The organism is Klebsiella sp. YJ, assembly GCF_002108615.1.
Lineage (GTDB): Bacteria > Pseudomonadota > Gammaproteobacteria > Enterobacterales > Enterobacteriaceae > Klebsiella > Klebsiella planticola.
On record NZ_MTEG01000009.1, the window covers coordinates 1 to 56,465 of the forward strand.

The 56,465-nt window shown below is 55.9% G+C and carries 54 protein-coding genes, 1 tRNA gene and 2 pseudogenes; 9 read left to right on the top strand and 48 right to left on the bottom strand.

Going from position 1 to position 56,465, the window contains the following annotated elements; all coding sequences use genetic code 11:
* Window positions 1-224: pseudogene (locus BV390_RS11360) on the bottom strand (formate dehydrogenase subunit alpha); the annotation flags it as partial.
* A 273-nt stretch (window positions 225-497) separates the two neighbouring features.
* Between BV390_RS11360 and BV390_RS11365 the strand changes: the two are divergent.
* Window positions 498-1,226: a response regulator gene (locus BV390_RS11365; RefSeq protein ID WP_015585352.1), complete on the top strand. Its 729-nt coding sequence runs from the start codon at window positions 498-500 to the stop codon at window positions 1,224-1,226.
* 37 nt (window positions 1,227-1,263) lie between these two features.
* Here BV390_RS11365 and BV390_RS11370 read toward each other — a convergent pair whose 3' ends face one another.
* The 3 genes from BV390_RS11370 to BV390_RS11380 are packed head-to-tail and all read right to left on the bottom strand — an operon-like array spanning window position 1,264 to window position 4,755.
* A complete protein-coding gene (locus tag BV390_RS11370; protein WP_032689907.1) occupies window positions 1,264-2,205 on the bottom strand; it encodes an ABC transporter substrate-binding protein in 942 nt (313 codons plus the stop codon).
* A gap of 31 nt (window positions 2,206-2,236) precedes the next feature.
* Window positions 2,237-3,238: an ABC transporter permease subunit gene (locus BV390_RS11375; RefSeq protein ID WP_032689906.1), complete on the bottom strand. Its 1,002-nt coding sequence runs from the start codon at window positions 3,236-3,238 to the stop codon at window positions 2,237-2,239.
* Window positions 3,235-4,755 (bottom strand): sugar ABC transporter ATP-binding protein, encoded by a 1,521-nt coding sequence (locus BV390_RS11380; RefSeq protein ID WP_064793405.1) that lies wholly within the window; start codon window positions 4,753-4,755, stop codon window positions 3,235-3,237. Before BV390_RS11380 ends, BV390_RS11375 begins: the two co-directional genes overlap by 4 nt.
* Before the next feature lie 185 nt (window positions 4,756-4,940).
* On the opposite strand from BV390_RS11380, the gene BV390_RS11385 reads away from it, so the two are divergent.
* Window positions 4,941-7,547, top strand: a complete 2,607-nt coding sequence (locus tag BV390_RS11385) for an ATP-binding protein (RefSeq protein ID WP_064793406.1) — start codon at window positions 4,941-4,943, stop codon at window positions 7,545-7,547.
* Here the strand turns inward: BV390_RS11385 and alsK are convergent.
* The 6 genes from alsK to BV390_RS11415 form a co-directional block, all read right to left on the bottom strand.
* Window positions 7,459-8,406: an allose kinase gene (alsK, locus tag BV390_RS11390; protein ID WP_032698370.1), complete on the bottom strand. Its 948-nt coding sequence runs from the start codon at window positions 8,404-8,406 to the stop codon at window positions 7,459-7,461. The two genes, BV390_RS11385 and alsK, sit on opposite strands and share 89 nt — an antisense overlap.
* A complete protein-coding gene (alsE, locus tag BV390_RS11395; RefSeq protein ID WP_032689903.1) occupies window positions 8,390-9,085 on the bottom strand; it encodes a D-allulose 6-phosphate 3-epimerase in 696 nt (231 codons plus the stop codon). The genes alsK and alsE overlap by 17 nt, the downstream gene beginning before the upstream one ends.
* Window positions 9,086-9,095: 10 nt before the next feature.
* Window positions 9,096-10,076 carry a D-allose ABC transporter permease gene (alsC, locus tag BV390_RS11400; RefSeq protein ID WP_004856559.1) on the bottom strand — a complete coding sequence of 327 codons (981 nt, stop codon included), beginning with the start codon at window positions 10,074-10,076 and terminating at the stop codon, window positions 9,096-9,098.
* The gene (alsA, locus tag BV390_RS11405; protein ID WP_032689902.1) at window positions 10,055-11,587 is read right to left on the bottom strand and encodes a D-allose ABC transporter ATP-binding protein AlsA; all 1,533 of its coding nucleotides are present in this window, start codon (window positions 11,585-11,587) and stop codon (window positions 10,055-10,057) included. Before alsA ends, alsC begins: the two co-directional genes overlap by 22 nt.
* Before the next feature lie 76 nt (window positions 11,588-11,663).
* The gene (gene alsB / locus BV390_RS11410; RefSeq protein WP_032697117.1) at window positions 11,664-12,599 is read right to left on the bottom strand and encodes a D-allose transporter substrate-binding protein; all 936 of its coding nucleotides are present in this window, start codon (window positions 12,597-12,599) and stop codon (window positions 11,664-11,666) included.
* A gap of 65 nt (window positions 12,600-12,664) precedes the next feature.
* Window positions 12,665-13,552 (bottom strand): MurR/RpiR family transcriptional regulator, encoded by an 888-nt coding sequence (locus tag BV390_RS11415; RefSeq protein ID WP_004856567.1) that lies wholly within the window; start codon window positions 13,550-13,552, stop codon window positions 12,665-12,667.
* A gap of 360 nt (window positions 13,553-13,912) precedes the next feature.
* On the opposite strand from BV390_RS11415, the gene rpiB reads away from it, so the two are divergent.
* Window positions 13,913-14,362 (top strand): bifunctional allose-6-phosphate isomerase/ribose-5-phosphate isomerase RpiB, encoded by a 450-nt coding sequence (rpiB, locus tag BV390_RS11420; RefSeq protein WP_032689900.1) that lies wholly within the window; start codon window positions 13,913-13,915, stop codon window positions 14,360-14,362.
* 69 nt (window positions 14,363-14,431) lie between these two features.
* On the top strand, window positions 14,432-14,767 hold the full coding sequence (gene yjdP / locus BV390_RS11425; protein WP_032689899.1) for a DDRRRQL repeat protein YjdP: 336 nt from the start codon (window positions 14,432-14,434) through the stop codon (window positions 14,765-14,767).
* 70 nt (window positions 14,768-14,837) lie between these two features.
* On the opposite strand, the gene phnP is transcribed toward yjdP, so the two are convergent.
* From phnP to BV390_RS11490, 13 genes are all read right to left on the bottom strand, one after another.
* Window positions 14,838-15,596: a phosphonate metabolism protein PhnP gene (gene phnP, locus BV390_RS11430; RefSeq protein WP_064384652.1), complete on the bottom strand. Its 759-nt coding sequence runs from the start codon at window positions 15,594-15,596 to the stop codon at window positions 14,838-14,840.
* A 9-nt stretch (window positions 15,597-15,605) separates the two neighbouring features.
* Window positions 15,606-16,040 (bottom strand): aminoalkylphosphonate N-acetyltransferase, encoded by a 435-nt coding sequence (gene phnO / locus BV390_RS11435; protein WP_032689895.1) that lies wholly within the window; start codon window positions 16,038-16,040, stop codon window positions 15,606-15,608.
* Window positions 16,027-16,596 (bottom strand): ribose 1,5-bisphosphokinase, encoded by a 570-nt coding sequence (gene phnN / locus BV390_RS11440; protein ID WP_032697118.1) that lies wholly within the window; start codon window positions 16,594-16,596, stop codon window positions 16,027-16,029. The genes phnO and phnN overlap by 14 nt, the downstream gene beginning before the upstream one ends.
* Window positions 16,596-17,732: an alpha-D-ribose 1-methylphosphonate 5-triphosphate diphosphatase gene (gene phnM, locus BV390_RS11445; RefSeq protein WP_032697119.1), complete on the bottom strand. Its 1,137-nt coding sequence runs from the start codon at window positions 17,730-17,732 to the stop codon at window positions 16,596-16,598. The genes phnN and phnM overlap by 1 nt, the downstream gene beginning before the upstream one ends.
* The gene (gene phnL / locus BV390_RS11450; protein ID WP_032689892.1) at window positions 17,729-18,409 is read right to left on the bottom strand and encodes a phosphonate C-P lyase system protein PhnL; all 681 of its coding nucleotides are present in this window, start codon (window positions 18,407-18,409) and stop codon (window positions 17,729-17,731) included. Before phnL ends, phnM begins: the two co-directional genes overlap by 4 nt.
* 621 nt (window positions 18,410-19,030) lie before the next feature.
* A complete protein-coding gene (phnK, locus tag BV390_RS11455) occupies window positions 19,031-19,789 on the bottom strand; it encodes a phosphonate C-P lyase system protein PhnK (RefSeq protein ID WP_085396942.1) in 759 nt (252 codons plus the stop codon).
* Window positions 19,786-20,634: an alpha-D-ribose 1-methylphosphonate 5-phosphate C-P-lyase PhnJ gene (locus BV390_RS11460; protein WP_085396943.1), complete on the bottom strand. Its 849-nt coding sequence runs from the start codon at window positions 20,632-20,634 to the stop codon at window positions 19,786-19,788. Before BV390_RS11460 ends, phnK begins: the two co-directional genes overlap by 4 nt.
* On the bottom strand, window positions 20,627-21,691 hold the full coding sequence (locus BV390_RS11465) for a carbon-phosphorus lyase complex subunit (RefSeq protein ID WP_085396944.1): 1,065 nt from the start codon (window positions 21,689-21,691) through the stop codon (window positions 20,627-20,629). The genes BV390_RS11460 and BV390_RS11465 overlap by 8 nt, the downstream gene beginning before the upstream one ends.
* A complete protein-coding gene (gene phnH, locus BV390_RS11470; protein ID WP_004856589.1) occupies window positions 21,691-22,275 on the bottom strand; it encodes a phosphonate C-P lyase system protein PhnH in 585 nt (194 codons plus the stop codon). Before phnH ends, BV390_RS11465 begins: the two co-directional genes overlap by 1 nt.
* Window positions 22,272-22,724: a phosphonate C-P lyase system protein PhnG gene (gene phnG, locus BV390_RS11475; RefSeq protein WP_032689889.1), complete on the bottom strand. Its 453-nt coding sequence runs from the start codon at window positions 22,722-22,724 to the stop codon at window positions 22,272-22,274. The genes phnH and phnG overlap by 4 nt, the downstream gene beginning before the upstream one ends.
* A complete protein-coding gene (gene phnF, locus BV390_RS11480) occupies window positions 22,725-23,450 on the bottom strand; it encodes a phosphonate metabolism transcriptional regulator PhnF (protein WP_032689888.1) in 726 nt (241 codons plus the stop codon).
* Window positions 23,451-23,611: 161 nt separating this feature from the next.
* On the bottom strand, window positions 23,612-24,046 hold the full coding sequence (gene yjdN / locus BV390_RS11485; RefSeq protein ID WP_032697124.1) for a VOC family metalloprotein YjdN: 435 nt from the start codon (window positions 24,044-24,046) through the stop codon (window positions 23,612-23,614).
* 195 nt (window positions 24,047-24,241) lie between these two features.
* Complete coding sequence (locus BV390_RS11490; protein ID WP_004097870.1) at window positions 24,242-24,577, bottom strand: zinc ribbon domain-containing protein YjdM; 336 nt, start codon at window positions 24,575-24,577, stop codon at window positions 24,242-24,244.
* Window positions 24,578-25,115: 538 nt separating this feature from the next.
* On the opposite strand from BV390_RS11490, the gene proP reads away from it, so the two are divergent.
* Complete coding sequence (proP, locus tag BV390_RS11495) at window positions 25,116-26,618, top strand: glycine betaine/L-proline transporter ProP (protein ID WP_032689886.1); 1,503 nt, start codon at window positions 25,116-25,118, stop codon at window positions 26,616-26,618.
* A gap of 60 nt (window positions 26,619-26,678) precedes the next feature.
* On the opposite strand, the gene melR is transcribed toward proP, so the two are convergent.
* The gene (gene melR, locus BV390_RS11500; RefSeq protein ID WP_085396945.1) at window positions 26,679-27,617 is read right to left on the bottom strand and encodes a transcriptional regulator MelR; all 939 of its coding nucleotides are present in this window, start codon (window positions 27,615-27,617) and stop codon (window positions 26,679-26,681) included.
* A 241-nt stretch (window positions 27,618-27,858) separates the two neighbouring features.
* Here melR and melA point away from each other — a divergent pair, with 241 nt between their 5' ends.
* A complete protein-coding gene (gene melA, locus BV390_RS11505; protein ID WP_032689884.1) occupies window positions 27,859-29,205 on the top strand; it encodes an alpha-glucosidase/alpha-galactosidase in 1,347 nt (448 codons plus the stop codon).
* 150 nt (window positions 29,206-29,355) lie between these two features.
* Here the strand turns inward: melA and cbpM are convergent, their stop codons facing one another.
* From cbpM to BV390_RS11520, 3 genes are all read right to left on the bottom strand, one after another.
* A complete protein-coding gene (gene cbpM / locus BV390_RS11510) occupies window positions 29,356-29,661 on the bottom strand; it encodes a chaperone modulator CbpM (RefSeq protein WP_032689883.1) in 306 nt (101 codons plus the stop codon).
* On the bottom strand, window positions 29,661-30,578 hold the full coding sequence (gene cbpA / locus BV390_RS11515) for a curved DNA-binding protein (RefSeq protein ID WP_032689882.1): 918 nt from the start codon (window positions 30,576-30,578) through the stop codon (window positions 29,661-29,663). Before cbpA ends, cbpM begins: the two co-directional genes overlap by 1 nt.
* Window positions 30,579-30,714: 136 nt before the next feature.
* Window positions 30,715-31,398: a TerC family protein gene (locus tag BV390_RS11520; RefSeq protein ID WP_085396946.1), complete on the bottom strand. Its 684-nt coding sequence runs from the start codon at window positions 31,396-31,398 to the stop codon at window positions 30,715-30,717.
* A 234-nt stretch (window positions 31,399-31,632) separates the two neighbouring features.
* Here BV390_RS11520 and BV390_RS11525 point away from each other — a divergent pair, with 234 nt between their 5' ends.
* Window positions 31,633-32,424, top strand: coding sequence for a DsbA family protein (locus BV390_RS11525; protein ID WP_032689879.1), 792 nt, complete (start codon window positions 31,633-31,635; stop codon window positions 32,422-32,424).
* Window positions 32,425-32,663: 239 nt separating this feature from the next.
* Here BV390_RS11525 and BV390_RS11530 read toward each other — a convergent pair whose 3' ends face one another.
* The 9 genes from BV390_RS11530 to BV390_RS11570 form a co-directional block, all read right to left on the bottom strand.
* Entirely contained in the window at window positions 32,664-33,380 is a 717-nt protein-coding gene (locus tag BV390_RS11530) for an EAL domain-containing protein (RefSeq protein ID WP_085396947.1), read from the bottom strand.
* Window positions 33,364-35,001 (bottom strand): PglL family O-oligosaccharyltransferase, encoded by a 1,638-nt coding sequence (locus tag BV390_RS11535; RefSeq protein WP_369804315.1) that lies wholly within the window; start codon window positions 34,999-35,001, stop codon window positions 33,364-33,366. Before BV390_RS11535 ends, BV390_RS11530 begins: the two co-directional genes overlap by 17 nt.
* 43 nt (window positions 35,002-35,044) lie before the next feature.
* On the bottom strand, window positions 35,045-35,587 hold the full coding sequence (locus tag BV390_RS11540) for a fimbrial protein (RefSeq protein WP_032689877.1): 543 nt from the start codon (window positions 35,585-35,587) through the stop codon (window positions 35,045-35,047).
* Window positions 35,588-35,595: 8 nt separating this feature from the next.
* Window positions 35,596-36,660 carry a fimbrial protein gene (locus tag BV390_RS11545; RefSeq protein WP_032697128.1) on the bottom strand — a complete coding sequence of 355 codons (1,065 nt, stop codon included), beginning with the start codon at window positions 36,658-36,660 and terminating at the stop codon, window positions 35,596-35,598.
* Window positions 36,657-37,262, bottom strand: coding sequence for a fimbrial protein (locus tag BV390_RS11550; RefSeq protein WP_032689875.1), 606 nt, complete (start codon window positions 37,260-37,262; stop codon window positions 36,657-36,659). Before BV390_RS11550 ends, BV390_RS11545 begins: the two co-directional genes overlap by 4 nt.
* 25 nt (window positions 37,263-37,287) lie before the next feature.
* Window positions 37,288-38,064, bottom strand: a complete 777-nt coding sequence (locus BV390_RS11555; protein WP_032689874.1) for a fimbrial biogenesis chaperone — start codon at window positions 38,062-38,064, stop codon at window positions 37,288-37,290.
* A 20-nt stretch (window positions 38,065-38,084) separates the two neighbouring features.
* Window positions 38,085-40,562, bottom strand: coding sequence for a fimbria/pilus outer membrane usher protein (locus BV390_RS11560; protein WP_032697129.1), 2,478 nt, complete (start codon window positions 40,560-40,562; stop codon window positions 38,085-38,087).
* A 40-nt stretch (window positions 40,563-40,602) separates the two neighbouring features.
* Window positions 40,603-41,151, bottom strand: coding sequence for a fimbrial protein (locus BV390_RS11565; protein ID WP_085396949.1), 549 nt, complete (start codon window positions 41,149-41,151; stop codon window positions 40,603-40,605).
* A gap of 69 nt (window positions 41,152-41,220) precedes the next feature.
* Window positions 41,221-41,769, bottom strand: coding sequence for a fimbrial protein (locus tag BV390_RS11570; protein ID WP_032689872.1), 549 nt, complete (start codon window positions 41,767-41,769; stop codon window positions 41,221-41,223).
* Window positions 41,770-42,409: 640 nt separating this feature from the next.
* Between BV390_RS11570 and BV390_RS11575 the strand changes: the two genes are divergently transcribed.
* Both BV390_RS11575 and BV390_RS11580 read left to right on the top strand, forming a co-directional pair.
* A complete protein-coding gene (locus BV390_RS11575) occupies window positions 42,410-43,216 on the top strand; it encodes a winged helix-turn-helix domain-containing protein (RefSeq protein WP_032689979.1) in 807 nt (268 codons plus the stop codon).
* Complete coding sequence (locus tag BV390_RS11580; RefSeq protein ID WP_032697131.1) at window positions 43,206-43,724, top strand: FidL-like protein; 519 nt, start codon at window positions 43,206-43,208, stop codon at window positions 43,722-43,724. Before BV390_RS11575 ends, BV390_RS11580 begins: the two co-directional genes overlap by 11 nt.
* 499 nt (window positions 43,725-44,223) lie before the next feature.
* Here the strand turns inward: BV390_RS11580 and BV390_RS11590 are convergent, their stop codons facing one another.
* From BV390_RS11590 to aspA, 12 genes and pseudogenes are all read right to left on the bottom strand, one after another.
* A complete protein-coding gene (locus tag BV390_RS11590) occupies window positions 44,224-44,901 on the bottom strand; it encodes an NAD-dependent epimerase/dehydratase family protein (protein WP_032698348.1) in 678 nt (225 codons plus the stop codon).
* Between the two features lie 58 nt (window positions 44,902-44,959).
* Window positions 44,960-45,880 (bottom strand): SDR family NAD(P)-dependent oxidoreductase, encoded by a 921-nt coding sequence (locus BV390_RS11595; RefSeq protein ID WP_085396950.1) that lies wholly within the window; start codon window positions 45,878-45,880, stop codon window positions 44,960-44,962.
* A 105-nt stretch (window positions 45,881-45,985) separates the two neighbouring features.
* Window positions 45,986-46,555: a TetR/AcrR family transcriptional regulator gene (locus BV390_RS11600; protein ID WP_032689866.1), complete on the bottom strand. Its 570-nt coding sequence runs from the start codon at window positions 46,553-46,555 to the stop codon at window positions 45,986-45,988.
* 102 nt (window positions 46,556-46,657) lie between these two features.
* The gene (locus BV390_RS11605; protein WP_085396951.1) at window positions 46,658-47,509 is read right to left on the bottom strand and encodes an SDR family NAD(P)-dependent oxidoreductase; all 852 of its coding nucleotides are present in this window, start codon (window positions 47,507-47,509) and stop codon (window positions 46,658-46,660) included.
* A 243-nt stretch (window positions 47,510-47,752) separates the two neighbouring features.
* Window positions 47,753-47,875, bottom strand: a pseudogene (locus tag BV390_RS31480) (tyrosine-type recombinase/integrase); the annotation flags it as partial.
* A gap of 196 nt (window positions 47,876-48,071) precedes the next feature.
* A tRNA-Phe gene (locus BV390_RS11615) sits at window positions 48,072-48,147 on the bottom strand.
* Window positions 48,148-48,262: 115 nt separating this feature from the next.
* Entirely contained in the window at window positions 48,263-50,350 is a 2,088-nt protein-coding gene (locus tag BV390_RS11620) for a DUF1176 domain-containing protein (RefSeq protein WP_085396952.1), read from the bottom strand.
* A 183-nt stretch (window positions 50,351-50,533) separates the two neighbouring features.
* On the bottom strand, window positions 50,534-51,109 hold the full coding sequence (locus BV390_RS11625) for a transcriptional regulator (RefSeq protein WP_015585335.1): 576 nt from the start codon (window positions 51,107-51,109) through the stop codon (window positions 50,534-50,536).
* A gap of 35 nt (window positions 51,110-51,144) precedes the next feature.
* Window positions 51,145-52,947: a protein-disulfide reductase DsbD gene (locus BV390_RS11630; RefSeq protein ID WP_085396953.1), complete on the bottom strand. Its 1,803-nt coding sequence runs from the start codon at window positions 52,945-52,947 to the stop codon at window positions 51,145-51,147.
* Entirely contained in the window at window positions 52,923-53,246 is a 324-nt protein-coding gene (gene cutA / locus BV390_RS11635; RefSeq protein WP_004856939.1) for a divalent cation tolerance protein CutA, read from the bottom strand. Before cutA ends, BV390_RS11630 begins: the two co-directional genes overlap by 25 nt.
* A 93-nt stretch (window positions 53,247-53,339) precedes the next feature.
* Window positions 53,340-54,641 (bottom strand): anaerobic C4-dicarboxylate transporter, encoded by a 1,302-nt coding sequence (locus BV390_RS11640; protein ID WP_004856943.1) that lies wholly within the window; start codon window positions 54,639-54,641, stop codon window positions 53,340-53,342.
* Between the two features lie 117 nt (window positions 54,642-54,758).
* Window positions 54,759-56,195 carry an aspartate ammonia-lyase gene (gene aspA / locus BV390_RS11645; protein WP_032689857.1) on the bottom strand — a complete coding sequence of 479 codons (1,437 nt, stop codon included), beginning with the start codon at window positions 56,193-56,195 and terminating at the stop codon, window positions 54,759-54,761.
* Between the last annotated feature and the right edge of the window lie 270 nt (window positions 56,196-56,465).

The window sequence follows — 56,465 nt, forward strand, 5'->3', positions numbered from 1 at the left end:
AGTTTGCCGCCACGCTGACGGCGGATCATAGGGGTTTTCAGGCGCGGGGTGAGGATCTGGGTATCGTTAATGAAATCCCAGCCATAATAGCCTTTCAGGCACAGGGTTCCCTGGTTGGTTTTCCCCTGTGCCGCCTCAGCCCGGACGATTTTGCCGTTATCGACCACCAGGTTGATTTTGCAACCTGATGCGCAATACGGGCAAACCGTGACGACTTTTTTCATCGGTCTTGCTCCAGTTGATCAATGGGCGCATATGCGCTATCACGCCGTCAATATGCATCTTCTATGCCATGTTTTCATTGTGGGTATTGACTGATGATACGTCGATTTTTTGGGCTAAATGCTGACGAAAAGCAGGGCGTCGTCAGTTTTGACGTGTCGAAGGGAGGTGAGATGTGACATGGATTGAAGAAACGCGATCCGGTAATGGATTTGTCGTGGGGGCTTTGCTGAATTAATCAGACAGAGATCGTTCCGTGCGGGCAGAGGCAAGTAATGAAACCGGTCATTTTGGTTGTGGATGACGACAGCGCGATTGGCGAGCTGCTTAGCGATGTGCTCAGCGCGCATGTTTTTGACGTGCTGCTGTGCCAGACCGGCAGCGATGCGCTGGCGGTGGCGGCCCAGCGGACGGATATCTCGCTGGTGCTGCTGGATATGATTCTCCCTGACACCAACGGGCTGCTGGTACTGCAACAGCTGCAGCGCAGCCGACCTGATTTACCGGTCGTGATGCTGACCGGCCTCGGCAGCGAATCCGACGTAGTGGTAGGGCTGGAAATGGGCGCCGATGATTATATTGCCAAGCCGTTTAACTCCCGGGTGGTGGTGGCGCGGGTGAAGGCGGTGCTCAGGCGTAGCGGCGCGCTGGGCGCTGAAGGCGCGAGCGGCGGCACGGGATTGCTCTTTAACGGCTGGCGGCTGGATACGTTTCGCTGCGAGTTGTTTAACTCGCAACAGCAAGCGGTGCCGCTGACCCAGGGAGAGTACAGCCTGCTGCTGGCGCTGGCGCAAAACGCCCGCCGGGTGCTTAACCGTGAGCAGCTGTTGGCTCTGACCCATAGCGAAAGCACCGAAGTCTTTGACCGGACGATTGACGTGCTGATCATGCGCCTGCGGCGCAAAATCGAACCGAATCCGCATCAGCCGACGCTGATCAAAACCCTGCGCGGTCTGGGCTATGTGTTCGCCGCAGATGTTATCCACGGCGACAGGGCGGCGTAGCCCCGGCAGACGCGGGGCCAGCGGGGAGATAGTGCTCTTACTTCACGGTCCAGCCTTTGTAACTACCGATATTGTTTTTATCGATCAGGGTCACCGGGATCAGCACCGGTGCGGACGGGGCCGGTTTACCCTGCAGAATGTCATAACCGATCTCGACCGCTTTCGCCGCCATCACCTGCGGGTCCTGCGCCGGCGTCGCCACAAACAGCGAGTTTTTACGTTTCAACGCCTCTTCACCGTCCGGACTGCCGTCGACGCCAACGATAAAGAACTCATGACGTTGCGCCTGTTTTGCCGCCAGATCGGCACCAATCGCGGTCGGATCGTTGATGGCAAAGACGCCATCGATCTTCGGATTCGCGGCCAGCAGTGAGGTCATAATTTCCAGACCCCCCTCACGGCTGCCTTTCGCGTTCTGGTTGTAGGAGAGCACTTTGATATCCGGGTGGCGTGCAAACTCGGCCTGGCAGCCTTCAACGCGATTCTGCACGGCAGAAACCGGCGGCCCGTTGATAATCACCACATTCCCTTTGCCTTTCAGGCGGTCGGTGATGTATTTACAGGCCATTTCTCCCGCCTGAGTGTTATCAGAGGTGATAGTGGCATTGGCGCCTTCGGCGGCCACGTCCACCGCAACCACCACGATCCCGGCATCTTTCGCGCGTTTTACCGCCGGGCCAATCCCTTTTGAGTCGGCGGCGTTGAGGATAATCATGTCGACTTTGGCGGCAATAAAGTTATCGATCTGCGCCACCTGCTGACCCAGATCGTAACCGCTGGAGACCAGCGTCACTTTCACATTGTCTCCGGCCAGCTTACGGGCTTCCAGCTCCGCGCCTTTGGTGATTTGTACAAAGAACGGGTTGGCTAAATCCCCCACCGTGACGCCGATTGATTTCAGCTCTTTGGCCTGGGTAAAGGGCGCTGCGGCAAGCAGCGCGCCGGCACAGAGTGCGGTTACTATGGGTTTCAAACGCATGCTGTTTTCCTCTGTCTGTAGGGTATTGTTGTTATGCACTTTGATGGTGTCGGGTACGGTATTTGTCGATCAGCACCGCAATGATGATCACCGCCCCTTTGATCACCAGTTGCCAGAAATAGGAGACGCCCATCAGCGTCATACCGTTATTGAGCGTGGCGATAATCAGCGCCCCCACTAGCGTGCCGGTGATAGTGCCGATGCCGCCAACGAAGCTGGTCCCGCCGAGAATAACGGCGGCGATGGCATCCAGCTCATAACCTACGCCGAGGTTGCCGTTGGCGCTGTACAGCCGCGAGGCGCTCATGACGCCGCCCAGCCCGGAGAGCAAGCCGCTCATGCCGTAAACGAACAGCAGCACCAGCCACACTTTGATCCCCGTGAGCCTTGCCGCCTGCATATTGCCGCCCACGGCGTAGATATGAACGCCGAGGGTGGTACGGCGCAGAATGAACCAGCACACCGCCACCACCAGCAGCGCGATCACCACCAGCCACGGAACTGGCCCGAGGTAATCGTTGCCGATCCATTCGAAGCTGATATCGGAGTTAATCACCGTGGTGCCGTCGGCCAGCAGATAGGCGGCCCCGCGCAGGGCCGTATAGGTCCCGAGCGTGACGATAAACGGCGGTAGCCCGGCGAAGGCGACCAGCGCACCGTTAAACAAACCGAGCAGCAGGCCGAGCATCAGCGCCGCCGGAATCGACAGCAGCGACAGCTCCGGGGTCAGCGATACCACCATGGCCGCCACCGCGGTCGTGCCGAGAATCGAGCCGACGGACAGATCGATCCCCCCGGTCAAAATGATGAAGGTCATCCCGGCGGCGAGCACGATGTTGATCGACGCCTGACGGGTAATATTCAACAGATTGCTTTCGGTAAAGAAATTGGGGGCGATAAAGCCAAATACCGCCACAATCAGGATTAAAATCGGCAGGATACCGACCGTTTGTAGCAGATCGCCCATCAGGATTTTCTTCGCCGATACCGATTTTGCCACCGGCTGCGCGGCGGTCTCTTTCTGTGTTGTCATGGTGATACCGCCTTAAGGTGAGAGTCGTTTACGCCGGTGGCCAGCGTCATAATGCTTTCCTGGCTGATGTCGCCGGCCTGGAGTTCGCCGGCGATGCTGCCTTCGCGCATGACGTACACCCGGTCGCTCATGCCGACCACTTCGGGGAGTTCGCTGGAGATCATCAGAATGGCCACCCCCTGGCGCGCCATCTGGGTCATGATGCGGTAAATCTCGCTTTTGGCGCCGACGTCAACGCCGCGCGTCGGTTCATCAAGCAGCAAAATGCGCGGACCGATGGCGACCCAGCGGGAGATCAGCAGCTTTTGCTGATTGCCGCCGGAAAGGCCGCCGGCCCGCACCTGCGCGTGCGGTACGCGAATATTGAGCAGGGAGATCGCATCGTCGGAGAGGGTCTGCGCCTTTTTGCGATTGAGCATGCCCCAGCGGGCATCCCGTTCGAGGGTGGCCATGGTGATGTTCTCCTGCGCCGCCATTTCGAGGAACAGCCCCTGCTCCTTGCGATTTTCGGTGAGAAAGCCGATTCCCAGCTCGATGGCTGCGCGCGGAGAGTGAATGACCACCGGCTCGCCGTCGATCTCGATGACGCCGCCGGTGGCCCGACGCACGCCGAAAATCAGCTGCGCCAGTTCCGAGCGGCCGGCGCCGACCAGACCGGCCAGGCCGACGATTTCCCCGGCTCGTACCACCAGACTGCTGGCTTTCACTTTGCCGCCGTCGGTCAAATCCTGTATCCGCAGGCGCGGCTGGCCGGGTGGAATATCACGCTCTTTATTGAACAGGTCGCTTAACGGACGGCCGACCATCATGCGCACCAGCTCGGAGGCGTTGAGCTTGTCGCGGGTCAGGCTGCCGACGTACTGGCCGTCGCGCAATACGCTGACGCGGTCGGAGAGTTCATAAACCTCCGCCATCCGGTGGCTGATGTAGATAATTGCCATCCCTTCGTCGCGCAGACGCAGAATCAGCTCAAACAGGCGCTGGGTCTCACGGGAGGAGAGGGCGGCGGTGGGTTCGTCCATTACCAGGACCCGGCTGTTGCGATGCAGGGCGCGGGCGATCTCCACCTGCTGCTGTTCGGCAATGGTCAGGGTCATCACCCGGTCGCCGGCCTTAAACTGAGCGCCGAGACGATCTATCACCGCCTGGGCCTGATGAATCATCTCTTTGCGCTGTACTAGTCCGCCGCGCGCCAGCTCGCTGCCGAGGAAAATGTTCTCAGCGACGGTTAAATTCGGCGCCAGCTGCATCTCCTGGTAAATCAGCGTGATCCCGGCGGCCAGCGCATCTTTTGGCCCTTTAATGGCGTGCGGCCGTCCGTCGATCAGGATCTCGCCGCTGGTAGCGGTATACGCTCCCGCGAGGATCTTCATCAACGTGCTTTTGCCGGCGCCGTTCTCCCCCATTAAGGCGTGGATCTCACCGGGCCAGACCGTCAGATCGACGCCTTTCAGCGCATAAAACTTGCCAAAGGCTTTGGCAATATTGCGCATGGATAGTACCGGTGTCCCCTGCATGGCGGCTCTCCTGCGAGTGTGATCGAGAATCGCAGTGCACCACAGGACGATAAATACAAAATGTCAGACGCCGTTCATATTTGTCATATTGATGAATAGTTAACCTGGCTCACAATTACGCGATGCGGCTCTCCCGGTCCGGGTCAGCAACCGCCAGGATAAATAAAAAGATCGTGGAGCTGACCATGCCATCCCATCGCTACCCGTTTTTCACCAGCGCTCGCGGGCGTCTGCTGTCGTTTAATTTGCTGATGGTGGCGGTGACGCTGATGGTGGCCGGCGTGGCGCTGCTGGGCTTTCGCCATGCCAGCCTGCTACAAGAACAGGTGCAGCGGCAGACGCTGGATGATATGACCGGCAGTATGAATCTGGCGCGCGACACCGCGAACGTTGCCACCGCGGCGGTTCGCCTCTCCCAGGTGGTCGGCGCGCTGGAGTATAAAAGCGAAGCTGAACGCCTGCTGGAGACCCAGCAGGCCCTGAAATATTCCCTCTCTCACCTCGCCGCCGCGCCGCTGGCGCAACAGGAGCTGGCGCTGGTGGCCAGTATTATTCGCCGCAGCAATGAGCTGCAGCAGAGCGTGGGTGGCATGCTGGAACGCGGTCAGCGTCGTCATCTGCAGCGTAATGAACTGCTCAGCTCGCTGTATCAGAACCAGAGCTATCTCCGGCATATTCAGGATCTTAACGATCGGTATGGCGCAGACGCGATCGATCCCCGGCCGCTGGCAGAGATGGATCGGCTGATCGTTGCGGCCATCCATACTTCGACGCCGCGATCGATCGTCCAGCAGCTGGATAAGGTGCGAGGTTTTCTGCCGACGACCAGCCGCGATCCTACGCTGGCCGCGATTCTGCAGGATTTCAACGGCGAGCTGGCCAGGCTGGAGCCGCTCTCGGCGCAGCTGGAGGAGAGCGATTTGGCCATCGGCTGGTATATGTTTCACATCAAGGCGCTGGTGGCGCTGCTCAACAGCGATATTAATCAGTACGTTGCCCGGGTCGCGCAGGCGTCTGAGCTGCGGGCGGCGCAGAGCCATCGGGAGCTACGTTCCATCAGTATGTTTATTTTACTGTCGGCGCTGCTGGCGCTGGTGATAACCGGCTTCGCCGGCTGGTATATCTACCGTAACCTCGGCTCCAGTCTGACCGCCATCTCCCGCGCGATGTCGCGTCTGGCCCACGGCGAGCAGGAGGTCTCTGTCCCGGGGCTTCAGCGACGCGATGAGCTGGGAGAGCTGGCGCGCGCCTTCAACGTCTTTGCCCGCAATACCGCGTCGTTGGCCCATACCTCCCAGCTGCTGAAAGAAAAAAGTACCCTGCTGGAGACCACCTTTCATGCCATGCGCGACGGCTTCGCGCTGTTTGATAACCAGGGGCTGCTGGTGGTGTGGAATCCGCAGTATCCGCTGCTGTTAGGGCTGGCGGCCAATGATCTGCAGCGCGGTATTCACTATCAGCAGCTGCTGGGCCAGGCCGCTCCGCTGGCGGAACATATTCGTGACAACCTGTCCCGTCCGCTACCCAAACCCCAGGAGCTACAGCTGGCGGGCGATCGTACCATTGAGCTGCGCTTTAGTCCGGTTCCCGGGCGCGGGCTGGTGAACGTGGTACTCGACAGAACCGAACGCAAAGGGCTGGAGCAGGCGCTGGTTCACAGCCAGAAAATGAAAGCGGTCGGCCAGCTGACCGGCGGTCTGGCGCATGATTTTAATAACCTGCTGGCGGTGATTATCGGCAGTCTTGAACTGGTTCAGCCGCAGGACGCGGACGTGCCGCGGATCTCCCGGGCGCGAAAAGCCGCAGAACGCGGCGCGCTGCTCACCCAGCGGCTGCTGGCCTTCTCGCGTAAGCAGTCGCTGCACCCCAATGCCGTGGCGATGAAACCGCTGCTGGAGAACCTGGGCGAACTGATGCGCCATTCTCTGCCGACGACGCTGACTCTGCAGATTGAGGCACAGTCACCCGCGTGGCCTGCGTGGATTGACATCGGCCAGCTGGAAAACGCCATTATCAATCTGGTGATGAACGCTCGCGATGCAATGGAAGGGCGCTCAGGGGTGATTAAGCTGCGCACCTGGAACCAGCGCGTGGCCCGCAGCGACGGGCGGCGGCAGGATATGGTGGCGCTGGAGGTGATTGACCACGGTAGCGGGATGTCACAGGAGGTCAAAGCCCAGGTGTTCGAACCGTTCTTTACCACCAAACAGACCGGCAGCGGCAGCGGTCTGGGGCTGTCGATGGTCTATGGTTTTGTCCGCCAGTCCGGCGGGCGGGTGGCTATTGAGAGCGCGCCGGGCCAGGGGACCACGGTGCGTTTACAGCTGCCGCGCGCGGCGGTGCAGGCGCCGAGCGGCGGCACGTTACCGGAAGTAGAGCAGACGGTGAGCGGTGAACGGCTGGCGCTGGTGCTGGAGGATGAGGCCGATGTGCGTCAGACTCTTTGTGAGCAGCTTCATCAGCTCGGCTGGTTAACCCTGGAGGCCGGGAACGGGGAGCAGGCGCTGCAGTTACTTGAGGCTTCGACGGAAATTGCGCTGCTGATTAGCGACCTGATGCTGCCGGGCAGATTGAGCGGAGCCGAGGTGATCAACGAAACCCAGCGCCGTTTCCCGACGGTGGCGGTGCTGCTGATCAGCGGCCAGGATCTGCGTCCGGCGCACAATCCTGCGCTGCCGGACGTCGAGCTGCTGCGTAAACCCTTCAGTCGGACACAGCTGATGCAGGCGCTGCGACAGGTTGTGGCAAATAACGGCTGCGGGCCAGTGCCGCAGCCCCTTGAGCACCATTAAATGTTGAGGACGATGCGGCAACAAACTGCACTGCCTGATAAGGCAACGGGCGGCGAATATGCGCTTTGATCATGGTGAGCAGCGCCTCGCGTGGAAAGCCGGACATGTCCATCACGCCGCCGCCGAGGATCACTGCATCGGGGTCGAACAGGTTGATGCTGGTGGCGATTGCGCGGGCGGCGTGGTGCAGGAGAGCCTGTACAAACGGCTCCTCAGCGGCGTGCAAAAACAGCTCATCCAGCGCATAGTCGCGCGGTTGTTGTTCATACCAGCGTTTGAGCGCGATGCCGGAGCAGACGGTTTCCAGACAACCGGGATTACCGCAACCGCAGATGAGCGCGTTGTCGCCCTGCGGGATATGACCCAGCTCTCCCGCCACGCCGTGCGCGCCTGTCCACGGCCCGCCGTTTAACCAGATGGCGAAGCCCATGCCGGTGCCGAGATAAGCGGCTAGCACCTGTTGCGCCTGCAAACCATTTTCCTGCACGTCAAATGAGAGCTGAAGATTGACATCGCGGGAAAATTCGACCGGACAGGCCAGCGAATGCTCCAGCTCATCGGCGAGCGTACGCAGGGTTTCCGGCGGTAACGATAGGTTGGGGGTGGAGATAATCGTCCGTTTATCTCTGCTTACCAATGCCGGAAAGCCCATCACCAGGCCGCAGCAACGGGCCTGAAAGCGGTCAAGCTGCTGCTGAATCAACATGGTTATCCCGCTGACCAGACCGTCAGGCGCGATCGCTTCAGCAGTGCGCAGCTTCTCGCAATGCAGAGTCTCGCCCTGCGCGGTTTGCAGGCAAAAGCGGATATGGGTTGCGCCCATGTCCACACCTGCGACGACCTTACGCTGTTTTTGCATGAGGGAATACCTCGTTTTTGGCCGCCAGAATCTGCTCTGCCATGACCTGCCACGCGTCGTGAATATTGTCGCCATGGTTAAACAGACCGGAGGTACCGACGATAAAGACGTCCGCGCCTGCCGCCATCAGTTTTTGATAGGTCGCTTTATTGCATGAGCCGTCGATCTCAATCTCGTAGGCCAGTCCTTCTCGTTCTCGCCACGCTTTTAGTTCGCCGATCTTCTCCAGCATTTCAGGAATAAAGGGTTGGCCGGCGAAACCCGGATCGACGGTCATCACCGTAATTTTGTCCGCCTTGTGGATGTAATATTTCATCGTTTCAACCGGCGTTTCCGGATTGAGAATGAGCCCGACCTTCATGCCGTGGCGACGAATCTCCTCTATCAGGCGGAAAGCCTGACCGTTAATCGTTTCCGGATGCAGGGTGATAAAGTCCGCGCCTGCCTGCGCCAGCTGGCTGATGTAATCCTGTGGCCGGGTGACCATCAGATGGCAGTCCAGCGGTTTACTGGCCAGCTTCTTCACCTGGCTGACGAAAAACGGCGATAGCGTCAGGTTAGGGACAAAATGACCGTCCATGATGTCGATGTGGAAGTAATCTGCATGCCGATCGATAAACTCGATCTGTTCTTTGAATTTCAGCAGGTCCATACACATTAAAGAGGGGGAAATTTTCATCATAAATTCCTTACTTACTGATAAGACGGTCGAGGGCGACAGCCGCGATAATTAATCCACCCATCACCACCAGCTGGTAGTAGGTTTGTACCTGGAGAATATTCAGGCCGTTGTTGATGGTGCCGATGATCAGGCCGCCAATCACCACAGAAAAAATGCGTCCCTTACCACCAAAGAAGCTGGTGCCGCCGATAATGGCGCTGGCAATGGCGTAGGTTTCAAAGCCCATTCCGGCCAGAGGCTCCGCGGCGCCGAGACGTGCCGTCGAGACCACCCCCGCCAGCCCGGCGCAGATGCCGGAGATAATGAACACCAGCAACATGTGGAACTTGACATCAATGCCAGAGTAAAAGGCGGAGTTTTTATTGCCGCCGAGGGCGTAGATATTGCGGCCCAACCGCATCCGGGTGGTCAGGAACCATAGAATCACGGCCACAATAAGCGAGAAGATGACCGGTACCGGGATCCCCAATACGCTGGCGGCAAAGAAATTGACGAACTCGAAAGAGAAGCCATAGACCGAGTTGGCGTCGGAGATAACCAGGGTGATACCGCGAAAAATCGCGTTAGTGCCGAGGGTAATAATGAACGGGTGCAAGCCGGTCCAGTTGACCAGGCAGCCGTTAATCGCGCCTAGCGCGCCGCCGACCAGCACGCCGCCAATCAGCGCCGCGAGGAATGGATCGACTCCTGCCAGCATGAGTTTGGCGGTCACCATGCCGGAAAGCGCCAGAATCGCCCCCACCGACAGGTCGATGCCTGCTACCAGAATAGCGAAGAATTCTCCCATTCCGATGAGCACCGTCACCGAGCTCTGAACAAATATTTGCGTGATGTTATTGGTCGTCAGAAAGTATTCCGACGACAGCGAGCCGAAAATCGCGACAATAATTGCGAGGATAAAAAAGGTGCCGTATTTATCCCAGAACAGTGCGAAGTTGAACGGCTTTTTGCCATCGGACTCCCCTTTTACTCTTGCGGCAGTGCCCATACCATAATCTCCTCTTCGCTCATGTCGTCGCGATTGGTCAGAATTTTCGTCAGCCGCCCTTCGCAGAACACGGCGATGCGGTCACAGACGGCGATAATTTCAGGAAGCTCGGATGACACCATCAGAATGACTTTTCCGTCATCCGCCAGCTGGCGCATCACTTTATAAATTTCGGCTTTCGCGCCGACGTCGATCCCGCGCGTCGGCTCATCGAAAATAATGACGTCGGGGTTGCAGCATAACCATTTGGATATCAGGACCTTTTGTTGGTTACCGCCGGAAAGTTCGGTGATGCTCTGATCGACAGAGTGGCACTTCAGCGCCAGTAATTTACGCTGCGCTTCCGCCGTTTTACGCTCGTTCTCTTCATGGAACAGCCCCATTGCCCCTTTATAGCCGCCGTGTTTCAGGCTCTGACTGACAGCCATGTTTTGCGCAATGGAGAAATTGCCGAAGAAACCGTTGTCCCGGCGACTCTCCGTGATGTAACCCATTCCTTTCTTTAAGGCATCCAGCGGTGAACGCGGGGTAATCGCTTTACCATTGAGGATGATTTCACCGCTGCTGCGCTTATCAACGCCAAACAGACAATCCATCAGTTCGGTACGCCCGGAGCCCACCAGACCGGCAAAGCCGAGAATTTCACCGCGATTGACGCTAAAGGAGATATCGCGGACCTTTTTCTTGTCCCGGCTGGTGACATTTTTCACCTCGAATACCGTTTCGCGCGCGATATTTCCGGTGTTCTCTTTCATCGCGTTAAAGCGGTTTTGCAACTCACGACCGACCATCAGACGTACGATATCGTCGTTATTGACCTCGCTGACCATGCCACTGCATACGCTGCTACCGTCCTTCATCACCGTGTAGCGGTCGCAGATCCGGCGTATCTCCGCCAGCTTGTGCGAGATATAGACGATGGCGGTCCCCTCTTTACGCAGCTGGTTCATGATCAGGAACAGGTAGTCCACCTCTTTGTTGGTCAGCGAAGAGGTAGGTTCATCCATGATCAGCACTTTGGCGTCGAGCATCAGTGTTTTCGCGATTTCCAGCATCTGCTTATGGCTGATGGACAGATTCGCGACTTTCTCATCTAAATCGACCTTTAATCCGATGCGCAGCAGCATCATTGCCGCTCTGATGCGCATCTCTTTCCAGTCGATAATATTGACGCCACAGACTTTTTTCGTCAGATGGCGGCCGATATATAAATTTTCCATTACGGTTAATTCATCAATAACGCTGAGTTCTTGATAAATAATGCCGATACCGAGTCTGGCTGCTAATTTATGGTCGAGTCTGGCATAATTCACGTTATTCACCGTGATGGTGCCTGTGGTCGGTTCATGTATTCCCGACAAAACTTTCATTAACGTTGATTTTCCGGCACCATTTTCCCCTAGCAACGCATGTATTTCGTGCGGGTAAACGGTTAAATCGACCGATTTTAATGCGTGAACCGGACCAAATGATTTGCCGATCCCCGCCATTGAAATATATGGCGTGAGCATAATAACTCCTTACTTATTTTTACCCTCCTGAGGTCAGGAGGGTAAGGGGAGAACATCGGGCTAGCTGCTGGGAAAATTATTTTGTGACCAGAATAGAATCCACCAGTTTGAATTCCGGTGTTTTATCCAGTGCAATTACCTTGCCGGTTTTTTCGGCATCAACCATCATTTTCAGTCCCGTCGCGCCGATATTGCCAGGGTTTTGCGCAATCGTTGCGGTCATCTGACCGGCTTCAACCATTTTACGCGCTTCAGGGATACCGTCAGTGCCGACCACCAGAACCGTTTGGCTTTTCCCGGCGTTGGCTACGGCCTGGGCAACGCCCATTGCCATGGTGTCATTCGCGCAGTAAAAGGCTTTCAGGTTAGGGTTCCGCTGTAGCACATTAGTGGCAACATCGAGCGCCTTAATGCGATCCCAGTCGGCTGGTTGGCTGGCAACAAGCTTGATCTGAGTGGCTTTTTTGAATGCCTCCGTCGCACCGTTACGACGGGCTTCGCCCGACGCGTTCCCCGCTTTACCCTCGATGATGGCAACGTCGCCGCCCTCAGCTCCCAGTTTCTCGATAATAAAATCGGCCCCTTTTGCCCCCACTGCGACGTTGTCCGTGGTGACGAAACCTTCCACGTTACCGCCTGCCTTCTTCAGGTTATCCATATCGATTTTTTCATCGAGATTGACCAGATAAATCCCTTTCTTCCAGGCTTTCGCCACGGGCATCACCAGGTTGACCGATGAGAGAGGGGCGAAAGCGATGCCTTTATAGTTCTTATTGCTTAAGTCTTCGAAGAGCTGAAGCTGTGATTGAAAATCCCCTTCCGAAGGCGAGGCAAAAATATCGACGCTGACTCCCAGCGTTTTAGCCTCATCTTCAATACCTTTTTTCATATCAACCCAGAAAGGATTCGATAATGTTTTTAATACCACAGCGTAATCGGCGGCGGCAAAAGCGCTGGTAGATAACATTACGCCCATAGCCGCGCCGCTGAAAATTTTCAGGTATTTATTCATAACAGTGTTCTCGGTGTAGGATACAGTAATATTGATCCCACCGTAGTGGGATCGGTGTTTATTATTTACTTCAGCGCTCCTGGTGAAAAGAAATCAACAATGGCGCCGGTTTTTTGCATGTTTAAAGTGGCCTGTTCAATATTTTGTTGGGCTACCGAAACAAAAAAAGCATCTAATAATGTAAGTTGTAAAATACGCGCTGAGGCGTTTCTCCCTAATAGAGGAGTTTCTGGTGCTGGCGAGCAAATAATAAAATCAGCTAATTTAGCAATCGGTGAATGGTAACTATGGGTAATACAGATAATTTTAGCGCCGTTCTTCTTTGCCAGTTCTACTGCCGATTTAATATCGCTGGTGCGCCCGGAATGGGTGACTACCAGCACGACGTCGCCTTTTTTCAATAACGAGGCGGACATCATCATGATATGCGCATCCGGATATGTCTGGCAGCGCACGCCGATACGTAAAAACTTATGCTGCACATCGGCGCAGATGGCATTTGATCCACCGGCACCGTACAGATCGCGCTGGTTGGCCTGGGCGAAGAAACGTGCCGCGCGATGAATTTCGTCGACATTAACGATCGACTGACCTTCCATAATGGTACGCAGGGTAATATTAAAAACCTTATTCACCACGTCCTGAGGTGCTTCATCAAAGGAGAGCTCTGCCGGAAGGACCTGTTCAGATTGAGAAAAATACTCCACCAGGGCGCTACGCAGGTTACGAAAACCGCTAAAACCGAGCAGTTTGGAGACCTTAACGATCATTGCTTCGGAAACCGACAGCGCTTCCGCCACATCTTTAATGGCGGGAGCGTCGCTCAGATTGCCAGGTTTAAGCAACCATTCGACGATTCGGCTTTCGTTTTCGGTCATTCCTTCCTGCTTCATGCGTAGCCAGGGGGCGAGGCCGATACCGTTGGGGAGCGAACTGGATTCTGACTGACTCATCGCTTTCTCTTGTCCATAAAGTGAAGACGTCACTATATCACCACAGGCAAAACAGAAAAGATACAATCAACTTCACAAAAATATAATTTTTATAAAGTTTTGGTTTTTGTAAAGTGTTGGCGATTTTGAGAATGGCCATTTTTTGATTAACTATTTATAAAACAAGTATTTTTCATCTTTACCCGTAAGATTTAAGACGATGGGTAATATGAGCTGGCTATTTTTCTCGCTTGATTTGTGAATTTTCGCGATGTAGAAAGGGCACGTCAGACCGGATTTTTGACGATTATTGCGCCAGTTTTTCCGGTTTAAATCACAACTCCATCTATGTTCGTAAAGTAAGAACAGGCGAGGTTAAGTATGAAAAGGATTGCAATTGGCTGTGATCACGTCGGGTTTATCCTTAAAAACGATATTATGGCGCATCTCCGGCTGCGGGGGATCGAGGTGCTGGATAAGGGAACATGGTCACCTGAGCGTACCGATTATCCCCGTTATGCCAGCGCTGTCGCGCAGGCCATTCTGACAGGCGAAGCCGAGGGGGGGATCCTGATCTGCGGCACCGGCGTCGGGATCTCCATCACCGCCAATAAATACCCCGGCATTCGCGCGGTGGTGTGCAGTGAACCCTATTCGGCCCAGCTATCGCGGCAACATAATAATACCAATGTGCTGGCCTTCGGCGCGCGCGTGATAGGTCTTGAGCTGGCGAAAATGATTGTCGATGCCTGGTTGGGGAGCGAGTATGAAGGCGGACGTCATCAGACGCGAATTGATGCGATTACCGCGCTTGAACAGCCGCGGATTTGAGATTCCTCCGCTACTCGCCGCCACGACCGTTGATTAACGTAGGGCCAGCCCCCCGAAGAGACTGGCTCTATGAAACGTTACTTTACCGCTTTAATCCTCTGCACGCTGTCGCTGAGTAGCCAGCTGGCGCGCGCTGATATTATTGACGACGCAATCGGTAATATTCAGCAGGCGATTAATGATGCCTACAACCCCGGCGATAACCGCTCTGATGACGACGACCGCTATGATGACGGACGTTACCAGGGCAGCCGCCAACAAAGCACCGATCGCCAGCGGCAGTATGACGATCGGCAACGACAGATAGAGGATCGTCGCCGTCAGCTCGACGATCGCCAGCGCCAGTTGGATCAGGATCGCCGGCAGCTGGAGAACGACCAGCGGCGACTGGATGACGACGATTAACCGTGCTGCGTTTCTGGCCGTGGCGACACGATGCTGACCGGGTGACGATAGCGCTTACCCGGGTTAAAGATTAATCCAGCACGATCTCCATACCGTCATAGCCGGCCTCAAATCCCGGCGGCAAGGGATGCTCCATCATCCAGAGATCAAACCGGTGGCTGATATGAGTCAGAATGACCCGCGGGCAGGCCAGTACCTGGTTGATGGCGCGTACCGTATTCAAATCGCAGTGGTTGCGCGGAGGCTGCGGGCGCGGCTCATGGCTGCAGTCGATCACGATCGCCTGCGGCTGGTTATTCAGTAAGAATTTGAGCGTTTTTTCCGGTAATCCGGCGGTATCCGACAACCAGGCTACCCGGCTGTGCGCCGATTCCAGCAGATAGCCGTAGGTCAGCTTCGAGTGATTGAGCGGTAGCGGCGTCACCCGCATCCCCTGCAAGGTAAACACCACAAACGGCTCAACGGTATGGCTGAAGTCCAGCAGGCCGGGGTGTTTAAACAGGTCATCGCAACCTTCAGGGTCCGGCGGTCCAAACACCGGAATCGGCGCGCCGACGCCCCAGCGCAGCGGGAATAATCCCTGAACATGATCCATATGATAGTGGGTAAGTAAAAACTGCTGAAACTGGCCGGCGGGCCACTGGTCCATCAGGTCGGGCAGCCCGGCATCCAGCAGCGTCACGGCGTCATTGAAGGTCACGACCGCGCTACAGGGGCGCCGACGATGCGCCTCATCGCTGCGCGCACGCTGACAGGCTGCGCAGTCGCAGCCGAAGACTGGAACCAGCTGGGCGCCGCCGGTGCCGGTTAAGCGAATAGTCAGGCCCATACTTCCTCCTCACAGCGCTTTTTTAAAACGCAGATGGCTTTGCGTATACCCTTCACGGAGATAGAAACGGTGGGCGTCGGGGCGGGCTTTGCCGCTGGAGAGCTCCACCATTTGCGCGCCGTGTTCGCGGGCTTCCTGCTCCGCCCATGCCAGCAGCGCCTGGCCGACGTGCAGGCCGCGTCTCTGCGGCAGCACCACCAGTTCCTGCACTTCCCCGATCCAGGCGTTGAAATTAAGCGGAAACTGCAACTGTAGCCCAATCAGCCCGACCGTCTCTCCCTCCACCTGCGCCAGCTGATAGCGCAGGGTTGGATTTTGCAGGTTCATGGCAAATCCGGCGGTGAAATGGCGGCGATCGTACGCTTTCTGCTTTAATTCGCAAATTAACGCATATACGGCATCGACGTCGTCCAGAGTCGGGGCCCGGAGTTCACAGGTAGGCATGTTGATTCTCTTGTCGGGCGTAGTGGCGGCGCAGCAGCGTGAGGAACTGGTCGACGGATTGCCCGAGGCTGCCGTTGTTGTTCAACGTCAGACAGTCGGAAGGGGCATAGCGCGCCGCACGCTCCAGGCGCAGGGCGATCTCCGCTTCGCTCTCTCGCCCGCGTTGTTGCAGGCGCTGGCGTAGCACCTCCGGCGTGACCTGCAGGCAGATGGGTAGCAGGGCGTCAGCGTAGCGCGCCCGGGCCTGCGGCAGATGGGCGCGGGAGCCATTGGCCACCACGTCAAAACCGGCGTGCAGCCACAGGTCAATTTCGATACCAATTCCGTAGTAATTGTTATTGGCATGCCAGCTCAGGGCGAACAGCTGGCGCTCGGCGCGGTTGAAAAACTCCTGCTTGCTGAGCGCAATATGATTTTCGCTGCCGGCGTTGAACGGGCGCGTAATATAGCGATGCGCCACCAGCAGCTGGGCATTTTCGCGCTGGCGTAAGGCCGCCAGCAGGCTATCTTTTCCGGAGCCTGAGGCACCCACCAGCCAAATCAATTTTCCGCTCATCAGAAGACCCTCTTTCCTTGACGCCAGACGTGGTCAATATGGACGTGTTCGCCGCGACGGTGCGCCAGCACCATATCGGCACGCTTACCTTCCGCGATCACCCCGCGGTCGTCTAATCCCAGAGCCTGGGCCGGATTTTTGCTGACCAGACGAATGGCCTGCGGCAGCGAGAAGGCGTTGTCGTGGTCGTCCGCGATGCGGAACGCCGCATCGAGCAGGCTGGCGGGATAATAGTCTGACGACAGAATATCGAGCAGGTTGCTGGCCGCCAGCTGATGGGCCGCGACGTTGCCGGAGTGCGAACCGCCGCGCACGATATTGGGGGCGCCCATCAATACGTTCATACCGTGGCGACGTGACGCCTCGGCGGCGGCTAACGTCGTGGGAAACTCGGCGATCACGCTGCCAAGCTGATGGGATTCGAGGACATGCTCCGCGGTGGCGTCGTCGTGGCTGGCGAGCGCAATACGGCGATCGCGACACAGCGCGGCGATGGACCGACGGTTGGCGTGGGACCAGGTTGCCGCCAGCGCGATCTGCTCTTCTTCATAGCGCAGCATCTGCTCATGAGTTAGCTGATATTTGCCCTGGTAATACTCGCGATACTTCTCGCGATTGGCGAACTGACGCTGACCGGGCGAGTGGTCCATCAGCGAAACCAGGGTGACGGGTTCACGGTCTACCAGCTTTTCAAACAGCGGCAGCGTGGTGTGGTGCGGCAGTTCACAGCGTAAATGCAGGCGATGTTCGGCGCGGTTGATGCCCCGTTTCTGCGTCTCCTCGATGGCGTTGATCATCTTTTCCAGATTCTCCAGGCGATCGCCGCCGTCGCGTACGTCGCCGATGGCGACCGCATCCAGAACGGTGGTGATACCGCTGGCGACCATCAGCGCATCGTGGCTGCTCATCGCCGAGTGGGCGGGCCAGTCGACTTTCGGGCGCGGAGTAAAGAATTTGTCCAGATTATCGGTATGCAGCTCAATCAGCCCGGGCAGCAGCCAGCCGTCTTCGCCGTCGAGCGCCTGCGGCAGCTGGCTCTGACTTTCGGCAAAGGCGTAAATGCTGCCCTCCTGCACTTCCAGCGACCCGTGCACCACTTCGTCTTCGAGAACCAGATTTACATTATTGATAATCATGCTGTTATTCCCATCGGGTGCAGTCGGTCGGCGACCTGATTGCGGACCGTTTCATCATGGAAAATGCCGACGATAGCCGCGCCGCGCGCTTTGGCTTCGTTAATCAGTTCCACTACGGCGGCGCTGTTTCTGGCGTCCAGCGAGGCGGTCGGCTCATCAAGCAGTAAAATCGGGTAGTCCACCGCGAAACCGCGGGCGATATTGACCCGCTGCTGTTCCCCGCCGGAAAATGTGGACGGCGCCAGATGCCATAACCGTTCCGGAACGTTCAGACGCGTCAGCAGGCGGGCAGCCTGCGAAGCGCAGGTATCGCGCGCAATGCCGAGGTCGAGCAGCGGTTGCATCACCACTTCGAGAGCCGAGATGCGCGGGATGACGCGCAGAAACTGGCTGACCCAGCCGATGGTGCGCTTGCGGACTTCCAGCACTTTACGCGGCGAGGCGTTGACCAGGTCAACCCATTCGTCGCCGTGGCGGATATGGATATGGCCGGTGTCCGGCAGGTAGTTGGCATACAGCGAACGCAGCAGGGTGGATTTGCCGCTGCCGGAATGGCCGTGCAGCACCACGCATTCGCCATTGCTGACCTCCAGAGAGGCATTCTGCAGCACCGGCAGACGCACGCCGTTTTGCTGGTGGAGTACAAAGGTCTTACTGACATTTTCAACGTGAATCATTTTGGCCTCGTGGTTTGGGTGCCGGGTGGCGGCTTCGCCTTACCCGGCCTACGGTGCTGTGTTCATTGGCCTTACCCGGCCTGTGGGCGCTGCGTTCGTGGGCCTAACCCGGCCTGGGGGCGCTGTGTTCATTGGCCTTACCCGGCCTGGGGCGCTGTGTTCACGGCCTTACCCGGCCTGTGGGCGCTGCGTTCGTGGGCCTAACCCGGCCTGGGGGCGCTGTGTTCACGGCCTTACCCGGCCTGTGGGCGCTGCGTTCGTGGGCCTAACCCGGCCTGGGGGCGCTGTGTTCATGGCCTTACCCGGCCTGTGGGCGCTGCGTTCGTGGGCCTAACCCGGCCTGGGGGCGCTGTGTTCATGGCCTTACCCGGTCTGGGGCGCTGTGTTCACGGCCTTACCCGGCCTGTGGGCGCTGCGTTCGTGGGCCTTACCCGGCCTGTGGGCGCTGTGTTCGTGGGCCTTACCCGGCCTGGGGGCGCTATGTTCATGGTCTTACCCGGCCTGTGGGCGCTGTGTTCATGGCCTTACCCGGCCTGGGGCGCTGTGTTCACGGCCTAACCCGGACTGGGGGGGCTGTGTTCGTAGGCCGGGTAAGCGCAGCGCCACCCGGCGACAGCAACCTCAGTTCTGCAATACCGATGACACCAGCAGCTGGGTATACGGATGATGAGGATCGTCCAGCACCCGGTCGGTTAAGCCACTTTCCACCACCTGACCCTGTTTCATGACCAGCAGACGATTAGCCAGCAGGCGCGCCACCCCCAGGTCGTGGGTGACAATCACCACCGCCAGGTTCAGCTCGACCACCAGGCCACGCAGCAGGTCGAGCAGACGCGCCTGCACCGAGACATCCAGACCGCCGGTCGGCTCGTCCATAAACACCAGCTTCGGCTGGGTCACAAGGTTGCGGGCGATTTGCAAACGCTGCTGCATACCGCCGGAAAACGTGGTGGGCAGATCGTCAATACGCGACGGCGGAATTTCGACATCGCTCAGCCACCGTTCGGCGGTGGCGCGGATATTTCCGTAGTGGCGTGCGCCGGTGGCCATCAGGCGCTCGCCGATATTGCCGCCCGCCGACACCTGGCGCCGCAGGCCGTCCATCGGATGCTGATGTACCACGCCCCATTCGGTGCGCAGCAGACGGCGGCGATCCGCTTCGCTCATCGCATACAGCGAGCGGTTTTCATACCGCACTTCACCTTCCTGCGGCGCCAGGCGCGCCGAGAGGGATTTCAGCAGAGTGGTTTTCCCCGAGCCGGACTCGCCCACGATGCCCAGCACTTCACCGGGCCACAGTTCAAAAGAGACGTCGCTGAAGCCTTTGCCCGGCGCATAAAGATGGGTCAGATGATTGACCGCGAGTAACGGATGGCTCATTTGTTCAGCGCCTCGCTCTGTTGGCGGCAATAGTCGGTATCGGAGCAGACAAACATCCGTTTGCCGCTGTCATCGAGTACCACTTCATCAAGGTAGCTGTGGCGAGACCCGCAAATGGCGCAGGGTTCATCCCACTCCTGGACGGTAAAGGGGTGGTCGTCGAAATCGAGGCTCTCCACCGGGGTAAACGGCGGCACGGCGTAAATACGCTTTTCCCGCCCGGCGCCGAACAGCTGTAGCGCGGGCATCATGTGCATTTTCGGGTTGTCGAATTTAGGGATAGGCGACGGGTCCATCACATAGCGGCCGTTCACTTTTACCGGGTAGGCATAGGTGGTGGCGATATGACCGAAGCGGGCAATGTCTTCATACAGTTTCACCTGCATCACGCCGTACTCTTCCAGTGCATGCATGGTACGGGTTTCGGTCTCGCGCGGCTCAATAAAGCGCAGCGGTTCCGGGATCGGCACCTGGAAGATCAGGATCTGATCTTCGGTGAGCGGCGTTTCCGGGATCCGGTGACGGGTCTGGATCAGCGTGGCATCGCAGGTTGCCTCGGTGGTCGCGACGCCGGTGACGCGCTTAAAAAACCGCCGTATCGACACCGCATTGGTGGTGTCATCGGCGCCCTGGTCAATCACCTTCAGCACGTCATGCTCACCGATGATACTGGCGGTCAGCTGAATACCGCCGGTGCCCCAGCCGTAGGGCATTGGCATTTCGCGGCCGCCGAACGGCACCTGGTAGCCGGGAATCGCCACCGCTTTGAGAATTGCCCGGCGGATCATGCGCTTGGTCTGCTCATCAAGATAAGCAAAGTTGTAGCCAGTGAGTGGGTTAGCCACGTTCGTTCTCCCGTTGCAGGCGTTTCAGCAGCGCCAGTTCGGCCTGGAAATCGACATAGTGGGGCAGCTTGAGATGCGAGACGAAACCGGCCGCCTCGACGTTATCGGCGTGGGCGAGGACAAACTCTTCATCCTGCGCTGGCCCGGCTATCTCCTCGCCGTAGTCCGGCGCCTGTAGCGCCCGGTCGACCAGCGCCATCGCCATCGCTTTGCGCTCGCTCAGGCCGAATACCAGGCCATAGCCGCGCGTAAAGTGCGGCGGTTCGCTTTCCGGCGCCACGAAACCGTTGACCATCTCGCATTCCGTCATCAGCAGTTCGCCGATATTGACCGTAAAACCCAGCTCTTCGGGGACGATCTCAATGGCGACGTAGCCGCTGCGAATCTCACCGGCAAAAGGATGGTTGCGGCCGTAGCCGCGCTGCGTGGAGTAGGCCAGCGCCAGCAGATAGCCTTCATCGCCGCGCACCAGCTGTTGCAGGCGTGACGAGCGAGAACAGGGATAGACCGGCGGATTGCGGGTGATGTCGTCGGGCCGGGCGTAGGACTCCTGTTCCGCTTTCGCCAGCCCCTGCTGCACCAGCAGGTTAAAAACGTGCGGTGTGGCTTCCGGCGGCCGTTCGGCGGTATTCAGCGGCGGCGTTTCGCCGTTGGCCAGCAGGGTGAAATCCAGCAGGCGGTGGGTGTAATCGTAGGTCGGGCCGAGCATCTGGCCGCCGGGAATATCCTTATAGACCGCCGAAATACGGCGTTCCAGGCGCATGCTGGCGGTATCGACAGGTTCGCTCACCGCCAGCCGCTGCAGGGTGGTGCGATACGCGCGCAGTAAAAAAATGGCTTCGACGTTGTCACCGCTGGCCTGTTTGAGCGCCAGCGCCGCCAGTTCACGATCGGCGATGCCGCCTTCGGTCATCACCCGATCGACCGCCAGGTGTAGCTGTTGGGTAATCTGTTCAATGCTCAGTTCGGGAAGCCGTCCATCGCCTCGTCGTTTATGTTCCTGTAAGGCGTGAGCGGCTTCGATCGCTCGCTCTCCGCCTTTGACGGCAACGTACATCAGCAAACCTCCACGTGGGTGGTGCGCGGGATAGCCAGCAGGCGCTCGCCGCAGGTGAGGATCAGGTCAATGCCCAGCGGGAACGGGTGCGGGCGTTCGGTCAGCTCATCAATGATGCAGTCCGGCAGCTGCGGGGCAATCATGCGCTCTTCAGCGATACCGGCCCCGGTCAGGCGCAGCATGCGCCCGCCGCTGAGGCTGGCGAGTTGGACAATCAGCGTGACGCCGGTTTCCGGCGCAGCGACGGTACCAGCGGACAGGACGTTAAGCTGTTCGCTGCTGATACGTTCATCGGTGACGGCGAAGACCGCCTGCTGCGGCAGTTCCACCAGCGGTGCGCCGGTATGAAAACGTAAGTTCTGGCCGACGAGGTCGTTATGCAGCGCCGATGAGAGCCAGACCGGCGTTTCGTGGTCCGCCAGTGTCAGCAGCAGGCTGGTGGAGGCGATATTCAACGGCTGCCAGCCGTGCTGGAGCTGCTGCAGGGCGACAATGACGCCCGGCTCGCTCATGGCTTTGAGCAGGCGACGAAAACTGTGCTGGGCATCCTGCACCGGTAGGGTAAAAGCGGTTTGTAAGGTCATGCGTTATCTCCGCGAACCAGAGTAAAGAAGTCCACCCGGCTGGCGTTGACTTCGGCGCGTCGGGCTTCAATGCGTGCGCTTCGTTGTGCTTCCAGCGGGGTAATCAGGGTTTCCATTAAGGTGTGAAAATGGTGGGGCGATTGCATCAGCGCGTCGATGGTGGCGCAGCGTTCGGCATGTGGTCGATCGCGACCGAGGATCCAGCTGTAGCCGATGGTGCCGTCGGCAAGGCGAATGGCGGCGCGGGTGAGGGTGGCGTCGCCGGCGAAGAAGCGATCGCCGATCCCGCCCATCCGTGCCTGCAGCTGCACCAGGCCGGTTTCCGGCGCGCGAATCAGTTCATAGTCCGGCGCCAGCTGCAGGGTCTGCATCCGTGCCAGCAGCTCCTCGGGTTCACTGTGGGCCAGCACGGACATCCAGCGCTGGCGGGTTGCGGTATCAAAGTGCATTCAGTGCTCCATGGTGAATTCAATCATGTCCGCCCGGGTCAGGCTGACGGAGTACTCCGTAGCCTGCGTTTCGCCCGCGCGGTGGTTCAGGGTTCTCACGCACAGCAGCGGCGCCATGTTGGGGATCCCGAGAATATTGCTCTCTTTAGCCTGGGCGCGACGGGCGCTGATTTTGGTGCGCGCGCGGGTCAGTTCGACATCCAGCCGTTGGCGCAGGAAATCGTGCAGTGAACCCTGGGTGAAAGTTTGCAGCGCTGGCCAGAAGCGCAGGTCGGTGAAGTAGTGGTCGATCAGGCACAGCGCGACGCCGTTGACGCGGCGCAGGGTCCGGAGATGAATGACGTTGTCGCCTTCATCAATGCCAAAGGCTTCGGCGACGTGGCTGCTGGCCGGGCGCAGTACCGACAGCAGCTTTTCGCTGGTCGGGTGGCTGCCTTGATCGAGCAGATTCTGGCTGAAGCGCGCCTGGGCATTGAGCGGATAGTCGATTGGGCGCATCAGCACCAGCACGCCAACCCCCTGACGACGCTGGACCCAGCCGCGTTCAACCAGCTGATCGATCGCCCGGCGCAGGGTATGGCGGTTGACTTCAAAACGCGTGGCCAGCTGTTGTTCAGCCGGAAGGTAGTCGCCGCAGCGGTAGTGATGGCGTAGCTCCTGCTCAAGTCTGGCGGCAATTTCCTGATACCGGGTTGGATAACTGGTCGGATGTCTGGATAAGTACATGTCAGTCAAGCCTCACTAAGCAGAAGAAGGGATTTCCCTCTGAGAGTGGCCCGATCCTGACGTGTTTTTGTTACATTCCGGTTAACACACAATGACCGGCGGATGAAGAGTTGGTGCCAGCTGAGTGACAGGGCGGGAGAACCCGCCCGGAGGGGGAAGTTTTACGCTTGTTTGACGACGTTCACCATCCACGGCACGCCAAAGCGGTCGATGGTTTTACCAAAGCCGTGGGCCCAGAAGGTTTCCTGCCAGTCCATCTCGACGCTCCCGCCGTCGGCGAGGCTATCGAACCAGCGCTTGCCCTCGGCCAGGTCCTGAGTATCGAGTACCAGGGTAAAGCCGGCGTAGCGATCGGTCTCGCCGCCCGGGCTGTCGCCGAGCATGAGCTCGCTACCCGCGACGCGCAGGCTGGCATGAGCGATACAGTCGGCGGATAAATGCTGGCCGGAAGGGCAGCCATCCTGGGCATCCTGGGCATTCTGCGGCATTTCGCCGTAGGTGATTTGGTGGACAAGTTCGGCGCCCAGCGTTTGCCGATAGAACGCTATCGCCGCTGCGCAGTTGCCGCTAAAGGTGATGTAAGGACTTAAGGGCATAACCATTACCTCAGGTAACGAAGACCCATTAAGTGTAGAAGGTGATGAGCCATCCAGACCAGGCGGTAGAGCCGGGTCTGGATGCTGCGACATGCGGGAAATAATCAGGCGGCACAGCGGAAATATATCCGTTCATTTATCCCGGCGGCCGTTTCAGGAGCGGGAAAATAAATCTCCGGTGCCGGGGAAATAGAATTAGTTCTTTTTGACGAACTCGGATTTCAACTTCATCGGACCAAAACCATCAATTTTACAGTCGATGTTATGATCGCCTTCCACCAGTCGGATATTCTTCACTTTGGTGCCGATTTTCAGCATTGAAGAGCTGCCTTTAACTTTGAGATCTTTTACTACGGTGACGCTGTCGCCGTCGGCGAGTAAATTACCGTTGGCATCTTTGACCACCAGCGCGTCGTTATCATCCGCAGGCTCGGCATTGTTCCATTCGTGGGCGCATTCCGGGCAGATAAACATGCCGCCGTCTTCATAAGTGTATTCAGAATGGCATTTTGGGCAGTGTGGCAGTTGCATGACGTTCCTCGCGATTACTGGGTAAAACAGGACGTTGGTCCATTAAATGGCGGCTGATAGCCGAAAGTGTAAGTGATTATAGCGCAATCCCGCACTTTTGTCGGGCCTTTTTTATGAGTTACCGCCGGGAAGAAATGAATATATCACGTGAAGAGTGACGGGGTTATTTGCATAAAAACCGCCAGATATTTCCGGAAATGTATTGCTAAGTTCCAATATTCATTGAACTTATTGGTTTTAGCCGACTCTGTTTAAGGGTAGGTAAATTTTTGTGAAGTTGATCCCAAATTTAAACGCTGTTAGGGTAAAAAGGCGAGAACGCAAATTCACTACACTTATTAGCGGCACCGCATATTCATTATGGCCAGAGCAGGCGTCAACAGGTTCGGTTGTACGGACTGTCAGCAGACAGTGCAGGCAAACCTGCTACGCTTGAAATGTGGAGCACAGCAATTCGCCGCTCCCAACGCATGACGCGAATGACCTTGTCATTCGGCGGAGATTCGTGCGCTCAAGGCGAGAGCAAAAGAGGATAATTATGCTTAAAAGGAAAAAAGTAAAACCCATCACGCTTCGGGATGTGACCATCATTGATGACAGCAAACTGAAGAAAGCGATTACCGCAGCATCGCTGGGTAATGCGATGGAGTGGTTCGATTTTGGTGTGTATGGTTTTGTGGCGTATGCCTTAGGTAAAGTCTTCTTCCCCGATGCCGATCCCAGCGTGCAGATGATTGCCGCGTTAGGGACCTTCTCCGTTCCGTTCTTAATCCGTCCGCTAGGTGGCCTGTTCTTCGGCATGCTGGGCGATAAATATGGTCGACAAAAGATACTGGCCATCACCATTGTCATCATGTCGATCAGTACCTTCTGTATCGGTCTGATTCCGTCTTACGCCTCGATTGGTATCTGGGCGCCGATTCTGCTGCTGCTGTGTAAAATGGCGCAGGGCTTCTCGGTGGGCGGCGAGTATACCGGTGCATCCATCTTTGTTGCGGAATACTCTCCCGACCGCAAGCGCGGCTTTATGGGGAGCTGGCTGGACTTTGGTTCGATAGCCGGCTTTGTCCTGGGCGCCGGCGTGGTGGTGCTGATTTCTAGCGTGGTGGGTGAAGAGAACTTCCTCAGCTGGGGATGGCGTTTACCGTTCTTCCTGGCCCTGCCGTTAGGGCTGATTGGTCTCTATCTTCGTCATGCGCTGGAAGAGACTCCGGCGTTCCAGCAGCACGTTGATACCCTTGAGCAGGGCGATCGTGAAGGGTTACAGGAAGGGCCAAAAGTCTCCTTTAAAGAGATTGCGACCAAACACTGGCGCAGCCTGCTGACCTGTATCGGTCTGGTGATTTCCACCAACGTGACCTACTACATGTTGCTCACCTACATGCCGAGCTACCTGTCGCATAACCTGCACTACTCGGAAGATCACGGGGTGCTGATTATTATTGCGATCATGGTCGGTATGCTGTTCGTCCAGCCGATTATCGGTATGCTCAGCGACCGATTCGGCCGTCGTCCGTTTATTCTGATCGGTAGCGTGGCGCTGTTTACCCTGTCGATTCCGGCCTTTATCATGATTAACAGCAACGTTATTGGCCTGATTTTCGCGGGTCTGCTGCTGCTGGCGGTGGTGCTCAACTGCTTCATCGGGGTGATGGCGTCCTCGCTGCCGGCGATGTTCCCGACCCATATTCGTTTTAGCGCCCTGGCCAGCGCCTTTAATATTTCGGTGCTGATTGCCGGTCTGACGCCGACTCTGGCGGCCTGGCTGGTGGAAACCTCGCAGAACCTGATGATGCCGGCTTACTATCTGATGGTCATTGCGGTTATCGGGCTGATGACCGGTCTGACGATGAAAGAGACGGCAAACCGCCCGCTGAAAGGGGCGACGCCTGCGGCTTCGGATATCCAGGAAGCGAAAGAAATTCTCGGCGAGCACTACGATAACATCGAACACAAAATCGAAGATCTCGATCAGGAGATTGCGGATTTGCAGGAAAAACGCTCCCGACTGGTGCAGCAGCACCCGCGTATTAACGAATAATCGGTTCTTGCGTTAACTCATGCCGCCGTGGGCTTCCCCGGCGGCATTTTTTATGCCCGTTTATGGCTGCGCGGGCGGCAGGCCCTGCCGGCGCTGCTGGCTGAGCTTACGATACTGCTGCGGCGGCATACCAACGTACTTGCTAAAGGTACTGTAGAAGCGGCTGCTGGAGCGAAAACCGGCGGTCAGGGCGATGTCGAGGATCGTCTTATCGGTGTCGCTGAGCAGGGCGCGCACGTGGTTGATGCGCATCGCGGTAATGTACTGCTTCATGGTTTGCTGCATCACCCGCTGGAAAATGCCCATTGCATAGTTGGGGTTCAGTTTGACATGCTCGGCAACGGCATCGACGGTCAGCGCCTGATCGTAGTGGGCGGCGATAAATTCCAGCATCTGGCTGACGTAAAACTGCGCATGCCGCGAGACGCTGTGTTTATGGGTGCGTGAGGTTTTATTGACCAGGATCGGCTGCCAGCCGGAAAGGCTAAAGCGCTTAAGCATCAGCGCGATTTCATCGATCGCCAGCTGGCGAATCTGTTCGTTGTCGTTGTTGAGCTCCTGCTGCCAGCGCTGGACTTCAAAGACGCTGAGCTGCTGGGCGGAGAGCGATTTAATCACCATGCCGTGGGTGACGTTATTGAACAGTTCGCGATCCAGCGGCCAGGATAAAAACAGATGCATCGGCAGATTAAAGATAGCCATTTGTCGGCAATTGCCGGGGCGAGTCAGCTGGTGCGGCGTACAGGCCCAGAACAGGGTGATATAGCCCTGTTTGATGAGCACCGCTTCATTGTTAATCAGATACTCCACATCGCCGTCGAACGGCACGTTGACCTCCACCTGGCCATGCCAGTGGCTGGTGGCCATCGCGTGGGGCGGGCGCAGCTCAATATCCATCCGCTGATATTCGGAATAGAGCGCCAGCGGGCTGCGGGTCTGTTTCTCGTCGCTGCTGCTCATATGCGGGTCGTGGCGCGAAGGCGGGCGGTTTTGTTCCATGACGGCGTGGGTTCCTGAATCATCACACTTGCTGGTTTTTTGCACCGGTATGCCGGTATCTTAGCGGATTAAACGGCCCGTTTTCTCTACTTTTTCGCCGATTTGTTCCCATAAACTCAGATTTCGTGTTGTCCCGCCGCCAATCTGAGTTTCCGGGAATGCTCCGTCGGGAAGAGGGCAGCGGGAAGCCGCGCGGACGTGCCACTCTGCAGGGGTTCAATGACCTGATGGAGAGAGCACTATGTCTGCCCCAAAAATTACGTTTATCGGCGCTGGCTCAACGGTTTTCGTCAAAAATATTCTCGGTGATGTTTTTCAGCGTCCGGCGTTGAAATCGGCGCACGTTGCGCTGATGGATATCGATGCGACCCGGCTGGAAGAGTCGCACATTGTGGTGCGTAAGCTGATGGATTCCGTCGGCGCCGACGGTGAAATTAGCTGCCATCGCGAGCAGAGAACTGCGCTGAAGGATGCGGATTTTGTGGTGGTGGCTTTTCAGATTGGCGGCTATCAGCCCTGTACCGTCACCGATTTTGAAGTCTGTAAGCTGCATGGCCTGGAACAAACCATTGCCGATACGCTCGGCCCGGGCGGGATTATGCGCGCATTACGCACCATTCCACACCTGTGGCGCATTTGCGAGGACATGACGGAAGTGTGCCCGCAGGCGACCATGCTGAACTACGTTAATCCGATGGCGATGAATACCTGGGCAATGTATGCGCGCTATCCGCATATTAAACAGGTGGGGTTGTGCCATTCGGTGCAGGGAACGGCGGAAGAACTGGCGCACGATCTCGATCTCGACCCGGCGGATTTGCGCTATCGCTGCGCGGGCATCAACCATATGGCGTTCTATCTGTCGCTGGAGAAAAAACGGGCCGACGGCAGCTACGTCAGCATTTATCCGGATATGCTGCAGGCCTTTGCCGACGGGCGGGCGCCGAAGCATCGGGAGAACTCGCGCTGCCAGAATATTGTTCGCTATGAGATGTTCAAAAAGCTGGGCTACTTCGTGACGGAGTCGTCAGAGCACTTCGCGGAATATACGCCGTGGTTTATCAAACCGGGGCGTGAAGATCTGATTGAACGCTATCAGGTGCCGCTGGACGAATATCCAAAACGCTGCGTGGAGCAGGTGGCCAACTGGCACAAAGAGCTGGAGCAGTATAAAACCCGCGAGCGGATTGAGATTAAGCCCTCCCGCGAGTATGCCAGCACCATCATCAACGCCCTCTGGACCGGTGAGCCGAGCGTCGTGTACGGTAACGTGCGCAACGAGGGGCTGATCGACAACCTGCCGCAAGGGTGCTGCGTGGAAGTGGCCTGTCTGGTGGATGCGAACGGCATTCAGCCCACCAAAGTCGGGAGGCTGCCTGCGCACCTGGCGGCGCTGATGCAGACCAATATTAACGTCCAGACTCTGCTGACCGAGGCCATTCTTACCGAGAACCGGGACTACATCTATTACGCCACGATGATGGATCCGCATACCTCTGCCGCGCTGGGCATCGAAGAGATTTATGCGCTGGTGGACGATTTGATTGCCAGCCACGGCGACTGGCTGCCGGAGTGGGTACATCGTTAGTCGGTTCTGTATGAGGCAGGGCGCCGCATTTCTGCCGGGCGGCGGCCAGCGCCTTGCCCGGCCTACCGGTTTTAGGCCATCAAAAGATGCCTGGTCTTTTGTTGACCCGCGCAGGCGGGCCATGGCAGAAGAGCCTGCTGTGCTACCGGCTTAACTATGCGCCAGAAAACGGGCCAGCTGCTGCTGCAGCAGCCGGTTTTCGCGGGTCAGCCGCGCATTCTCATCGAGCAGCGTTAACGCCACCGCGATACCCGGCCAGTCCAGCTCCAGCTCCCGACGCAGGCGCATCGCGCGGTGGACAATCATCACCGCGCTATCGTCGAACAACCAGACCTCCGTCAGCGGCTGGCGTGGTTCAATCACGCCCAGGCCGACGATCTCCCGCAGATCCTCTTCGGAAACGCCGGTATGCAGACAAAACTCCGTCATCGTAAAGGTCACTGCCATTTTAGCCATTATGCTTTCCCCCATGCTTGACGCGGCTCGAAGCCGGCCTCTGCATCGGCCAGCTGTTGCCAGAGCGCGCTGGCTTTCTCATTCGGTTTGGGCGGCATGACGATTTTAATCACGGCATATAAATCGCCGGTGGCCGTTTTGCTGGCCAGCCCTTTCCCTTTAATACGTAAACGCTGTCCCGCCTGGCTACCCGGCGGGATGGTCAGCAGGATGCTCTCTTTGAGCGTCGGGATGGTCACTTTGGCGCCAAGTGCCGCCTCCCACGGTGCGAGCGGCAGAACGATTTCCAGGTTATGGCCCACAATATCGAACAGCGGATGCGGCGCGATGTGGATAACCAGCCACAGATCGCCATTCGGTCCGCCGTTTTCTCCCGGCGTTCCCTGGCCTTTCAGGCGAATACGCTGCCCGTCGCTGACCCCGGCGGGAATTTTCACATTCAGGGTTTTCGGTGTTTCGCTTTCAACCATTCCGAAGACGTTATAGACCGGCAGTTTGTAGCTGATGGTGCGCGTCTGCTCGGCCAGTGTCTCTTCAAGGAACACCGCGACTTCAATTTCTAAATCATGGCCGCGGGCGGCATGCTGGCGGCGGGACTGGTGCGCCTGCTGACCAAACATCGACGAGAAGATGTCGTCAAAATCCTGCTGGCTGTAGCTTTGTTCGCGGGAGTGCTGCTGGCGGCCAAATTGCGGGTCGTTGCGGTGCTGCCAGAGCTGGTCATATTCGGCGCGGCGCTGTTCATCTTTCAGGACTTCCCAGGCTTCGGCGAGATCTTTAAATTGCGCTTCGGCATCGCTTTCTTTACTGACATCGGGGTGATATTTACGAGCCAGGCGGCGGTAGGCGGTCTTAATTGTTTTTAGATCGTCTGTTGGCTTAACCCCTAGAATGGCATAATAATCCTTTAATTCCATGGCGTTATCTCATTTGACTTGCTGCGGTGGTCACGACTTTCAGTCATAAGCTTAGGGCAAATGAGTGCCGGTAGGGAAGGAATCTGGCGGAAACTTGACGCCGTCGGGATTGACGGCGTCTGTCAGCGGCGGGCGCTTAGCTGGCCGGACGCGCCCGGCCGTTGCGACGAAGTCCTTCCAGCAGCACCAGCGCCGCGCCGAGGGCGCCGGCGATAAGCGGTAGCGCATCGGGTGCCTGCGGAAACAGGCGTACGACGGTGGGGTCGGTAACCCACATCGAGCCGGCTATCCAGCCGATAAGGGCGCCTCCCAGCAGGATAACAACCGGGAAGCGGTTAAGGATGGCCAGTACCAGCTTACTGCCTGCCACGATGATCGGAATACTGATCAATACGCCCAACGCGACCAGCAACAGGTGGCCTTTCCCGGCGGCGGCGACCGCCAGCACGTTATCCATCGACATAATAACATCGGCCACCGTGATGGTGACCGCGGTCCGCCACAGGCTGCCTGAGCTGCCGATCTCTTCATCTTCATCCTGATGGGCAACCAGCTTGATACCGATCCACAGCAGCAGGAGCGCCCCGACAATTTTCAGCCACGGCAGAGAGAGCAGGTAGACGGCAATGGCCAACAGCAGAACGCGGGCCAGAATGGCGCCGAAGGTGCCAATAATAATCGCTTTGGTACGCTGTTCGGGCGGCAGCTTGCGGCACGCCATGGCGATCACCACCGCATTGTCGCCGCCCAGCAGCAGATCGATTGCGATGATTTGTAGCAAAATAACAACAACATCCCACTGATTGAATAGCTCGTTCATGCCTGACTCATATCATGTTAAAAAAAGTATCCTCAAGGGAAAAACCGCAGCAAGCGTACCTCTGTTCTGGCGCATTGACCACTGCCCGGCAAAAGAGCGCTGGGGTTGCCCATGCGCGATATTGAAAAAAAAAGTTACGAATCAATGCATCGTGCCGGGATGATTCACCGGAAAAGGATGGTACTTTGTTTTGTCAGACCCACCTGCCGTTTACTCATCGCAAGGATTATCCTCATGGCTGGTACGAAAAAAATATTGATTGGCGCGTTGCTGGGCACCACGCTTCTTCCGGCTTTGGCCATTGCCGCGGAGGCGCCGGCAGCAACTTTTACCCCGGAGCAGGAAGCCCGCATTGGCAAAATTGCCGCGGATTACTTAGTCGCGCATCCGGAGGTGCTGCTGCAGGCGAGCCAGAAGCTTCAGCAGATTCAGCAGGAACAGCAGGCGAGCGCGGCAACTCAGGCCGTGATTAAAAACCAGGCTGCGCTGACCCAGGATAAAAATACCCCGACCTACGGACCGGCCAATGGCAAGGTGACCGTGATCGAATTCTTTGATTATCAGTGTATTTACTGTAGCCGTCTGGCGCCGGTGATGGAGCAGGTGATTAAAGAAAATCCGCAGACCCGGTTTGCGTTTAAAGAGTGGCCCATTTTCGGCAGTCGCTGGGAGACCTCGTTGACGGCGGCGAAGACTGGCCTGCAAATTTACCAGCAGAAGGGCGCGGAAGCTTACCTGACCTACCATAACGGGATTTACGCCACCGGGCATAACGAAGGGAAGCTGACGGCCGCGGATGTGCAGCAGCAGGCGAAGAAAGTGAATTTCGACGCGAAGAAAGCGCCGGATGTTGCGGCTGCCCTCGAGAGCACCAACCAGCTGGCGCAGGAGATTGGCTTAAGCGGAACGCCGGGCGTAATCGTGATGCCGACCACCGGCGCGACCGAAGCCACGATTACCGTCTTCCCGGGTCTGGCTGATAAAGACTCGCTGGATGCGGCGATTAAGAAGGCTGGCGGCAACTGAGTATTTATAGTCGGATTCATCGCCGCAAGAACCCACCTGGCGGTGGGTTTTTCACATCATGCTCAGCAGGGCGCACCGCATCGGCATAATCATCTGGCAGAGCCTATCCTTAGTCTGCGCTTATGACGCGGCAGTCTGGAAGAGAGCGCTGACGGGAATATGGTGAGGAAGTCAGGGCAGCGGCGGGATTATCTTGTTGCATTCAGGCAATGTTTGCGTGCCTGTATTCGCGCCATCGCTTAACTGAGAAGATGTGCGATTGGCAGGGGATCGCGCAGTAAAAATCCCTGTACGGCATCGGCTCCGCTGTCACGGCTGAGCGCGTAATCTTGTCCGGTTTCAACTCCCTCAATGACGACTCGTTCGCCCATCTCGCGATAGCGTGCAATCAGCGCGGCCAGCTGTGGTTCTGCTGTTCTGAGCTGGTGAAATAGCTCGCTGGAGATTTTTATCGCGTCAAAACGCATCCCCGTGCGCTGCCAGATCGGTACCTGATGCGGATACAAATCATCGAGCCAGACTTTAAACCCCGCCCGATAGAGAGTACGTATCGCTGCCAGTACGATTTGTCGTTCGTCCCTGGCAAGGTGCTGCATATTACCAGGGTCCTGTATTTCAATAATAATCCGCGTTGGACGCCCCTGTGCAATCAGCGCCTGGATAAACGCTGGCTGAGTCATCATGTTGAGTGACATGTTGAGGGAGAAACGGCCTGGTAATGCGATAACTTGTTGGATTTGCCACAAAAATAACTGTTGTTTCGCCTGAACAGAGAGATGGCGAAAGAATGCATCTGGCGAGAGTTTCGTCTGAATCTGACTTAGCACTTCAGTGACGTTAGAGACAGAATCTGCAAAAAAGTGGATCATTTCGAGCCGGATCCCGCAAACCGGGCTCAGTTCCCGGTGATGGCTCATCTCTGACGGGAATCGGACATTCTCAATCTTTCTGCTCATGTTCATTGTTTCTGTGATTGAAGGGGCGCCGTGTGTCCTGTAGCCAGGGGATGCGGCGGTCTTTTGGGTACTCGAGATAAAAGCGGTGCGCCAGGTGGCGGGCTAGCGCAAAATCGTGCTGATGCTGGGCAATCAAAATGCGTGTGAATGAGACATTCGGATCGGGATGGACACGCACGTAGCGGGAGGCCCAGTGCCGAAAGGTGTTCAGCCACCGTTCGTCCTTCGTCTGTTGATAACGTTGCAGGTAACCCATGTGGATATCGAACTGATACCGGGACCTCAGAAGCCAGCCGCCGGGAGGAACCTGGGCCTGAAGCCGCCACTGCTCTCCCTGTCGTTCAATGGCGGTCAGCTGCTGCTGAATATGCAGCGTTTTTCCCAGCAGTGGGATCACTATCAGGGTCAGCAGCGCGAGCGAGGTGCGGATCGTCATTGTGGTCACCCCGGTGAGCTGTGTTCCTTTTATCGGGCGATCCGCACAACGCATCAGCAGGATCAACAACAACCAGTGTGGCGTCGATTGCCAGACGGGGTACTCCGTCAACATATGGATCAAGACGGGAACCGCGCAGAGTAAGCAGGCGCGACGCCAGACATTGCCAGCCAGCCAGAGCCTGAATCCGGCAGAGATAAAACAGGCGGTGCCGGCCAGCCCGGCCATGCCGCCTTCAACCAGCCATAGCGCCAGTTCATTATGCGGGTGAGCAATCCGGCTCAGCCCCGTGTGGCCAAAATGCATCAGAAAGAGGGCGGGAAAGCTGCCGACTCCGGAGCCCATCCAGGGATGATGAGTAAACAGTGTCCAGCAGTCGCGGAGGACTTCCCAGCGGGTGCGGGTGGAGGTCTGATGATCGATGATCGCGACGGATAGCAGGCGCCGTACGCACTCCCCCAGCGCCATGCCCAGAATCAGGAGCAGCAATAATCCTGCCAGCCGCCGCCGCGCAGGAAAGCAACACAGCAGCAGAAACCAGCCGATAAACAGTGACAGATATCCGGTCTGGGACTGGCTTTCATGCAGCACAAACCCCATTAACAGCATGCCTGCGCCGATGGCAATACGGCATCGGGCGCCGGTGCGTAAGGCGAGGGTCGCGGACAGCAGAGTTCCGCTTGCCGTGAAGCTGGCCATCAGGTTGACCTGTTGAAAAATGCCATATGGGCGAGCGTCTCGCCACCAGGGAAATTCCCAGAACTGTGCCAGAGGCAGATGCAGGTACTGAAGGGTGAATATGCCGCATTCGAGCAGACTTGCGCCCCACAGGATTGTGAGTAACTGAGTGAAGACCTTGCCTGTCAGCGGAATTTGCAGCAGAACCAGATAAAACAATGTGCCGCCGGTTATCGCACCGGCAACGAGGATGGCTTCCGAACGCCAGATCGCAGGCGTCAACAGGCAAAGCAGCGTCAGGAGGAAGGTGCCAGCGATAATGCACAACGATGGCGTCGTGATGCGCCATCTTCGGCGGGATAACAAACAGGATGCACCGCCCATTATCAGCCCGGCGTAGAGCCAGGCCATGATATTCATCGGCAGTGACAGCCCGCTTCCGCCGTTATTGGGCCAGTAAAGGTGGAGAGTGATACCCCAGAACGCCGTGCTGAGGCCGATTATCAAACGCTGTCCCGAGCGGTGAGGCGATAAAGAGGAGGTCTTCATGCTATTGATAATTTAGCGTCCAGGTTCCGCTGGCGCTGAACGGGCCAAACTCGATGGATTGATTTTTCAGGGCATCAGGCTCCACCTCGACCCAGCTCAGAAAGTGTAGCGCCATGGGGCCTTCGGTAATGGCCTGTCGGGAGGTGCTTTGGCCCAGATGAATGGCGGCGCCGTCCTCCTCGCTCAGCCCTATCGCCACGCCAGAGGCACTTCCGGGACCGCCGCTGTTCAAGGCCAGATGATCGGGTAAATTTGCATCTTCAGTACCGTTAAAGGTGACGGAAATCGTGGCGAAAACGTCGGGATTACAATCACGTAAGGGGATCGTGAACGCCTGAGGCTGACTGCGTCCGCTCAGGTAAAGGTCTTTCGCGGCGATCTGTCCAAAATCGACTTCAATCTTGTCTGCGTTGGGCGGAAGGCTGCAGGCCAGTGCCATGACGGTGCCATGAAAATGCATATCGCCGCCGACAAGTTTGGTTTCCGCATTGACGGCGCCGCTCAGGAATAAAGAGAGCAGCACCGGGAGTATCCGGTAGGTCATCGGGCGCCTCACTGAAACTGTGCCACAACGGTTGCGGAGGCTTCGAATTCCCCCTCTTTCACACTTCCTGCGCCAGGATTCGCGATGGGAGCGGCGGTGAGATTCCAGTCGCCCTGATTTTGATAAAATCCTTTCACATTATAAAACTGGTTGGGTACCACGGTACGGCCACCCTCGTCTTTGAGGATGATGCCAAGATCGTCGCGTTTCTGCCCGTTACTCAGGGTGCCGAGAAACTGGTTATTAAATCCGGCGGTTCCGGAGGCTGTGCTCGTCTGGACGGCCAGATTGATATTCAGCGCGCCCTGATCAAAGCTTCCGCCTTCGCATTGGACGTGGATGGGGATCGATTTACTAAAGTTGACCCCATTAAGCTTCTCGTTCGACCCGGGTAAATTGCCGAATTCAACCGTGATTTTATCGCCACGATTAAATGTGCATTTATCAGGAACGGTAATAATCCCGGATTTAATCACCACCCGTGAAATAGAGGTCGTTGGCGTCGGACCGGCGGTTCCCATTCGTCCCGCGACGTCGAGAAGCGACTGCGAAGCGATGTTGATCCCGTTAATGATCGGTTTGGTGACGATAAATACCACTTTCCCTTTGGAGCCGCTTTCGACGTTTCTGACCGTAGAGACGCCGTTGCGTTTCGAACATGAATTGTTGGTCAGGCGATTTGACACATTGGTAAAGGGAGCGGGTACGTAGCCGCGATAGTTTCCGGCAATCCACACCGAAACCTCGACATCCAGATATTCATTCAGACGATAGCGATTGGGGCCGTTTGATGAGAGCGGCATGGTGGAAAGCGTTGAGTAATGGATAGCCCCGCGACTGATATTTTCAACAGGGCAATGAAAATTAACCACATATTGCCCGTTCAGATTCCAGTTGAAAGGACTGGTACGTCCGCCAATATGGTTTTTATCCATATCTAACGATTTCAGCTCGATATCATACTGATGCGGCATCCCCCCTTGCGGCTCGCCTTCTCCTTGCGTGAATGCCGATGCAGCCAGGGTTATGGACGAGAGCGTGGCGCCAAGCAGGGCTTTGAACAATAGGGTCATAGATACTCCAGCTTCAATCTGAGCAGCCCTTGAAAGGCACCGGCGCTGACCTCGGGTCCGGTGGATTCCAGCGCGGCGAGAAAGTGAAGCGCATTATTTCCAGGTTTAATCATCCACATGCGCTGTGGCTGATTGAGATGGATAAGCTGCTGGTGTTCGGTCATGACGCGGATCCCCGCTCCCTGAACATCGCCGTGGATGCGTGCAAGATCGCTATTTTCCCACGCGCCTTCCGCCATCAGCGTGAGGGAAATGCCTTGCTCCCGCGTGCTACGTGCGAGCGGTGGGGTAGCGGAGGTTTGTCCCGGGAGATCCCGTATGGTGTGGCTCGAACCTTTCAGGCAGTCATTGAGAAACAATGTGACGAGAACCGGGCGGCTACGATCGCCTGCCTGGTGAAAAGCGCTCGCCGGAATATCTCCGAGGTTAATACTTTGATCGCGGGACGCCATGTCCAGTACGCAGGGTGAAACATAAACGCGCCCGTGAAAGCGGACGTCGCCATATTCACCTGAGACATGGCTCATGTCGTGGTGCCCGTTATCGGCCTGAATGGAGCAGGAACACCCTGCCAGCAGCAGGATGCAAAGTCGCTTCTTCATTAACGAATCTCCCTGATGAATCCTGTTACCGGGGTTGTTGATCGGCTGGCAATGCCCGGCAAATATCACCTGTGCAGCGATATCTCAGTTCCGGATGGCCGCCAAAATCATTCACATACATCATGACGAACTGACCGATTCCGGCGTCGGTAACCTTAAACTTCTGCGATGATTTAGGGGCAACCATCATCCCCGGGAAGTTTGTGAGCCTGCCGCTGCCTTCCGCTTCGGTTTTGCGGCTCAGACCGATGACCGTGATGAAGTAGGGGGTCGGATTGTCTACCGACCACTGGCTGCCGTTTTTGTGGAAGACCAGCTGGTTTTGCCAGACTGTCCCCGGTTCTGGCGGCACAATCGCCGAAGGGCGATAAAACAGCTTGATGCGCGACTGCATCGCCAGCTGCAAAACGTTGGGTTTATCCGGTTTCGGCGGAATTTCGCGCACGTTGAGATAGAACAAACTTTCACGATCCTGCGGAAGGGAGGTAATCCCGCTGGTTTTGGTGACCCGGGCGATTCCTTTTTGCCCACCGTTAATGCGCTGTAAGGGGGGGAGTACCATGAGGGGAGAGGTCACTTTGGCGCCGCTGGCATCTTCCACCCACGATTGCGCCAGGAAGGGCGTTGAGGGACTGGTGTTGGTTAAACTGGCGCTCACTGAGCGATCGTTCCCGGTGATGATCAAACGGGTACGATCCAGGGCGACGCCGGCCCAGGCCGAATGGACTACCGCAGCCAGTAGCAGGCCGCAAGTGGCTGACATCAGTACCCGACGTATAGGAAAAGAGGATTGGTTTTTCATCGCAGTATTCATTTTTTTGGTTAAGAGGAGTGGCAAGGCAGCAAGACATTGCCTTGTGGGTTAATGTGTCGGGGAACGTTCAGGTGGCATTGCGTCTGGCCTCCCCACACAACGGAGAGCGTTTCATCGGGTTTGACCCCCGCGATCCAGCTTTCCCCGTTGTCCATGACCATGGCGACGCTGACGCCGTTAGCATTAAAAATTTCTGCGCCAAAAGGCGGGGCTGAGCCATCGGCAAGACGCAGCAACCCCATCATTTTTTCACCTTGTGCTACCGCAAAGCGTTGATACCCAATGGCTCCTTCCGTTAACGTACTGGTGACAATGGCTTTAGTGGCGGCGATGTCCTCAGCCATCGCGTCGACGTCAATGCGGGTATCAAAGCTGTTGTAGCTGACAATGTCGGGCACGACAGCAATCCCAAAGCGGTTTGAGTGGGCCTGTTGACCATTGAGGGGAACGTTGGCAACTCCGTCGGTATCGACCATCACGCGGGCCGTGTTCATTGAGGCCTGGCTATTGTGGAAGGCGGCTCCGTGCCGCGTGGCGGTAAAACCACCGCGCACCGTCCCTCCAACCGAGATATAGCGGTCCTGTTGCCAGCTGAGGTTAGACTCTAGTTCCGCCATCATGCTGCGGTGCTGGTAGTAACCATCAAAGGCCGTTCGCCCGTCTTCTGACAGACCCGCACGTACTCGCCATGGATTATTGCGATCGCGGTTATCGGAATAAGAAACCATCTGGCTGGAGCGGCCGCCGCTGTTTTGCAACTGATATTCTGTCGAGCGTCCGTCTCGCCACGGGATCGACAGGGAAAGTGACAGACTGTCATCGCGCTTTCCCTGATACTCAGAACGATAGGCCGCAAGGTTAGCGCTGATCCCTTCCATACCGGCAAACGAGAACGTGTGCCCGACCGACAGACCATAACGATCCTGCGAACGTCGATCCCAATAGTTCTGATGGGCATAAGTCAGATACAACGTGGTGGCAAGACGAGGATCGTCGGCAAAAAAGGTGGTATTCCCGGTGAGGGTATACATCTCTTTTTCACGCCCGGTGCTGTCGTTATTTTCGTACTGCTCATCCAGAAATTGCGAGAAAGAGCGAAAGTTCCGCTGGGAAAAACGATAGCCGGCAAAGGTAATGGCACTGTTGTATTCATCAAAGGTTTTGGCGTAGCTGAGCTTGAAGGACAATCCTTTTTGCTGGTTTTGATTTTTTATCCGGCTGATCGATTGGGTGACATCCGCCGAGAGGGCGCCCAGCAGACTCAGGTCGCGCCCTATGCCCAGGGACCCCGCGTTATAGCGATTGCCGGTCAGCAGCGCACCGCCATACAGCGACCACGCGTTGCTCATTCCCCATGAAAAGTCGCCGCTATAAAACGCCGGCCCCTGGAGGTGATGGTCGTAACGCGAGGGCTTCCCCACGGCGGCGTTGTAACGGATATAACCCGGACGCGTCAGGTAGGGAATATCAGCCGTATTGACCTGAAAGGTTTGAACCGTGCCATCTTGTTCTTCCACCCGAACATCCAACGTGCCGCGCACCGAGCTGCGCAGATCTTCGATATTGAACGGCCCTGCCGGGACGGTGGTCTGATAGATCACATGCTGCTGCTGGCTCACCGTGACTTTGGCGTTGCTTTTGGCAATGCCGTGGACCTGCGGGGCATAACCTTGCAAATTCGGCGGCAGCATACGCTCGTCGCTGGCGAGGTTGGCTCCGGTAAAACGAACAGAATCAAATATCTGTGAGTTTAAATAGATCTCGCCAAGCGTCAGCTTCGCCGCCAGCATAGGCAGGGGACGATAGGCGTAAAATTGATCCCAGTCGAAGCGTGTGCCTTGTGTGTCAGAGGTATAATTCGCCTGATACTGGCTGCGTACACGCCAGGCGCCGAGGTTAAATCCTGTCTGCCCGTAACCTGAAAGGGACTGGTAACTGCCGCCATCCTGTTGATAACGCGTTGCCTGCCCGGAAAGGTTGTAGTCAAAAATGAGCCCGGTTATGCCGTTGTCCCAACGTTCGGGTGGCGTCCAGTTTGGGTCGGTATATTTCATCCACGCCTGGGGGACGGTAATATCGAGGACGCCGGCGCTATTGTTCAGCGCTATGCCGGGTAGGCGTGAGATATCGAGACAGTTCTCTGCAAGTGGGCGGGTGTATTTCAGTGCATCCTCTTTCAGCGCCAGTAGTTCGAGCTGCTGCGGGCTGAGACAGACCAGGGTCTTATGCGGATGGTCAACATCGGAGATATATCGGACCTGTTGCTGAGCGATCTCCTGGCCGTTGATGTGCACGTCCAGCAGATAATCTCCGGGAGCCACAAAGTTACCTTCGGAAAAACGCTGTAAATCTACATTTTGTCGGTCACTGGCATCCAGCACGGCGGTATTGAATTCAATGGTTTCGTCTGCAGCTGCGGGAAAAGAGGTGCAGGCCAGGGCAATGAAAAGTGCCAGAAGCGTTTTGGATGTATTCAGCGTAGTCATCTTCGTTTGCTAACCTTCAGGACCTTATTACCAGAACGGCTTACAGATAATTCACAACAAAATGCATGCTGGCGTTAAACTCACCGGAACGGATATATCCGTTTGGGGAAACTAAATGTGCTGTAAATCGGAGCGTGTTTTTACCTGGATTCAGTACATAATCTGGGGAGGGGATCCCCATATTAATGGGATTTCCATATTTATCAAAGATTGTAATTGATAAATCTCCGGAATCAGATTTCACACTTAAATCATCTTTATCATTGCTCTGTGATGCATTGTAAAAAGTGATGCTGGCACTATGAAATATACTGCCTGGATGTTGTGAATCTCCTAATGAACAGCCAAGTAAATGAATACTAAAATCATGCGCTGAAATATTTTCAGGGGCATTGCTAATATCTCTCGCAGAAATATTATGAAATTCAACTAACAATTGCTGGTCATCATGATCGACATAGCAAGCGGCTTCTATTATTTTCCCCTGTAAATGCATTTTACCTGGCGTTTTAGCTAGTTTACTGGTGCTCGCCAGGGTCCATGTTGATGGCAGGAGAATCAAAAGCAGTAGAGTCCGCCATCCAGGCATCGCTGCGCTCCCTCTATCTATTGGATATAAAGTTCTAAGCAGGCGCAGCGATGCACCTGCCCGATATCGTTACTGGTAATCGATCTGGAAGTTTACGGTAGACTCGAAGTCACCCGGAGTGACTGCTGCAGAGGCGTTATTGGCCTGTAAATAAGCCACGAAATCGATATCGGTTTCACCGTCAGTAATATTGACCTGAGATGCTGCCTGGCCCCATTTCACATCCTGGTTGCCGCTATCAACCATGCCGATACCTGCGCCTTGAGCGGTGCCGGAGGTGAAGGCGGCCAGAGCTGCGTTGTCCGGATCGATTGTTGCCGGGGTGTAAGTCACGGTGGCAGTTTTAGCCACGGTGGTATCGCATCCCTGCAGGACGATCTTCGCGTGTCTGGTTCCTGCGCGCTGGTTATCTTTTAACTGAGACGTTGGAATCTCACCAAAATTAACTTGTACCGGGCTGGATTCTGGCGCCAGGCCACAGGCTGAATTGACCAGCGTACCGGAGAATTGAATTTTCCCGTTGGTCGGGTCGACGCTTTTCGCCGCGTAAGAAGAAGTTGCCGTCAATGTCATACCGGCCATCAGCGCACAGGCGACAGCTACATTTTTCATTTTCATGTTTATTCTAGACCTTGTTTCTGTTTGGGTTATTACAACAATGTGTTGAGGCAAAGGAATGTCCTGCCTGAAATACCTTTGTCGACTGAAGGCAATAGCGTGATACCGCTCCTGGCCATCAATATCCCCTGCGAGTGAGCTAAGTAATAATCAACGCGGAATTATCAAAAGCAACCATCAACACTGTTTCGGCGACCTATATTAAGTCGGTGGAAAAATGAGGCAACGCAAAATGTGGGATTGAATCAAACTCAGCTGATCCTGTTGTTGTGGCTTCTTCCTATCAACTGTTTATGTTGTTTTGCTTGTTTTTTGATCTTTATAATGGTTTTATATTTTGTATTTACCGTTATTTATAGTGTTTTTACCTGTCGTTTGTATTTTTATTTAGTCAGAAGTGGCTACCGCAGAACATTTATAAATTTTTTGTGAAAAAAGAAAAGAGGGGCAAAGTGTAGAGATGACAACAGGATAGCCATTTTTTGTCTGTGAAGTATTCGGCTATATGTATAATATTAAATAGATGTTATGAAATAGCTAATAAAGCGATCTCTGATAAATTCTAAAATGATAAATGAATTGTGATATGCTAGCGCCTCAGACATTTATTCAAGGATATTCCTGTATCAAGGAGACATCATTGGTTTCTCATATCCCAATAGATAAGATTAAATCCGTAATTATTGGCGATGGTATCGTATTCAGACCGCATAAAAACTCCTTAAAAGACGTTGCATCCGGTAAGACTGGTACTCTCAATAATGTCGCATCGCAATTGCTTCTTTATTTGTTGCAAAATGGTAACGACATTTCTACCCGCGACGAGATTCTTCTTAATGTTTTTCAGCGTAATGGCGCCAGAGCAACCGATGCAAACCTGAATCAGCATGTTTCCTTTATACGTAAAGTTATTACTTCTATCGGACACCCGGCTGAGGTTGTGGTAACGGTTCCTCGAATGGGGTTCAGAATCGGTGAGTTTGTTATTCATTTTCAACTGCTGGAGGAGCCGCAAAAAGCGGGGGAGCCTGTAGCGGCTGTTTCTGATGCCAGAAAAGGCCGAAAGAGAGCGAGTCGCTGGACGATCGGTCTGACGGGGTTAATTACCAGTATTGCCGTGCTGGCGACATATTGGTGGACATGGATACCCGATGAAATTCCGATGGTTGATGTTTCAGTCCTCAGGACCGTCAGTTGGCAGCAATGTCAAATTCATATTCTGGGAAATGCCAGCACCGATAATATTACCGAGAAGAGAGCTCAGGATATTTTTCAGGAAGCCGGTATTACTCCTGATTGTTCAGTGAAAAAAGACCTTTATCTCAATACCTGGGCCAGTAACTATGACCTGATCAACTGGACATTTGCTGCGGAGTGTGGATACAACAATGGTTATTACCATTGCCATAGTCAGTATCATCATCGTGAGGAGTGGTATGAAGACTGAGAGGGATCTATCCCCTTATTTATGGGCATTGGTGATCATCATTATTGGGGGGGCGCTGATAGCTTATTTACTGGTGAACAGAGATGCCAAAAAGAACGAAATTAGCTTTTCTTGTTCATCTGAGTTCAGTTCGTCCCTTGATATACATAAGTCAAAAATGGATCTTGAGGGGATTTTGTTGATTACCAGCTATCACTCTGGCTATTTTTCCTTGTCAGTGCAGGGATCGTTGAAAGCTGAAAGTGGTCAGTATGTTGTTGACCGTAAGCTTTTCTTTCGTTATTCCCGGCCCTTGGGACATGCGGCGGGGGTGTATGCGATTAATCCGTCAGGGCGTGAAAAGTCGCCAGATGATAATGCGCCTGATGCTATCGATTATCTTTTTTTTGACGCCTATGAGCGTGCAGACAAGCTGTACATGGTCAAACGTATTGATAGTGAGACGGTCGTTATCGGCGATCAGTTTTCGCCGCGATATGCTTGTGTGATGAATCACTTTACTCGCTAGTGTACAGAGTCTTTCCTCGTGCAGGGACGCGCTGATGGGAGGAGAAGAGCAAGAAGGGATTGCGGTTTACGCGCTGGCTTCGAAGGGGTGAGCGGCGTGCCGCGAATAATCGAACGGAGTTCGATGAAGAGTCCGTATGGCAGCAAGCAAAAAAACCAGCCCTTAGGTTGGTTTTTTTAAATAAGAGGTCGGGCTCGGAATGGCCTTTTGACGCTGATATACGCTGCTCCCTCCTGAAAGTATTTAGCCACAAACTTCTCATCCTCATACCGGGGCCATGCCTGTTTGCATCAAAATGATCGCCGGGACGACGAGTGACCTCAGCGCGGTTGTCAGGAACAGGACTGCCGTCAAGGATCATCAGCATTCGCTCAAGGCCAGCGAACCGATCGCGCTGCCCGCCCCAGTTACCTGTTTTTACCGCAGCATGACCGGTCAAACGCCGTGCATGCCGGCGACCAAACAGGCTAACATCGGCTAATCACCTGTGTTACCCGGTTCAGCGATGACGATCTGCACAGGCCACAATATCCGGCTTTGTCATAACAGTTTTTTCCACGCCAAAACGCGTGATGTTCAGCATCGCGTTGCCAATGTCGATAATAGATAAAAATCGCTTTCCGGTAGTGGCGCTGATAAGGCGCATGACGGGGGCAACCACGGTATATAAAAGCCGGTAAGCCGGGGTTCGGGACTGCACTTCTGGCGTAGGCAAAATAAACGCAGGTCGGAAAATCGCAGCATGGCCGGGAAACAGCATCAGCAGTTTGTTTTCTACTTCGCCACGCACACGCGCCCACATCTGCGAACTCTTTCCGCTACTGTCTGCGCCTGCGCCGGAGACATAAACAAACTTCATCTGCGAGCTGCGGGCTTTGAGCTGCCCGGCAACCCGCAGCGTCATGTCGTAAGTGACGCGTCGATACACTTCCTCACTGACTCCGGATGAACTCATCCCGGCGCAGAAGAAACACGCATCAACATCGTCGAACAGCGGGTCCGCCGCGTCAAAGTCCAGCAGGTCGCCGTTCACCACATAACGAATTCGGGGGTCATGCTCGCCTTCAGGCTGTTTTCTGACGAGCAGAATAATATCGCTCACGTCTTTTGCCGCCAGGCTTGCCAGCAGCACACCCTGCCCAACCATGCCGCCGGAACCTACAATCACAATTTTCATGCGCTATCTCTTGCCGAAGCTCTGTTTGCCGGCCTCCTGTCAGGAGGCCCGTCTGGTATCAATTTAGTAGATCTTCCGTCAGATCCCACAGGCGCGACGCGTTGGCTTTATCCAGCGCCCAACCCGCAACCACTGAAAACTCGGTCATGCGGTCTCCGCTGGTACGCGTAATCAGCTCTGCCTCGTTACAATCGGCGAAATAGCGCCCGCCAACGCCCTCCAGTTCAGGTAGCGTTGCGACCGCAATTGACGTGGCGGCTCCCTGCTGGGCGCTTTTCCACAAGTGCTCCGGTACCGGTAACTCTCCCGAGTACCGCTGCAGGTTTGATTTAATCGCGCCGGGCATTACCGCGTTAACGAAAATGCCCTCCTCCTTCCAGCGACGGGAAGCTTCCACGGCGAACAGCACCATCGCCGTTTTCGACTGACCATAAGCCGTCCACGGATCGTAAGGACGAATATGGTAGTGAATATCGTCGAACACCACTGGACTAAAGTGATGGCCGCTGGAGCTCACGACGACGACCCTTGCGCCGCCCGCTTTTTTCAGCGCCCCATATAGCCCTTTGGTTAAAGCAAAATGGCCAAGGTAGTTGGTAGCAAATTGCGCTTCCCAACCTTCCCGGGTTCGGGTTTCCGGCATGGCCATTACGCCCGCGTTATTAATTAGAATATGCAGAGCACCGGACCACGAAGAAGTAAATTCGGCAATAGAATTTCTGTCAGTGAGATCCAAATAAGCAACATGGATATTTTTATTGCCGGTGCTGCGAATAATATCTTCAGCGGCCTGCCTGCCTGCCTCTATATTCCTTACCGCCAGCGTAACCTCAGCACCTGCGCCAGCCAGCGCCCTTGCTGTTTCCAGACCGATGCCTGATGCCGCACCGGTCACCACGGCACGCTTATCGCTGAGATCCTGACCTTTAATAACTTCATTGGCAGTACTATTAAAATTAAACTGTGTTTTAATCTTCATATTTAATGACTCTGAAATTTTAAAAAAAAGTGCAGTGAAGAGCAGGTAGTAAATAAACTACCGACTCTTTAAGTTATATTCAGGGAACGAGCGGACTATTTACGTTTAAACCGTAATAGCGCGCCACATCATAGTAAAACCAAGCTGCAGCAATTTATCTTTCTCTTCCGGATGCCGCACAATTTGCTCGCTGGTGGCATCAGCGATATTTTGAATAATGGCATAGATAAACGTTTTGCAATCGGTGGCGAAGAGCGACTGCTTGATTGCCTCATCAAACATCTTATCCACCTGATTCAGCGCCTCCGGCGTCCTGGCGAGCGTCTCCGGCGTAAGCAGATCTGACACCGTCAGCAGCCTGAGCACCTGCTTTCCATCCGGATTTTTCAGCGACCATTCCGTGTAGGCTCGCCAGATATGCATAATCTGCGTGCGAAAATCGGCGTCTTTCGGGTAGCCGCTCACCAGCAGGTCAGACATATCCTGCTTCAGCATTAAATAGACTTCGTTCAGCAGCTGCTCTTTGGTGGGGAAGTAGGTAAACAACGTGCCTACCGCTACTTCCGCGCGTTTAGCAATGCTGGCCGTTGTAGCCGACAAACCGCTCTGCGCAACAATCGCCACCGCGGCCTCCAGAAGTGCCGCCTGTTTTTGCGGACTTAGGGGTCTTGCCATTCCAGCGTCTCCGGGGTTAGTACCATCTCCGCCTAGTGTAATGGATTTAGCCGATGGATTTTCGGCTTTGCTCCCGCGCAGACAAACAACGGGGAAAAAATATTACTCGGGAATAAACCCGGTTTTACCTTCGATGACCACGGAGACGGACACTGCTTTTTGCTCCTCCAGCGACTGCAGGCTCTTCTCATAGCTGCCTTTAAGGATTTGGAAAGCATCGGCACCCAGCACGGTTCTCAGCGGTGGCTCAGCCTGCTGACTCAAGGTATAGATGGCATCAGCCATTTTTTGCGGGTCACCTGCGTTACTCTCTTCGCCGTGTTCGGCAATCCAGCGACGCAGCTGGCCCACGGTACCGTTTTTGTAGGCGTCGGATTCTTCAGTCCAGCGCACATTCGCCTGGAAGTTCGTTTTAATGGAGCCGGGCTCAATGATTTGCACCTTGATATTGAACTCCGCCACTTCCTGCGCCGTGCTTTCAGCAAACCCTTCAAGTCCATATTTCGCGGCATGATAGAACGCACCACCAGGGAAAGCGACGCGGCCGCCCATGCTGGTGATATAGATCAGCCGTCCTTGTTTTTTAGCGCGCAATGCTGGCAGGAATGCGCGGGTAATATGTACCGGGGAGAGCAGGTTCAGGGCAAACTGGTGCTCAATTTCCTGTTCGGTGAACTCTTCCATCGCCCCGATTATCGCCCCGCCGGCGTTGTTAACGATGACATCGCTATCGGCGTGCTTTTTCGCGATAGCAGGCAGGCTGGCATAGTCGGTCACATCCAGTTTCTCGGTGATAAGCTGTCCGGCAAACTGCTGCTGCAGTTCGGCCAGCGCGGCGGGGTTACGCACTGCGGCCACGACGGTATTCCCCGCCTCCAGCACACGACGGGTCAGCGCCAGACCCAGGCCACCGGATGCTCCGGTAATAAACCACTTTTCAGTTTTAGACGTCATCTTTGTATCCTCGGTTGATAAGCTCGGCGCATGGCCTGGCGGTGAGTTGCTGCGTTTGTCATGGCCATTAATTAAATGACTGACTACTCACTCAATTATATGGCTGGCGATTTAATTTGCAATACGCAGAGATAAAATTTATTAAAGCGTGAAGAGGGGATGAGAAGAAAAATTATATTTATCAAATAAATGAATCAATATAAAACCCAGGGTGAGCCTTTTCGCTGGGCCCGGGAAGCGCTAGCGCAATCGCCAGTGGCGGGAGTCATTAGGGCAAACGAGCAAAAATATGTTGCCACTGTCGGCCAGTTGATAAGCTTTTTCATCCGGTTTAGCTGCACGGATTTTAGCGCCATCGAGCGCCAGGGGTGGGGGCTCCTGAGAGTAAAAGGGGGATAAATTTTATCGAATCAGACGATACGCGCAGTTGTACCCTCGTAAGGGATTTGCTGTGGGGTGAAGTTGATTGAGTTGGGTGGAGTTAAGATATTGTAGAAGTGTTGATTTCTGCGGGCTTAGAATGCAAAAACGGACCTCCGTAGAGGTCCGTTAATATGAATTTTGGTGCCCGGACTCGGAATCGAACCAAGGACACGGGGATTTTCAATCCCCTGCTCTACCGACTGAGCTATCCGGGCAACGGGGCGCATTAAACCGTAATCCATCCTGTGCGTCAACCAAATTTCTTGATTTCCCTGCTGATTGCTTAACTTTGCGGCAGTTTTGCCGCGAAAGGGACCTTTTACGGGTTCATCACATCATCCCGTTGTCACCTTCGCGGATTTTCCAGCCGCTGACGGCAGAGATAACGCGGCGCAACCCGGATACGGAGTAGCCGCCAATGAGGTCTTCGTCTTCTCGCGGCGAGCCGATCATAATTTCCGCATCGACGCCGTGGCGGTAGGCGCCATGATGGCTGATAACGGTGCCAATGAAGCATTTTCCACCGAGCCAGACGGGGATATAGGCCACCGTTTCATAGACGTAGTAAGAGGCGACGCCGCTGTAGTAATTATCCGCTTCCTCTGATGAGGTACCGGGCGGGATAGGGCAGATGGGGCCATCTTCCGCGTGATCTTTTTTATCTTTCAGCAGGTTGCTTTGCATCAGGTCCAGCGATTTGAGTAAATCGTCGCGCTCCTGTGCCGTCAGCGCCGGCGTCAGCGGCTGGCCTTTTTCCGGTGAACTTAGCGTCTCCAGCCTGTAGCGATAGCGGATCGTCACGGCAGGGCTTCTGTCCGTCGGGCTGAAGGGGCGCAGCAGATACAGGTTGTCTTCGCCGAACTGGCCGTTGTACCACAGCGCATACACCTGGCCGTTGATTCTGACCCACTGGTTCCACTGATTGGCGCCGCGGCCGTTGAGGGAAAACAGCGCCCCGGGTACGCCAGCGTCAAAATCATCGTCGTCATCGGTATCGCTATTATCGACGGTATCAAACGTATTATCCCCCCGCCTCAGCACGCCGGTGTAGCTGAAGAGCCCGGTCCCGCCGATATAGCTGTCGATGATTAAATCGCGCTTACCGTCGTTATCAAGATCGACCAGCGTGAAGCTGACCTTGCCGTTTTCTGAGTCAGCGCTGATATCGGAGTGCAGAAAAGCCTGCCACTCATCGTCGCTGATATCGACCGCGGGTTTGTTGGTCGATACCAGAGAGTCGTCCGCGTAGGTCAGCGTAAAGTTCGTGACGTGCCCGGTGAGCGGGAACTGCGCGGCAACCTTTTTCAACGCCAGTTCCGGATCGCTCTTTTGCTCTTTCAGCACGGCGTTATACAGCGCCTTGAGCGCCAGATTATCGGCGTCCTTCTGCTGTTTTGGCCGCACCTGACTGACGAACGTGGGCAGCATCCAGGTGCCGCCAGGGGTGATTTCACGACACATACCGGTCGTGTATTTCAGACTCTGCACGAAGGTTCTGCCGTCCCAGACCCGCTCCTCGCCGTTGACGCAGTCGGCGATGCCGCGCCCTTTCATGAAAAAGGTGATTACGCCATCGGCATAGCTGGATGCATCGGTGGCGATCAGCTGTGGTTTGGCGAGAGGGGGATTCTCCACCACCCACATGGCGTAGCCGTCGTTATAGGCGGCACGCCAGCACAGGGCCTCGATTAGCGAATGGGTTTTATCGAGAGGGGTTACGGTGATCTGCCGCTCCTGCGACGGAATATCTTTATTTTGCCAGTCATCACAGCGGCTGTTCAGCAACGGGGTCAGCGCTGGCAGCAGCTTCTGCCGCTGCTTTGCCGTCAGCGGTTCGCTCTGGGCGTTGCGGATCGTCGGGGCGGCGATAATTTCCGGAGCCGGAACGGCGCTGAGCGTGTTGTCATCGTCGGCATCGCCTTTTCGCACCAGCGCATCTGCGCTGCCCAGGCGCTGCTGAAACTCATCAATCTTCAGAAACACCGCACTGCTGCCCGCGCTGGAGAGCGGTTTACGCTGGCCGTTAAGGGCAATCTCGATGTGATTGTCATGCTCCAGCGCCTGAATCAGGGCGGCGGTCTGGCTGCTATCGAAGCGAAAATGGCTGTCGTCTTTGGCCTCAAGCGTACCGCGATCCTGATTGTCGATCAGCAGGTTAACCGTGGCGTCCTGGGGAATATCATGATCGGTCTGGGCGAAGGTCACCTGAGCGCTTACGCGCTGTCCGGCGCCCGCATTACGGGTCAACAGGACGCTGATTTCTCCCATGTTGACACCATAACCTGCGGCCCGACAGGTGCCGGTGTTATCGCAGGCGACTTCCCAGTCTTTATGCGCGAAAGAAAAACCCTGAACAGGCGCGGCCAGGAGCGATGCAGGGCATAGCCCCATGATGGCAGCCCATAGGAGAGGACGCATATAAATCCCTGTAGACATATCGATGTAGGGGGAATTATACCCTTCGCACTCCAAGTTGCATCTCTGTTGACAACCCGTACGGCACTCAATTACCTACGGCCGGTCAGAGGGCGGGGACGCGGTTGCCCTGACGCGTCCTCTTGCGGGGGAGAGATATGCGGATTCGCATCGGGAAAGGCACAATCAGGTTAATGCGCCACCCGCACGACATTGGGCAAAACGCAGAATATCTTCCGCCAGACGCTGGGCGGTATCGACATCCGCCTGGCTGCGTTTTATCAGCAGACGGCTCAGGCAGCCTTCGACAATCAGCTCCATCTGTTTGGCCACCATCGCCGGGTCGTCCACTTCCAGCTGGGTCAGCAGTTCGTGGGTATTGGCCAGAGACGCCTGCTTTTGTTGTTCCGCCAGCTGATGGATAGGGTGCTGGGCGTCCGGATAAAAGGTGCAGGCGGCGATAAACAGGCAGCCGGGATAGCGATGGTTGCTCACGCATTGGGTTAATGCGCCGTAGCGCGCCAACAGCTTTTGCTCCGGCGTGAGCGTGTCATCGAGCAGCAGCTGACGGCGCCAGGCATCAACCTGATGACTGAGGTAACGCAGCGCATCGTACAGCAGCGCTTCACGATCGGGCCAGAAACGTTTGAGGTCAGCGAGCGGGTAAGAGACGCGTTCGGCGACCATTTCCAGCGTGGTGTTGGCAATACCTTCAATTTCGAGAATTTGTATGGCTTCACCCAGGACATCTTCACGTTGCACGGTCTTCTCCTCCATTTTTCCTCCTAAAGTGTCGTTCACGGTTGCCAATCGTGCAAATGGGCGCTGAATGTCGCCGCATCCATAAAGCCGGTGACGCGCTGCGCGGGCTGCTCTTCGCCCTGCGCATTAAAGAACAGAATGGTCGGCAAGCCGAGCACCTTCAGGTGTTTCAGCAGTGCCACATCCTCGGCGCTGTTCTTGGTCACGTCTATCTGCAACAGAACGGTCCCTTTCAGGGCCTGTTGTACTTTGGTCGAGCTAAAGGTGTATTTTTCAAACTCTTTGCAGGCGACGCACCAGTCGGCGTACAGGTCGAGCATAACCGGTTTACCCTTTGCCTGCGCCAGCGCCTGGTCGAGCTCTGCGATGTTAGCGACCCGCGTAAAGGCCAGATGTGACTGCTGCCGGGCTACCGGCTCGCCAAAAGCCCAGTCCTGCAGCGGACGCGCGCTGACCAGCGCCGCACCGAGCAGAATGATTTGCACGAGGCGCAGCCAGGGGCGGGATGCGCCGAGCGCGGTAATAAAAGCCCAGCTAAAGAAGGCCACGCCCAGCAGCGACCACAGTCGCAGGCCCCAGGGCTCGCCGACGATACGCTCCAGCAAAAAAACCGGTAGCGCCAGGATCACAAACCCGAACGCGGTCTTCACATGGCTCATCCACGGGCCGCTCTTCGGCAGCAGACGGTTGCCAAATACGGTGACGAGGATCAGCGGCAGCCCCATGCCCAGCGCATACAAATACAGCGTGCCGCCGCCGAGCCACAGGTTGCCGCTCTGGGCAATATACAGCAGGATGGCGCTCAGCGGCGCGGTGGTGCAGGGCGAACAGATCAGCCCGGCAATGGCTCCCATCGCAAAGACGCCACCGGGTGAACCACCCTGGCGTTTGTTGCTCATCAGCGTCAGGCGGGTTTGCAGCGATGAGGGCAGCTGCAGCGTGAACAGACCAAACATCGACAGCGCCAGCAGGATAAAGACCGCAGACAGGGCAATCAGTACGTACGGATGCTGCAACGCCGCCTGAAACTGCAAACCGGCGGCGGCGACCACCAGCCCCAGCGCGGTATAGGTCAGCGCCATCCCCTGCACGTAGATAAACGCCAGCAGCAGCGCTCGTCCGGTAGAGAGCCGCTGTTTGCCGCCGAGGACAATACCCGAGATCAGCGGATACATCGGCAGCACGCACGGCGTGAAGGCGATACCGATACCTATCAGCAGCGCCCATAGCGCGGAGAAGGGCAGGCTGGCGGGCGCATTATCGCCGGCGTCGCTCTTCTCTTGTTGGACAGGCTGCTCGGGTTGCGAGGCCAGCTCAGGACGCTTTTCCACCGGCAGCGGCGGATTAAATTTGGGTTGTCCGGACGCGGGGAGCGCCGGATGGGCGGGGACCGACTCGCTGCCGGAGGCGGCCAGTACCGTGCGAAGCGGCACCACTTTCGTCTCCGGCGGATAGCAAAAGCCCGCGTCGGCGCAGCCCTGATATGTCACGGTGAGCGTTGCCCCTTTTTCCGCCTGGCTCAGCGTCACCGGGATGGTCAGCCGCTGGCGGTAAATCTCACTTTTGCCGTAAAACTCATCTTCATGCCAGGTGCCGGGCGGTAGCGTCGGCGCGGCGAGGGTGGCATTCGCCGGCGTCAGTTTGATCTGCTGGCGGTAGAGATAGTAACCCTCTTTGATTTGCCAGGTCAGGTTGAGGTCCCGCTGACTCTGCTGGAAATCAAAGGCAAAAGCCTGGTCTGCGGGAACAAAGTCAGAACGCCCGGGGGCGTCAAATAAGCCGGCGAAAGCGGATGTGCTGCAGAGCAGCAGAATCAGCGTAATGATGCGTTGAGCCATGAGAGGTAATCAGTGTCTCCGTGAGTGACGGGTAAAACCAGTAATTCGGGGGTTTGATACGGGTGATGGGACTTCAGGCAATCCAGTAACGCCTGCTGGTGAGCCCGGTCGGTTTTCAGCAGCATTTGCACTTCATACTCCTGCTCCAGCTTGCCTTCCCAGTAGTAGAGCGATGTCGCTCCAGGCAGGAGCGTGGCACAGGCGGCGAGCTTTTCGGCCAGCACTTTGGCCGCCAGATCCTGGGCAGTGGCTTCATCCGGCGCGGTACAGAGAACAACAACAGCATCAGGCGTAGTCATCGTGAACCTCGTATCAGCGAAAAGAGGCACTATAGCACGCACGATGAGGGGAATAATGAAACGGGCCAGAAACTGGCCCGAATTTAAGCAGATTTACAGCATGATGCCGCCAATGATGAACCCCAGAATGACGCACAGGGTGATGGCAATCACCCCTGGGATCAAGAACGCATGGTTAAAGACATACTTGCCGATACGCGTTGACCCGGTGTCGTCCATTTCGACCGCCGCCAGCAGCGTAGGATAGGTCGGCAGCACGAACAGCGCGGAGACGGCAGCAAACGAGGCGATGGCGGTCAGCGGGGTGACGCCAAGCAGCAGCGCAGCCGGCATCAGCGCTTTGGTGGTCGCGGCCTGGGAGTAGAGCAGGGTCGCGGCGAAGAACAGCACCACCGCCAGCAGCCACGGATAGTTGTGCAGCAGGTCGCCGGCTACGGTCTGGATGTCGGTGATATGCGCTTTGACGAAAGTATCGCCCAGCCAGGCGACGCCCAGGACACAGACGCAGGCGCTCATCCCGGATTTAAAGGTGCTGGCGTTGAGCACTTCGCTGGTGTCGATTTTGCAGGTGACGCTAATCAGCGTGGCGATGGTCAGCATGAACACTACGATCGCTTCGTTACGCGGCAGCACCGGGTTCTGAATCAGCCCGACGGTATCGCTGATGGCGGTGGCGTAGAACATGACCGCCACGATGCCGATCAGAAACAGCAGCACCGAACGTTTTGCATGCGGCTTCAGCTCGAAAACCTGGCTCCCGCGCAGCTTCACTTCACCTTTTGCCAGACGCTCCTGATAAATCGGGTCATCTTTCAGTTCGCAGCCGAGGAAGTTACAGACAACCGCCGTGATCATTACCGCAATCAGCGTCACCGGAATACAGATGGCCAGCAGCGTCAGATAGCTCACGCCCAGAGGTTCGAGGATCCCGGCAAAAAAGACCACCGCAGCGGAAATCGGCGAGGCGGTAATGGCAATCTGCGAGGCGACGACGGCGATAGACAGCGGGCGGGACGGGCGAATGCCCTGCTCCTTCGCAACCTCGGTAATCACCGGCAGGGTAGAGAACGCGGTATGACCCGTTCCCGCCAGGACGGTCATAAACCAGGTGACCAGCGGAGCAAGGAAGGTAATGTATTTCGGATGGCGTCTGAGCATACGCTCGGCAAGACTGACCAGATAATCCATGCCTCCGGCCACCTGCATGGCGGCAATAGCGGCGATAACCGCCATGATGATTTCAATGACGTCGAAGGGGATCGCGCCAGGTTTGATTTGAAAGAGGAGCGTCAGGACGAGGACGCCCAGACCACCGGCAAAGCCGATGCCGATACCGCCGAGCCTGGCCCCCAGGTAAATCGCCAGCAGGACAATCACGAGTTCTGCACCAAACATATACGCCTTCCTTGTTTTTTAACAAGTTGATATTGAATTGTTGTGATTTAGTAAACCTAAAAAAGCAAAAAAGGCATGTCATTGCTGACATGCCTTTGGCTAGTTTAACCTGAAAGCTTACTGTTCGCTTTCATCGGTATAACGCTTCGCTTTATAGGCCGGATGCATCAGGTTTTGTGGAGAGAAAATATCGTCCAGCTCCGCTTCGGTCAGTAATCCACGCTCCAGGACAACCTCCCTTACGCTCTTGCCGGTTTCGGCGCAAATCTTGCCGACAATATCGCCATTGTGGTGGCCGATAAACGGGTTGAGGTAGGTGACGATACCGATGGAGTTATATACATAGCCTTCGCACACCGCTTTATTGGCGGTGATGCCGTTAATGCATTTTTCCAGCAGGTTGTAGCAGGCGTTAGTCAGGATGTGGATAGATTCAAACATCGCCTGGCCAATAACCGGCTCCATCACGTTCAGCTGCAGCTGACCGGCTTCCGAGGCCATGGTCACCGTGGTGTCGTTGCCAATCACCTTGAAGCAGACCTGGTTGACCACTTCCGGGACGACTGGGTTAACTTTCGCCGGCATGATCGAGGAACCCGCCTGCAGCTCCGGCAGGTTGATTTCGTTCAGACCCGCGCGCGGGCCGGAAGAGAGCAGGCGCAGGTCGTTACAGATTTTGGACAGTTTCACCGCCAGACGCTTCAGCGAGCTGTGTACCATCACGTAGGCACCGCAGTCGGAGGTGGCTTCAATCAGATCTTCCGCCGGAATCACCGGCAGGCCGCTGACTTCCGCCAGTTTTTGTACCGCCAGCTGCTGGTAGCCATCCGGCGTATTCAGGCGCGTACCGATGGCGGTGGCGCCGAGGTTAACTTCGAGCAGCAGCTCTCCGGTGCGCAGAATGCTTTTGATTTCTTCATTCAGCAGAACATTAAACGCGTGGAACTCCTGGCCGAGCGTCATCGGCACGGCGTCCTGCAGCTGGGTACGACCCATTTTCAGGACATCCTGGAATTCGACGGCTTTATTCTGGAAACCGTCACCCAACTGGTTGATGGCGTCGGTTAATTTCAGCAGGGACGCATAAACCGCGATACGGAAACCGGTCGGGTAGGCATCGTTGGTGGACTGGCATTTGTTAACGTGGTCGTTCGGGTTCAGATACTGGTATTCACCTTTCTGATGGCCCATCAGCTCAAGGCCAATATTGGCCAGCACTTCATTGGTGTTCATGTTGACGGACGTCCCTGCGCCGCCCTGGAACACATCAACCGGGAACTGGTCCATGCATTTACCGTTATTCAGAACTTCATCGCATGCGGCAATAATGGTATTCGCGACGCTTTTAGGAATGGTTTGCAGTTCCTTGTTGGCCATCGCGGCGGCCTTTTTGACCATCACCATGCCGCGCACGAACTCGGGGATATCGCTGATTTTGCTATTGCTGATGTAGAAGTTTTCAATCGCTCTCAGAGTATGAACACCATAGTAGGCGTCAGCTGGAACTTCCCTGGTACCCAACAGGTCTTCTTCGATACGAATGTTGTTTAACATGTGAACCTTCTTTTTCAAGCTGCCAATGAATTCACCAAATACGCAGAATTTATGGGATTTTGCGCATTTTCTTGCCGAAGATTATTTCCTTAATCGGCCCGGTGCCCACGATCATATGCTGATGATAGCGAATGTCAGCAACCTTGATCACTTATTATGTCGAGAAGGGTATAAGAATTATTAATCTGTGAAATGAGTCACCGCTTTGCCGTTCCTGGAAAAAATAAGCGCTTCTGCCGATTGAAATGTGCTGTTTGAGCCCAATATTGA

What these genes read in the sequence shown, in the direction of transcription:
- BV390_RS11365 (WP_015585352.1), top strand. Translation starts at nt 498, where the DNA reads ATGAAACCGGTCATTTTGGTTGTGGATGACGACAGCGCGATTGGCGAG.
- BV390_RS11370 (WP_032689907.1), bottom strand. Translation starts at nt 2,205, where the DNA reads ATGCGTTTGAAACCCATAGTAACCGCACTCTGTGCCGGCGCGCTGCTT.
- BV390_RS11375 (WP_032689906.1), bottom strand. Translation starts at nt 3,238, where the DNA reads ATGACAACACAGAAAGAGACCGCCGCGCAGCCGGTGGCAAAATCGGTA.
- BV390_RS11380 (WP_064793405.1), bottom strand. Translation starts at nt 4,755, where the DNA reads ATGCAGGGGACACCGGTACTATCCATGCGCAATATTGCCAAAGCCTTT.
- BV390_RS11385 (WP_064793406.1), top strand. Translation starts at nt 4,941, where the DNA reads ATGCCATCCCATCGCTACCCGTTTTTCACCAGCGCTCGCGGGCGTCTG.
- alsK (WP_032698370.1), bottom strand. Translation starts at nt 8,406, where the DNA reads ATGCAAAAACAGCGTAAGGTCGTCGCAGGTGTGGACATGGGCGCAACC.
- alsE (WP_032689903.1), bottom strand. Translation starts at nt 9,085, where the DNA reads ATGAAAATTTCCCCCTCTTTAATGTGTATGGACCTGCTGAAATTCAAA.
- alsC (WP_004856559.1), bottom strand. Translation starts at nt 10,076, where the DNA reads ATGGGCACTGCCGCAAGAGTAAAAGGGGAGTCCGATGGCAAAAAGCCG.
- alsA (WP_032689902.1), bottom strand. Translation starts at nt 11,587, where the DNA reads ATGCTCACGCCATATATTTCAATGGCGGGGATCGGCAAATCATTTGGT.
- alsB (WP_032697117.1), bottom strand. Translation starts at nt 12,599, where the DNA reads ATGAATAAATACCTGAAAATTTTCAGCGGCGCGGCTATGGGCGTAATG.
- BV390_RS11415 (WP_004856567.1), bottom strand. Translation starts at nt 13,552, where the DNA reads ATGAGTCAGTCAGAATCCAGTTCGCTCCCCAACGGTATCGGCCTCGCC.
- rpiB (WP_032689900.1), top strand. Translation starts at nt 13,913, where the DNA reads ATGAAAAGGATTGCAATTGGCTGTGATCACGTCGGGTTTATCCTTAAA.
- yjdP (WP_032689899.1), top strand. Translation starts at nt 14,432, where the DNA reads ATGAAACGTTACTTTACCGCTTTAATCCTCTGCACGCTGTCGCTGAGT.
- phnP (WP_064384652.1), bottom strand. Translation starts at nt 15,596, where the DNA reads ATGGGCCTGACTATTCGCTTAACCGGCACCGGCGGCGCCCAGCTGGTT.
- phnO (WP_032689895.1), bottom strand. Translation starts at nt 16,040, where the DNA reads ATGCCTACCTGTGAACTCCGGGCCCCGACTCTGGACGACGTCGATGCC.
- phnN (WP_032697118.1), bottom strand. Translation starts at nt 16,596, where the DNA reads ATGAGCGGAAAATTGATTTGGCTGGTGGGTGCCTCAGGCTCCGGAAAA.
- phnM (WP_032697119.1), bottom strand. Translation starts at nt 17,732, where the DNA reads ATGATTATCAATAATGTAAATCTGGTTCTCGAAGACGAAGTGGTGCAC.
- phnL (WP_032689892.1), bottom strand. Translation starts at nt 18,409, where the DNA reads ATGATTCACGTTGAAAATGTCAGTAAGACCTTTGTACTCCACCAGCAA.
- phnK (WP_085396942.1), bottom strand. Translation starts at nt 19,789, where the DNA reads ATGAGCCATCCGTTACTCGCGGTCAATCATCTGACCCATCTTTATGCG.
- BV390_RS11465 (WP_085396944.1), bottom strand. Translation starts at nt 21,691, where the DNA reads ATGTACGTTGCCGTCAAAGGCGGAGAGCGAGCGATCGAAGCCGCTCAC.
- phnH (WP_004856589.1), bottom strand. Translation starts at nt 22,275, where the DNA reads ATGACCTTACAAACCGCTTTTACCCTACCGGTGCAGGATGCCCAGCAC.
- phnG (WP_032689889.1), bottom strand. Translation starts at nt 22,724, where the DNA reads ATGCACTTTGATACCGCAACCCGCCAGCGCTGGATGTCCGTGCTGGCC.
- phnF (WP_032689888.1), bottom strand. Translation starts at nt 23,450, where the DNA reads ATGTACTTATCCAGACATCCGACCAGTTATCCAACCCGGTATCAGGAA.
- yjdN (WP_032697124.1), bottom strand. Translation starts at nt 24,046, where the DNA reads ATGCCCTTAAGTCCTTACATCACCTTTAGCGGCAACTGCGCAGCGGCG.
- BV390_RS11490 (WP_004097870.1), bottom strand. Translation starts at nt 24,577, where the DNA reads ATGCAACTGCCACACTGCCCAAAATGCCATTCTGAATACACTTATGAA.
- proP (WP_032689886.1), top strand. Translation starts at nt 25,116, where the DNA reads ATGCTTAAAAGGAAAAAAGTAAAACCCATCACGCTTCGGGATGTGACC.
- melR (WP_085396945.1), bottom strand. Translation starts at nt 27,617, where the DNA reads ATGGAACAAAACCGCCCGCCTTCGCGCCACGACCCGCATATGAGCAGC.
- melA (WP_032689884.1), top strand. Translation starts at nt 27,859, where the DNA reads ATGTCTGCCCCAAAAATTACGTTTATCGGCGCTGGCTCAACGGTTTTC.
- cbpM (WP_032689883.1), bottom strand. Translation starts at nt 29,661, where the DNA reads ATGGCTAAAATGGCAGTGACCTTTACGATGACGGAGTTTTGTCTGCAT.
- cbpA (WP_032689882.1), bottom strand. Translation starts at nt 30,578, where the DNA reads ATGGAATTAAAGGATTATTATGCCATTCTAGGGGTTAAGCCAACAGAC.
- BV390_RS11520 (WP_085396946.1), bottom strand. Translation starts at nt 31,398, where the DNA reads ATGAACGAGCTATTCAATCAGTGGGATGTTGTTGTTATTTTGCTACAA.
- BV390_RS11525 (WP_032689879.1), top strand. Translation starts at nt 31,633, where the DNA reads ATGGCTGGTACGAAAAAAATATTGATTGGCGCGTTGCTGGGCACCACG.
- BV390_RS11530 (WP_085396947.1), bottom strand. Translation starts at nt 33,380, where the DNA reads ATGAGCAGAAAGATTGAGAATGTCCGATTCCCGTCAGAGATGAGCCAT.
- BV390_RS11540 (WP_032689877.1), bottom strand. Translation starts at nt 35,587, where the DNA reads ATGACCTACCGGATACTCCCGGTGCTGCTCTCTTTATTCCTGAGCGGC.
- BV390_RS11545 (WP_032697128.1), bottom strand. Translation starts at nt 36,660, where the DNA reads ATGACCCTATTGTTCAAAGCCCTGCTTGGCGCCACGCTCTCGTCCATA.
- BV390_RS11550 (WP_032689875.1), bottom strand. Translation starts at nt 37,262, where the DNA reads ATGAAGAAGCGACTTTGCATCCTGCTGCTGGCAGGGTGTTCCTGCTCC.
- BV390_RS11555 (WP_032689874.1), bottom strand. Translation starts at nt 38,064, where the DNA reads ATGAAAAACCAATCCTCTTTTCCTATACGTCGGGTACTGATGTCAGCC.
- BV390_RS11560 (WP_032697129.1), bottom strand. Translation starts at nt 40,562, where the DNA reads ATGACTACGCTGAATACATCCAAAACGCTTCTGGCACTTTTCATTGCC.
- BV390_RS11565 (WP_085396949.1), bottom strand. Translation starts at nt 41,151, where the DNA reads ATGCCTGGATGGCGGACTCTACTGCTTTTGATTCTCCTGCCATCAACA.
- BV390_RS11570 (WP_032689872.1), bottom strand. Translation starts at nt 41,769, where the DNA reads ATGAAAATGAAAAATGTAGCTGTCGCCTGTGCGCTGATGGCCGGTATG.
- BV390_RS11580 (WP_032697131.1), top strand. Translation starts at nt 43,206, where the DNA reads ATGAAGACTGAGAGGGATCTATCCCCTTATTTATGGGCATTGGTGATC.
- BV390_RS11590 (WP_032698348.1), bottom strand. Translation starts at nt 44,901, where the DNA reads ATGAAAATTGTGATTGTAGGTTCCGGCGGCATGGTTGGGCAGGGTGTG.
- BV390_RS11595 (WP_085396950.1), bottom strand. Translation starts at nt 45,880, where the DNA reads ATGAAGATTAAAACACAGTTTAATTTTAATAGTACTGCCAATGAAGTT.
- BV390_RS11600 (WP_032689866.1), bottom strand. Translation starts at nt 46,555, where the DNA reads ATGGCAAGACCCCTAAGTCCGCAAAAACAGGCGGCACTTCTGGAGGCC.
- BV390_RS11605 (WP_085396951.1), bottom strand. Translation starts at nt 47,509, where the DNA reads ATGACGTCTAAAACTGAAAAGTGGTTTATTACCGGAGCATCCGGTGGC.
- BV390_RS11620 (WP_085396952.1), bottom strand. Translation starts at nt 50,350, where the DNA reads ATGCGTCCTCTCCTATGGGCTGCCATCATGGGGCTATGCCCTGCATCG.
- BV390_RS11630 (WP_085396953.1), bottom strand. Translation starts at nt 52,947, where the DNA reads ATGGCTCAACGCATCATTACGCTGATTCTGCTGCTCTGCAGCACATCC.
- cutA (WP_004856939.1), bottom strand. Translation starts at nt 53,246, where the DNA reads ATGACTACGCCTGATGCTGTTGTTGTTCTCTGTACCGCGCCGGATGAA.
- BV390_RS11640 (WP_004856943.1), bottom strand. Translation starts at nt 54,641, where the DNA reads ATGTTTGGTGCAGAACTCGTGATTGTCCTGCTGGCGATTTACCTGGGG.
- aspA (WP_032689857.1), bottom strand. Translation starts at nt 56,195, where the DNA reads ATGTTAAACAACATTCGTATCGAAGAAGACCTGTTGGGTACCAGGGAA.